Consider the following 57,671-nt stretch of genomic DNA (forward strand, 5'->3'; position numbering starts at 1 on the left):
GCTGTCCGCCGGGGTGGCGGCCTTCTTCCTGCTGGTGTGCGCGGCCACGGCCGCCCGCGCGCTCGGTGACGACGCCGCCGCCCTGGCGCTGGCGCTGGCGGCGGTCCCGTTCGTCGGTTTGGCCGGTTCGCTCATCCCGCACGGACCGGAAGGCCCGGTGCTGACCGGGGCCCGGCTGCTGGCCGCCTGTGTCGCGGGTGCGGGAGCCGCGGCGCTCGGGATGGCGGCGGTGGCGGGGTTCGCGCCGGTGTTCGTCTCCGTCGCGGTGTTCGGGCTGCTGTGCGCGACCGGTGGGCTGGTGCTCATGCTCGGCGCCGAATCCGCGTCCGCTTCGGCAACGATCATCGCGGTGATCGCCGTCCTGCTCGGCGCCTTCGTACCGAGGATCGCCTTCCGGCTGTCCGGGCTGCGGCTGCCCGGCCTGCCGACCACGGCACAGGAACTGCAGGAGGAACTCGATCCGCATCCCGGCGAAGAGGTCGTCGGCAAGGGACTGATCGCGGACGCCTTCGTGACCGCGCTGTTCGCCGCGATCGGCCTGTCCTGCCTGGTCACCCTCGAATTCGTGGTCCGCGACCGGTCGTGGCAGGCGGTCACGTTCGCCGCCGTGCTGAGCCTGTTGCTGCTGGTGCACGGCCGCGCGCTGGGCAGTGTGTGGCAGCGGCTCTCGGTGATCGTGCCGGGCGGGTACGGCCTGCTGCGCCTGCTGCTGGCCGCACAGCCTGCTTCGGACAGTCCGCTGCCGCTGGTGGCGGGCGTGTTCGCGCTGGCCGCCCTGGTGCTGGTGGCGCGCTGGACCCTGCCCGGACGCCGGATGCTGCCGCACTGGGGGAGGATCGCGGACCTCGTGGAGACCCTCGCCGCGATCTCGCTGCTGCCGCTCGCGTTGTGGCTGATCGGCGTGTTCGCCTTCGTGCGCGGTTTCGGGGGCTGAGCGGATGAACGCCAAAACCGATCAGGTCCAGGCACACCGGTTCATGCTGGGCCGGTTGACCTCGGCGCTGCTGCGGGTCGATCCCGACGCGCCGGAGAGCCCCTTGCACCGGACCTACCGCGGCAGTGTCATCGGCATGCTGGTCGCCGTCCTCGCCTGCCTCGGCCTGCTGGTGTTCGGGCTGGTCTCCCCGGGCGGGAACAAATCGTGGCGGGTGGAGGGCGCGCTGGTCGTGGCCGACTCGTCCGGGGCGCGGTTCCTCTACGCCGGCGGAAAACTGTTGCCGGTGCTGAACTTCGCGTCGGCCAAACTGGTCGCCGGGAACCAGCTCGTGGTCAAGCACGTCTCCGAGGCCTCACTCGAAGAGGCGCCGCGCGGCGAGCCGCTGGGGATCATCGGCGCGCCGGACTCGCTGCCCGTCCTCGCCGGCGATCCGTGGGAGGTGTGCACCTCCGTGGACCGCGATCAGGCCGGTCCGACGGCGCTGCGCGTCGGCGGGGTGACGGCGAACCCGCTCGGTGACGACGCCGCCGTCGTCGCGGTCACCCCGGACGGGGCGACCTTCCTGCTGTGGAAGGGAAAACGCCACCGGGTGGCGACCGATCGCGGCGCGCTCGACGCGATCGACGGGGTTCTCCAGCCCGCCAAGGTCCCGGCGGCGTTGCTGGACGCGCTGCCCGCGGGCCCGGATTTCGCGCCGCCCGCGATCGACGGGCTCGGCGAGGCGGGCCCCGCACTCGGGGGAACGGAATCGCGGATCGGCAGGCTCTACACCGTGTCCGGGGAACCCGCGCGGCGTTACGTGCTGACGAAGGCGGGGCTCACGCCGCTGTCCGAACTCGACACCCGGCTGCTGACCGCCGATCCGGAGATCCGCCGCGCCGCGTACGGCGGCGGGGACGTCGCGGTGGCCCCGCTGCCCGGGCGGGTGGTCAGCGAACGGCTGTCCTCGGCCGAGCAGCCACCGCCCGTGAACCCGCCGAAGGCCGCGACTCTCCACAGTGGACAGGGTCTGTGCGCGCTCGTCACCCCGGACGGCGACGCGCCACGCACCCAGGTGGCGGTGACGGACACGGTCACCCGGTCCGGACAGGCGCCGACGGCGGGGCCCGGCATCGCGGCACCCTGCTCCCGGATCGACCGGATCGCGGTGCGCCCCGGCTCGGGTGCCCTCGTCCGGGCCTCGGCCGCGTCGGGGCGGGCCGGTGACGCCCTCTTCCTGGTGACCGACACCGGCGTGAAGTACCCGGTTCCGGCTGAAGGCGCGAAGGCGCTCGGCTTCGAGCCCACGGCCTCGAACGGGCTGCCCATCACCCTGCTGAACCTGATGCCGACGGGGGTCCCGCTGGATCCGGCGATCCTGCGTGACGGCGGAACGGTCCTGCCGTCGGTCGCGGCCTGCGGTTCCTGACCGGAGGAATCCCCGGCGGCGACTTCTGCCGGTTGTTCCGCATGGTCTGCCGGTGCCGGACTTGGTGTCCTTGCTGTGGACCGGTGAAAGTCCGCGAGACCGCGAGGAAGGGACGAGCGAGAAGATGAACATGCAGTTCCAGAAGACCGACACGGGGATGAAGGGCGGTATCACCGCCATCGAGACGTGCGAATCCGCGTGCAAGAACATCCACTCGGGAGTGACCTCGGTCCGCAGCGACCTGCGGGCGGGCTGGCAGGGCGCGGCGTCCCAGACCTTCCTCAACCAGCTCGAACTGTGGGAGGCGGACTACCTCCAGGTGCTCAAGATGCTCACCGAGATCAAGGACATGGTCCGGGACAGCGACAACACCATGAACACCACCGAAGACGACATCAACTTGACCGCGGTGACGGCCTTCGGCGGCAACGAGGGCAACCGCATCTTCGACGCGCTGGCCTGACCACTCCATCCCTGATTTCGAGAGGAAACGATCATGAGCACCTCCTATGACGGTTTCGCGGTCAGCGGCAACGTCCCGCACCTCGCCGAGCGGATGGTCGCGCTGAGCAAGCAGATCGACTCCGCGCTGGTCGACCTGGAGCAGGCCATCAAGCCGATGACCAGCAGCTGGATCGGCCAGGGTGCCACGGCCTACGAGGACCTGCAGCGTCGCTGGCACGCCACGACCAAGGCCATGGAAGGCCGGTTCGCCAAGGGACACCAGACCTTGGCCCTGTCGTTCGAGAACTACCAGAACACCGACAAGAACATCGGGGCGAAGTTCCAGATCTGATTCCGAGCCGGTTCCGGGAAAGGGAGTAGGGACGTGGCGAACAAGCCGGACAGCGGCGACATCAAGATCACGGTGAGCTTTCTGCGGGATTTCCAGAGCAAGGTGCTGCAGAAGATGGTCGATGATCTGGAGACGAATCCGCACGTCGCGGAACTGGCTCTGACGGTGGGCAGCGCCAAGGGACAACGACGGCTGCTGGCCGGTTCCGAGTCGTGGGAGCCCGCCAAGCTGCTGATCGAGAAATACGAGGCACCCACCACGGGCACCGGTCCGTCGCTGTACACCCAGATCGACGCGATCAAGAACCAGCTCATCAAGCTGAACGACAACATCACCTACGTGGTGGGCCTCGCGATGAGCGGGGAAGACGAGAACATCAAACTGTCCACCGAACTGAACATGAGCCAGCTCGGGGAGATCCTCGCGACCGCCCCTGCCCCGCCCCCCGCCCCCGCCCCCGGCGGCGCGGGGACCTGATCCGCGATGACTTCCACAGAGCTCAAGGTGTCGAAGGAACCTTGGGAAGAGGCGCTCAAGATCTTCGCCGATCCCGACGCACCGGATACCCATGTACCGAGCCGCGAGACCATCACCGGGATCCAGTGGCTCAAATGGGACGTCTACGCCAAGAGCCGGGGGCTCCCCGACCCCAAGGGCTGGGATTTCTTCGCCTCCACCGAAACATGGTGGATGGAGTACTGGGCGGTGGGCAGCGCGAACTACGAGGCGTTCACGCCCGTGATGACCAAGTTCTACGGCAACATGGACGACATCATCGAGTCCATGCAGGGCTACTACAACACCAATCCGGTGGCGCAGCCTTGGACGTTCACGAGGGCGTTCGATTCGTTGAACGGCGCGAAGACCCTGCTCTCGGAACAAGCCGCGGGCCTGACCGTCTGGAAGGACAAGGTCGGGAAGAAGGGTGACGACTTCCAGGGCACCGGCGCCGGTGCGTTCCGGGACGTCCTGGACGGCCTGATCTTCAAGAGCAACGACCTGGTCAGGCAGCTGGGTGTCCGGCCGGACGCGCTCAAGAACGCGTTGGGGAACAAGGACGATCCCTCGACGAAGGACAAGGACGAGGGCAAGAGCGGACTCGAATGGGCCTTCGCGAAGCTTCAGGAAGCCCATACCCGGTGGAAGTCCTCCGAGGAGTTCACTCGCGACACCGGTCTGTTCGGAGCGCTGACGTTGCCGGGCAGTCAGCTGGCCTGGCCGGGAGGATGCCTGAGGGCGATCTGGAGCTCCACGAAGTTCACAGAAGACCTGAAGAAGGCCAGGGACGACGACTGGAGCGGGACCGGGGGCGAGCGTTACCCCAGGAGCACCATCCTCGGCGCGGATGCCAGGAACCCCGCCTTCTGGGACGGGATCGCCACCGCGGCTCAGAATCTGTGGGTCGATCACATCAAGAACGTCCTGGATCCTCCCGCCACCACGGTGCTGACGAGCCTCCCGACGAGCTACAACGCCGCGAAGCTGCTCTTGCCGCAGATCAGGGAACCGAGGCGGCTCAACCTCCACAAAGCACCGCCGAAGCCTCCGCCCGGATCGCAGGGCCCGCCCCCACCGCCTCCGCCGCCCGGGTCGGGCGGCCCCAAACCGCCACCCGGTTCGAAGGAGGGGCCGCCGAAGATCCCGGACCCCTCGAAGGACAACAAGGACACCAAGGGTTCCCAGGGCGACAAGGACAAGAAGGGACCCAATGGCGGGCCCCCGCCTCCGCCTCCGCCGCGTCCGTCGCCGGGCGGCCCCAAACCGCCACCGGCCCCGCCGAAACCCGACGAGCAGCTCAAGGTGCCGTCCGGTTCGTCCGTCGGACCCGACGGCGTCGTGCTCGGTCCGGACAAGAAGCCGCTGCTCGACCCGCTCGGGCGGCAGATCGTCGTACCACCCGGCTCCCGGGTCGGGCCCAACGGCGAGATCATCGGGCCGAAGGGCGAAAAGCTCGCCGAGAAGGACCGGCTGGCCCGGCCGGACCCGGTCAAGAAGGACGAGTCGCGGCAGTCGGAGCTGGACAGGTACCTGAAGTCGTTGCGCGGCGGCAATACGCCGTCGATGCCGACGTTGCTCGGAGCGCCTTCGCTGTCGACGTCCACCGGTGGTGCGCCGACTCTCCACAGTGGACCGTCGGTGCCGAGGACGACCGTGGGATCGGTCGGTGCGCCGGGCGGCCTCGGCGTGGCGAGCGGGTACGAGACGCCGAGGCCACCGGAGAAGCCGGTGACGACCGAGGGCGGCCCTTCGCTGATCAAGAACCAGCAGGGCAACGGGAATCAGCAGAACGGCATGGGCGGAGTCCCGTTCTATCCGCCGACCGCGGGTGGCGCCGGTGCCGGTGCGGGCGGCGACCAGAACAAGGGCGAACGCGACCGGACCACCTGGCTGACCGAGGACGAAGAGACCTGGGGCACCGATCCGAAGCTGCCGCCTTCGGTACTCGGCGGCCGCAGGCGGCGAGGCAGGACGGCGGGCCGGGGTGCCGGCGGCGCACGCGACTACGGACAGGGAGGAAACGATGGCCGACTGGCTGGAGGAACAACTTCACCAGACCATGGTCATGCTCAGGGATCAGCGTGACCGGATCGAGTCGGCGAAGGCCGATCTCGCGTCCCGGACCACCTCGGCGACCTCGCCGGACAGGATGGTCACGGTGACTATGGACGCGCAGAACTCCGTGGTGGGACTGAAGTTCAACACCACGAAGTACCGGTCCATGCCGCCGGAGCAACTGGCCAGGACCCTGCTCGACGTGCTGGAGCGCGCCCGCCGGGAGATGGCGGACACCGTCGTGGAGGTCTTCGGCCCGCTCATGGACCAGCGCGACGACCTCCGTGCCGCCATGACCGGCGGCACCGACGTCGACAAGGCGTTCTCGGCTCTGTGGAAAGAGGCGCCTTCCGACGTCTTCGGCAGGGGAAGGGACTGATCCTCCGTGGCGCTGGGCGGGCCGGAAACGACGAAATGGGTGTGGGAGGAAGCGCTCAACATCTTCACCCGCGATCCCGAGGTCCCCGTGGTGCCGTCGCGTTCGACCGTTCTCGGCGTGCCGTGGCTGACGTGGCGTGTCTACACCCATCTCCGCGGCCCCAGTAACAAGGTGCCGACGAATTTGATCCACGCGGAAGGCATGACGTTCTTCACCTCCTGGTACGCCGTCGCCGACCCGAGCAAGGAACTGGAGAGCGCGGCCGGGACCTACTTCACCACCGGGGACAAGGTCGTCGACTCCCTGCGGGACGAAGCGAACCCGGTCGGGAAGCACTCCACCTTCGAGCGGGCGTCGATCACCGTCGGTGGGGTGGCGAACTGGCTGACCGCACAGGTCGCCCCGCTGGAGACCTGGCGGGACAAGACCGGCCACCGCGGCGACGCCTTCCAGGGCACCGGCGCGGGCGCGTTCTGGACTGTGCTGGACGGGCTCGCCACCAAGTGCCAGGGGCTCGTCGCCCAGCTGACCAAGGACTTCACGACCTGGGAGATGCTCCACCTGGCGGGCGGCTTGCTGAAACGGGCGGGGGAAGTGCTCGACGAGGGACGCGCGCGGTGGCAGGGCGGCGAAAGCTTCACCTATGACACCGGCCTGGGGTTCGCGGTCACCGCGCCGGGATCGGCGCTGTTCACGCCGAGCGGCGTGGTGCGCGCGATCTGGCAGGCCCCCGAGCTGGCCGCGGATTTCGCCAGTCATCCTCCGCCCAAGTACACCAGGGAGAAGGACGGCTGGCCGAAGAGCACCTTTCTCGGCGGAGTCCTGGACGAAGGTAACACCGCCCCGCGCGAGAAGCTGGAGATCGCCGCGCAACGGGTCTGGCAGGAACACCTGAAGGTCGCGGACACCAACGCGGCGGCGGTGGCCTGGTTGCTCGACCTGACCTACCGCCAGTCGCTTCCGTATCTGCCGACGCTCCGGACCCCCGTCCAGCTGAACCTTTCGGGAGGTTCCGGCGGTACAGGGGACGGCGGCGCGGGGTCCGGGGGTGACGGTGCCGGACCCGGCGGAGGGGACGGGTCGACCGGGGACGGCGGCCCGGGGCCCACCTCGTCCTCGCCACCACCGCCACCACCGGTCACCCACGTCGGTGTCAACGGCCCCGGCGGGCGGTTCCCGCCACCGGTCACCCGGGTGGGCGGGCCGAACAACTTCCTGAAGGTGCCCACCGGTTCGTACGTCGGACGGGACGGGACCGTCATCGGACCCGACGGCAAACCGGTACTGGGGTCCGACGGCAGGCCGATCATCGTCCCGCCGGGCTCACGGGTGAACGGGAACGGCGAGATCATCGGACCGAGAGGCACCGGGAACCTGGAACAGAAGGACCGGTTGCGCAAGGCGTATCCGCCGCCGGGCACGACCCGTACCGGCGACAACGGCGAGTCGGCGATGGAGCGGTATCTCAAGTCGTTGCGGCGTACCCCGCCGTCGCTCCCGCCGTTCCGTGCTCCCGACACGTTGCCCATGACCATGTCGAAATTCGACCCCCAGTCGAATTTCCACAGTGGACCGGGCGCACTCGGTGGCGGCCGGATCGGGGTGTCGCCGGACTTGGCGTCGCCGTCGCCCGCCTCGTCGCAGGGAGGGAAGCCTGGCGGCCCGCAGACACTCGGCGGCCCGAAAGGTACGGCGGGGACCGGAAACGGGAGCGGGGTGCCGTTCTATCCGCCCTCGGCGGGCGGGGCCGGTGGTGCCGGGCAGGGCAAGTCCGAACGCGACCGGACGACCTGGATCGCCGAGGACGAGGAGACCTGGGGCACCGACCCGGCGGTCGCTCCGGGCGTACTCGGCGGGCGCCGGCGCCGGACCCGCGGTCACGGCAGCACTCGGCTGAGTGCGGACACCCAGCGCGACCACACTTTCGGATTCGGCGAAGGCACCGGTCAGAACACCGGCACCACCACGGGATGAGGGCGGGATCATGACGGATTTCAGGGCGGACCCCCGGGCCATGCAAGCCCTTGCCGAGGCGTACCGGGATATCGGCGCCAAGATGCGCAAGATCAGTGAACTCGGCGTCGATCGGCGGGATCTGGTCTTCGAGGCCGCCGGAGACGACGAGATGGGCGAGGAGATCAAAACCAACCTCGGCGACCCGGTCACGAAGATCGAAGGCGCCTTCGTCTCGATCGGCGAAGTCGTCGAGAACCAGACCAACGTGACCAAGGGGATGGCCGCGAAACTCGCCGTGACGGAGAGCCAGAACATCGAGAACGTCCACAGAGGACTCAAGCGTCAGTGATCTCCCGGCGGTCGTGTGGGAGCCGTCGGCCAACCTGAGCCAGTAAAGGAAGCGGGAACACCATGCCCTCGGACCCAGCAGAGTCCACCGGCGTCGCGGTCGCCACGGCGGAAACGGCGGCGCCCGCCGTCCCCGAAACCAAGGCGGACACCGAAACCACGCCGTCTTCGGAAGCCGAAACCGTCGCGGCCGGTGCCGTACCGCCGGTCGTGGACCCGGGCACCGACGTCGAATCGCCCTCGCCGGGCGGGATGTCGAAACCGGTGGTCGTGGCGGCGGCGATCGCCGGTGTCGTCCTGGTCGCCCTCCCGATGGCACTCAGCGGAGTGCTCGGCGACGCCTCGTCCGGCGAGGGGCCAGGGCCGGCGGGCTATGCGAAGGATCTCCCGCCGGACGGCGGATTCGTGCCGGGGCTCGCCGCGCCGCCCGCCGACAACGGCGGTGTGGCCGCAGGCCGGCCGGGCAACCAGCTGCCGGGGCAGGCCGCTGACGGGATACCGGCGGGCCGGCCGGGCGCGGCCGCCGATCCCGGAACCGCGGGTCTCCCCGGCGGCCAGGCTCCTGGCGCGGGCGGTGGACCGGCTCCGGGGCCCCAGCAGCAGCCGGCCCCGCCGCCGGCCCAGCAGCCTCAGGGACCGCCCGCTCCGGGTGTCAGCGCGGCGACGTACGAGGGCATGGCCGGACGCGGATGCGGCGGTGGCACCGGATTCACCGGCGTCGGCGCGTACAGCGACGGCAAGGCGGGCTGGGTGAACCACGGCAACGGCGGCTGCGGCACGTCCTTCGTCTCGATCCCCATGTCCGGCGACGCGAACAAGGACGACACGAGCGCGTATGGACTGTGGACGTTCAACACCGGCCCGGTGACCACCGGCTCGTGCGCGGTCTCGGTGTTCGTCCCCACCGGTGACGTGACCGTGGTGGGTGGCAGCCCGTCGGTCTACCGCGTGTACGACCGGTTCGCGGTCGACAAGGGAACCCCGGTCGGCACGTTCCAGATCGACCAGATCGGCAACCGCGGCCGATGGGTGAACGTCGGCACGTTCCGGATCAACGGCGCCAAACTGGCCGTCCAGTTGCTCACCCGGGGCCGTGACTGGTCGGGTTCCACCAAGACCTACGCGCACCACGCCGCGGCGATGGTGAAGGCCAAGTGCCAGGCGTGACGTCGGTCTCGTGAGTGAGGGCGGTCGGTACTCCCGATCGCCTACACCCGATGTGGCGGCTTCACGTGACTGGACGGACGACACGCGTGATCCGGCGGACGACACGCGTGTCGTCTCTTTCGTCACGCGTGTCGTCCGTCCAATCACGCGAAAGCGCCATCAGCGCACAGGCACTTCCCTCCAGGCACTCGCCGGGCGTGTGAACCGTTCGGCGCCCGGGCCGCGTTGTCTCCGGTGAACCCGTCAGGAGGTGATCCGTGCCCATCAAGGTCGATCGCGGCGATTTCGGCGACGTGCCGGAGTGGGCGCGGACACTTCTCGAAGTCCTCGGTGTCTCCTGGCCTGCCGCCAACCAGCACAAGTTCCGGCGGGCGGCGCAGGAATACGACACCGTCACGGAACTGCTGAACGAACTTCCGGACGACATCGCCAGGGTCAAGCGGGCGATCGACGAGAAGTTGTCGATGCCCGAGGCGGGCGAGGCGTTCGACAAGAGCATGAAGCCGCTCACCGGCGGGTCGCCGAACCTGCTGGGGGAGCTTGCCGAGGGCACGAAGGGGATCGCCGACGGCTGCCGCAAGATCGCACTGGACGTCGAGTACACGAAGTTCTCCGCGATCGGCCAGCTTTTCCTGCTGGCCTACGAGATCGCGATGGAGTACGCCCTCGCCGTCGTCACCGGGGGCGCGTCGCTCGCGAACCTCACCTGGCATTACGCCCTCACCCGCGGCTACCTGCTCGTGCTGTTCAAAATGCTCGTGCGGGCGATCGTGTTCGAGATGTTCATCGGCATCACCGGCGGGCTGATCATCGACGCCGCCGTGCAGCGCCTGCAACGGGAACGCACCGAATGGGACGACGAAACCACCAAGCAGACGGCGATCTCGGGGGCGATCGGCGGCCTGCTCGGCGGCGCCGTCGGCGAACTCGGGGAGAAACTGGGCCGCAAGATCGGCGGCCTGCTGGGCAAGGACTTCGGCAAGGTCGCCACCGACGATCTGCTGAAGCTGGTCAAGGATCTCAAACTGCCGGGCGGGGACGCGCTCGCCGACGACTGGGTACGCGACATCGGCCGGACGCTGACCGACCGGGCGGGCAAACAGTTCACCGATCCGGCGACCGCGTTCACGAAGCGGGCGATCGAGGGCTTCAGCGACGAGGTCGCCGACAGGTTCGTCACCGCGTTCGGCAAGACCCTCGGTGACGACGCCGCCCGGCAACTCGGCCGGGACTACGCGCGCGCCTTCGTGGACAACTGGACCAGGCACGGCCTGGACGGCAGCAAGGCCTTCAACGACAGCCTGGGCAAAGTACTCGCACCGTACGACGGCAAACTGGGCAAGGACGCCGTCGGCCTGCTCACCGACCACGTGCCGGACGTGTTGTCCCGCAACGCCACCGAACGGCTCGGCGGAAACCTCGCCGCCAGGGCCGTCGAGTTCAGCACGGTCTTCCTCTTCGAGGGTGTCTCCGGGGTGATGAGCCAGGCCGTGATGGCCGCGCTCAACGGCGAGTCCGTGTCCGCCGCGGAATACGGCATGGGTTTCGCCGGCGGTGTGGTCGGCGGCGCGGTCAGTCACAAACTCGAGGGGATCGGGGAACGCGCCCTCGACTCGGCGGTCACGTCGATGAAGGAGAAGTTCGGCGATGCCCCGGCGTCCCCGGTTCCGGTGCCTCCGCCGAGCGCCACGAACACACCGAGCACCACGAGCGCAGGGGCTTCGGCGCCCGCCGCTTCCACCTCGCCGAACCCGGCTTCCACCTCCGACGTAAAGTCCACTTCGGACACAAAGGCCGCCTCCGAAACCAAGACCCAGTCGACCACTAAGTCCACATCGGACACGAAGACCGTCTCGGACGGCAAACCCGTTTCCAAGTCCACTTCGGACAGCAAGCCGGCCGAAGTCAAGACCACTTCTTCCGGCAAGACCGAATCCGCGCCCGCCCCCGTGCGGACCTCGTCCGAGGCCGGGACGGTCGAGGAAGCGCCACCGGTGTCCGAGGAACGCCACGAGGACGAGGAACGACCGCACACCCGCCCCGCCCCGCTGCGTACCTCGTCGGAGGATCAGGATCTCGGCTCCGCTTCGGTGGCCGTGTCCGAGCAGGCCCCAACGATCGAACTGGATCTCGGCAAGCCGTTCGCCGAAGACCTGGGCGACCTCGCCGGGCACCATCAGGAGGACACCGAACCGCTGCCGGAAGATGTCCCGGCCACCACCGAAGCACCCGAAACCAAGAGCGACTCCGACACGGACGCGCAGGACCTGACGGTCGCGGACCTGCCGCCGTTCCTCGCCACCGGTCAGGCTCTCGGCTCGGCACCGGTACTCGCGGTCGAAGGGACCGCCGGGCTCCGCGACGAGCTCGCCCGATTGCTGCCAGGGATCGAGGCGGACGATCTTCGCGCGATCGAGAACGCCGTCCACGACGACTTCGAATCGGTGCTCAGCGGACTGCATTTCCCTCTCCGCACGGGGAAAGGCCGGCGCGAGGTCCGGATCCGCGCCACCGTCGGCGGCGAAGTGGTGAGTGAGCCGAAGGAGAAGACCAAGGCGGATCTCACCGTCCAGGGCGGTACTTCGAACTCGGAGAACCTGACGGTCTTCGACGCCGGAGATCTCGGGACGGCCGCGACCGTGCAGATGCCGATGGGTCCGTACCTCACGGTCGGCGGTAAGGTCGCGTTGGCGGCGCCCGGTGCGACCCAGGCCGTGACGGTGTCCACTTCGGACCAGCGGGCGATCCGGTCCGGTGAAGGTTCCCGCCGGGTGCGCCTGAACGTCGAATTCACCGTCAGCGTCCATGACGAGAGCGGCGCCGAAGTCGGTCAAGCGCGGGCGAGGCCGATTCCCGGGCACGTCACCGTGCGGCTTCCGGACGATCTGGTCGGGCTCACCCCGCAGACGGGGCTCGCCGCGAAGGATCTGGACGCCGACGTCGGGCGCAAGCTCCAGAACCCGGTGCCCGAGGCGGTCACCGACCTCGGCGACGTGTTCACCGGAACGGCGGGGCTGCTGCCCCGGTCGGTCACCGCTCTCGGCTCCCCCGGCCGGGACACGTTGCGGGCTTTCCTCGGCACCGCCGGTATCCGGGAGAACTTCGGCCCGATGCTGGCGGGCTGGGTCAGCTCGCCTGCCCTGCTCAGCGCGGACGGCGGCAAAGTGGCGGCGGTGCGGATGAAGGCCGTGCTCACCAAGGCCGAGTTCGTCGGCCCCACCTCCGGGACACAGCTTCGCCTGCACGATTCCACGACCACCGGCTCCACCACTTCCGCCTTCACGAAACGCGGTTTCGACGCGGCCGTCTCGTTCGGCGGCGGTGGTGGCGTCAACGCGGCGAAGATCGCCGCCGGTATCGGCGCCGGCTATTCCGCGCGCACGGTGGACACCGTCGTGTCCGGCCGGACCACGACCACGAAATCGGGTGTCCAGCTCAAGGGCGACGTCGGCCTGTACCGGTTCGAGACCACGATCGTGGTGCAGGCACTGGACGGCGGGGAGACCACCACCACGGCGACGGTCTACGCCAGGTTGGGGATGGCCGAGGCCGCGGCCCAACGTCTTCCGGTCCCGGAAGGCACCGGAGACGGGATCACGCCGCCGTCGACCGAGAAGTTCCCGCCCGCCCATCTGGCCGCGGGACTCGCGGCGGGCAACGTGCGCGTCGGCGAGTTCACCGGCGCCGAGGCCGTGCTGACGGAGATCCGGGACAAGCTCCGTGAGACGGGCCGGTACAAGGATCTTCTGCCGGGCTGGAACGACGAGCAGGAGAGCGCCGGGGCGTCGCGGACGCTGGAGATGCTGGCCAACGAGCGCCTTCTCGACACCGCGTTGTCCCCGTCGGCGCTGCGCGGCCGGATGGACGCGTTGCTGGGCGCCGGTGTGTCGGTCACGCTCAAACGCCGGGGGGTGCTCCGGCAGGACAACGTCACCATCACGGTGCGGCTGGAAACGACGCGCTCCGAGCACATCGGGAGCGCGACCGGACGGGTGACCCGCAACGCCACGACCACCGGACCCGCACTCGGCTCCTCCGCCACGACCAGCAAGGGATGGACGGCGGGGCCCGAGGGCAAGGTAGCGCTCGGGGTGACCGCGACGGCCGCGGTGAAATACGGCGTCAGCGGCGGCGTCCGGACCGGGGCGGGACCGGTCACCGACTCGACGGATCTCACCATCGGCGGTGCCGACTCGGAGGGTTTCCGGCACGAGGGCCGGTTCGTCGTCTCCATCACCGGCTTCTCCAGGGTGAACGCGACGGTCCGGCAGCTGCTGCCCGGCCTGCCGGGTATCCAGGTACCCGACGTCCGGCGGATCTGGACCACGCCGGAGGAACGGGAAGACGGATCGGTCCCGCTCCCGGCCGGGTTCACCGTGTGGATGTCGGACAGCCTGACCCTGCCGGCCGAAGCCGAGCAGGTCGCGCCCGGCGAGCCGAAGGTGAGCGACCTCGACCCGCCACGATCGATCACCGGCCATTTCGCGGAACTCGATCCGCCCGTCGTCGGGGACTGGATCGGCGTGGAGAGCATCGCCCACACCGGGCACGTCGGCACGGCGGCGTTGGAAGCCCTCGTGGAGGCGTCGGACGAAGACCGGGCACTGGCACTGCCCGGCAGCGACGCCTGGACCGTCGTCCAAACGATGCTGAGCACCGACAACCTCAAGGCGGCGCTGCGCTCGTTCACGCGCGGCGTCCTGAGCACCGACCTCGTCCACTCCCGGCGCCTGGCGGACCGGGTGGGCCGGATCGGCGTCCAGGCGAAGCTGAGTAAACCGACCCTGGTCCGGGTGGCCGACGACGTCGCCTCGGAACGGTCCGCCACGGGCGGGTTCCGGTTCGACGGCGGCACGAGCAAGAGCACGGGCCCGGTGATCACCGCGGGGCTGACGGGCACCGGTTCGGTGAACGACGATCCCACCGGATCCGCGACCGGCGGACTGTCCGGCAAACCGTGGGCGAAGACGACCACGACGGCCGACGGCCTCGACATCTCCGCGGTCGTGGACCGCAACGTCACCACGGCGGCCGGGACGCCCCGGGTCCTGGCGAGGTTCGACCTCGACTTCACCGTGCTCGCCGAGGCCCGGCAACAGACCGCGCTGATCCGCCCGGACGCCAGGGTCGCCGCCCGCTCCGTCCACCTGCCCGGCGCGGCACTGGTGTGGCTCACCGAAGACCAGGCACGGGAACACGGTCTCCTGCCGGCCAAGCCCGCCGGACCGCGGGAACGGATCGAGCGGCTCGCGGCTCCCTCGACACTGCCGGAGGGCAAGCCGGGCGCGCTGGGACTGGGCGCCGTCGAGCGGATGCCCGATCTGTCCGACCTGGTGCCGAAGCTGTCCGAGGAGCTGATCAAGGCCAAGATCCCGTTGCTGCCGGGCGTTTCCTTGAACGACGTGATGCATACCTGGGCGAGGCTGACCGACCTCGTCTCGCCGGACGGCGTCCGAGGACTGGTCGACAGCGCGCTGGACGGCGGGATCCCGCTGCACGCGCATCTGCCGAAACTGTTCACCGACAGCGGCTACCAGATCCTGCTGACCGCGAAAACGCTGAGGAACCCGGTTTTCCGCGAGGTGGTCAACGACGGCCGGACCGTCGAACACAGCACCGTCCGCGCGGTCCGGACCAGCCGCACCGGCGGCACGGCCGAAGCGTGGTCGGTCGCGGTGCGGGCAGGCGGACAGGAGAAGTTCCAGAACACCGACGGCGGCGCGACGACGTCGGCCGGCGGCGCGGTCACCAAGGGGATCGGCGTCACGAAGGCGGTCGGCGTCACGGAGGTCCGCACCGAACAGGAAACGCGGTTGCGGACCGGGACCGGACCGGCCGCGCTGTTCGACGTGCCGATCGAGTTCACCCTCGACGTGCGGCGGAACGGCGTATCCGTCGCGTCGGCCAACACGGGGGAGCGGCTGCTCGGCGTCCGGCTGCTGGCCGACAACCTGAGCATCGGCGGCGAGACGGATACCGGCGGAGACAGCGGGTCGAATCCGCTGTCCGCGGCGGACGCCACCCCCGCCGCGCTCGCCGAATGGCGGCAGGGCAGCGTCGCCGAGCTGCCGGAGATGGCGTCGGTGGAATCCGTGCGCGCGGCGGCGGAGCTGCGTGACGCCGTGCGGGACACCCTCACCAAGGCCGGGGCGGACAGCGGGATCACCGGTTACGGCACGGGGCCGGTCAACGCGCTTTGGTCGAGTCTGAGTCCTCAAGTGCTGCAGGCGTTCCTGCCCGGCATGACGACGAAGAGCCTGCCCATACCCGTCCTGCGCGACGGCGCCGTCCTGCGGGGCAAACGGGCCGACGTCGAGGTACACGCCAGGCTCGGCAAACCGCGCACGATCGCGCTCAGCGACGGCGTCAACCTGGAGAAGCCGAAGACCTCGGCGACGGCGGCCCGCTCGGCCGAACGGAAGGTCGCCGAGGCGACGGAGATGGGCGTCACCGGGCCGACCGTCACGCCGGTCGACGACAAGGGCGGCATCGGTGGCCTGCTCACCGGCGCCGACGCGCGATGGACCGGTGAGCCCACCGGCGCCACGGCCGACGGCACGACGGTTTCCGCGGTCGCGAACCTCAAACCGGCCGGGCGGACGGCGCTGGTGCGCTTCGACGTGGACTACCGGATCGTGGTCAAGGTCGGCGGCCGGACCGAGGTCGTGGACGTTTCGCTGCCCGCCTCGGCGGACGTCCGGATGCCGATCGAGGGCTTGCCGGACGTCACCGGGCAGAAGACGCCGCGCGTTCTCAAGGCACGGCAGGGAAGGGTCGCCAGGACCGCGAAGGCGTGGAGGGACGCCGAGGTCGGCGCGGAGGGCCAACGACGCCGGGCCGAGCAGCTGGTCGAGAAGCTCGGTGCCGACGTCGACTGGAACGCCACCGTCGACGCGGCCCGGGTCCGCCGTCCCGGCACCTTGGCGGAACGGCACCACGAATACGCCCGCGAGACCGAGAAAGCCCTGCGGGAAGCCGAAAACGTCGCCGAAGCCGCTCTGCTCCACCATGAGCGGGTGTCTGCGGAAGCCGACGCGGTGACGGCCGCGCTCAAGGCCAGGACCGTCGATCTCGACGACCTCACCCAGGGCACCGCCGACGCGGACCGTGCCTTCCGGGTGCTCTCTTCCGAACTGGCGGCGGCACGCGCGAAGGGGGACCTCGCCGAGGCGCTGGGCGACGTCCGGAGGCTGACCCGGGAACGGGCCGACGCGAAACAGCGGCGCGACCTCTTCCGCGAGGTTCTGGCCGAGCAGCGGGAAAGTCTGGCCCTCGCCGAAGCCGCGGCGGTGGAGACGCGGGAACAGCGGGTCGCCGCGGCGGAGCAGATGATCCGCACCCAGGCGGCCTTGCAGGCGGCGTGGCTCGATTTCGTGGACACCAAACAGGACGCGTGGTGGCTGGCGAAGGACGCGCTGGACGCCGAATTCGCGCGGCTCGCGGCACCGCCGGGTTCTCCCGAAGACGAGAAATGGCGGCACAGCAGGGCGACGGACGCGCCGTGGTTCTCGGTGGCGGAACCGCTCGACCCGGCCGACTGGGAGCCGCTGCGGGCGACGACGCCGCGGCGGTCGGTGGCGACCGAGACCGCCGACGTCCTCACCACGTTGCTGTCCGGCAAGGACAAACGGTACGACGGCGTGATCCGGTACGGCGTCAGCCGGTTCAAGGTCGGCGAGCGCTCGGTCACCGAGTTCACCGTGCCGATCAACCTGGTACCCGGTCGCGGAGTCACCGAGGAGCAGCTCGCGCGGCTGCGGGAACGTGCCACGGCCGGTGTCGAGAAGCTGATCAACAAACGCCACGGTCTCCCGAACGGTGACCAGTTGCACGTCCGGATCGAGTTCACCGGCGACCGTCTGACCGACCGGGACGGCAACCCCCGGTACCGCCCGTACGACGTCGTCGCCGGTGACGGCGAGCGCACGACCCAGACCAACTGGCGATCCGACGCCACGCCGGAGGAACTGGCCCACGAAGTGCTGCACTACCTCGGCGCGGCCGACGAGGAGCACGACAAGGCCAGGGTGTTCCTCAGCCGCGAGGACGACGGGACGACCGGTGTCGTCACCGGTGACGAGAGCATCATGGGCAAGGGCGTGGTCACACCCGGCGTGACACCGAAGCTGATGCCCCGCCACACCTGGATGATCCAGCACGTCCTGCACGCTCAGCTGGGACCCGGCCACCGTCTCACCGACCCCGGGCAGGACGCGCTGCCGGGAGTCCTGCCGTCGTCCACGGAGCCCGCCCCGGCACACTCCGGGCTCACCGCCACGCAGCGGGACACCCTCGACCGGCTCGGCAAGACGGCCGTGCCGGCCGGGGGAGAGCCGGTCACCGGGAACCTGATCGCCGCTATCGCCGCCTCCGTCGCGCCCGAATCGCCGGCCCGGCAGGCGGAACTGCGGAAACTGGGCGCGGGGCTGCGGAACACGACCGCGGCGAAGATCGCCGAAGCCTTCGGGGTCCGGTTACACGTCGTGACCGAGAACGGGGAAGACCTCGGGTACGGACCGGCCGGGCCCCCGCCCGTACGGATCGTGCGGACGGCGGACGGGGACTACCTGGCGACCCGTGACCTGGACACGAGGATCGCTTCGAGGCCCGTCCCGAACCGGCCCGAAACCGACGCGGAGTTGTTCGGGCGGCTGGGCGACAGCAGGTTCGACCCTGCGGAGCCCGGCGCGCTGACGCAACTGGCGATGGAGATCGGGGTGGAGCCCGACTTCGCGGTGATGGAGGACGACTTCGAGGGAGCGCTCGCGCGCGAGGTGCGGAACCTCGCGCGCCTGCTGGACGCGTCCGGTGGCGCGTTTTCGTTGCCACGGCTGAAGGCGATGCGCGTCGTGGCGCAGGCCGCGCGTACCGAACTGGGATTGGACGCGGGTGCCGAGGTCACGCTCGCACACCTCGATCTGGCCGCGGATCTGCTCGACTGGACGGGCGGCCACGCGGATCTGCTCGACCATGTCGTGGCCGGGAACCGGTCACCGGCCCGGGACGGGTTGCGGAACCCCGCGGCGAGTACGACGGTGGCCGCTCCCGGCGAACCTGTCACCACCGTGGCCGGGCGGCCGGACGCGTCCTACCCCGCCGCGTCGGATTTCGTGCGGTTCGCGGAGCGGTCGCACGAGCTCGACGAAGCAGGCCGCGAAACCGTCCGCGAGTTCACCCGGTGGGCATGGGAACAGGCCCGGCGGAGCCAGGCGGAAACCGGTGCCACGCCGCGGATCGAGATACGCGGCTTCGGCAACTCGGCGGTCACCGGACGAGCCGCGCAGCGCGCGCGGACCGTGGCAGGGGCGGTGCGCGATCAGCTTCGGAACCTTTCCGCCAAGACCGGCGACGGCGCGACACCGCGCGTCGTCATCGAAGCGGGCCTGCCCGACTTCGCCCCGATCGACGGTCCGGATCCCGCGAAATGGCTTCGTACCGCCACTCTTCGCCTGACCACCGGGGAGAACCTGGCCGGGCCATTGGGCTGTGTCCCGCTCCGGCCCGGCGAGTCGGTGACCGACTGGGTCGCCAGGACCGTCGCGGAACTGCCGTCCGCGCCCGCGCACCTCGCCACCGGCCCGCTGACCGGCTACCTCGACAAGGCGAGGGCCGCGGGGCGCGGGCAGAAGGCGGAGATCTCGATGCGGCTGAACGTCGCGCGCGATCGACGGCCCGGGACCTGGACGGATTTCACCCTGCCCGACGGCACCACGGTCTCCCTCACCTACGACCCCGCGTCCGGCGAGGCGCGATTCGGGACCGGGTCCTCGCGACCGGACGCGACCTACGAAGTCAAGATCTCGCCCGACCAGGCCATCGGCGTGCTCGACTTCGCGATGCGCTCGGCCGTCACCCGTCCCGGTGGCATCAAGAACACCGAGGCCCGTTTCAACCGGGGTTTGTTCCACCGCACGCTGGGAACTTCGTTACCCGGCAAGGAAGCGCTGTTCGACGACCTGGGCGGCATGCACCGGGGCATGCTGCGCCGTCCCGGCGGCGTGCTCACCGCCGACGGCCGGACCGCCCCGGTGATCACCGAGTCCACCCCGCTCCCCGCGCGCCCGCTTCGCTACGCCGGAGCCGACCCCGTCAAATCCGTGGCGGTGGCGGAATTCCACTCCCGGGAGGAACGGGACGGCCGGCTGCGCGAGTTCGCCGAGAAGGTCTTCGCCGAAACGGCGGACCATCTGCTGGCGGGGCACGGTCTTCCCGTCATCCGGGTCGAGGCGGGGAAATCGACGGCCTTCACCGGCGAGGTCGTCGGCGAACTGTCGCGTCAGCTCGGCGAGGCGGCGCGACGCGCGGAAAAGACCGGGGACTTCCCCGGAGTGGCGATCGACTTCGACAAGGTCACGAAGGACATCGTCGGCTCCGACGGCATCGGCGATGCCGTGACGTTCCGGGTGGTCCGGCCCCGGCCGCCCGCGGCACTGGAGACCGAACCGTCGGGCGGCACCTCGATCCGGCCGGGCGAGCCGGTCAAGGCCTGGGTCGAGCGCCGGGCGGCGGACCGTGGCCTCGACCCGGCGGTGGTGTCCGGTTTCGTCGGTGAGCTGATCGACCGTGTCCAGTACCTCCGCGATCACGCGCGGGACGGGCTTCCGTCGCTTCGGTTCCGGCTCCACGTGAACGTCGGGAGCGACAAGGCCGGGCTGGCCGTCGACGGGCTCCGCGGCCGCGAGCGCCGGACGGGGCACGCCTATGTGAGCTTCTCGGACAAGTCGGGGTTCTTCGCCGGCCTCGGTTTCGGCCCCGTCCAGCCCGGTATGCGGGAACAAGGGGAAGTCTGGCGGGAGGACGATTCGTCCACCTTCGCCGTCGAGTACCAGGTCAGCGCGAACGACGTGCTGCGCGGGATCGACCACATGATCGACAGCTGGGACCACGACTACGAACTGCTCGGGCACAACTGCGTGACTTTCGCCAGGGACATGCACACCAAGGTCACCGGGCTTCCCGCGCCCAGCGGCGGGCTGCTGTTCCAGAACCCCTACGACATGGCGGAAAACCTCCGTAAGACGCCGGGCAGGTTCGCCGTCACCGCCGCCGCGTCGGCGGATCGCGAACAGGTCGAAGAACGGGTGAAGACCTACTCCGAGGCCATGGCGACCAGCCCGTTGGCCGACCCGGCGGACACCCACGTCCGGACGGTCATCCGCGAGCTGGTGACCTTGCCCGGGGTGAAACGGGTGGAGGACTTCAGCGGCGCGAGCGTGCATTCGATGGCGATCCGGGATCGGCTCGAAGCCATTCGAACCGGTCTCGCGAACCTCGGCGACGACGCGACCCGCGCCAAGGTCCGCCGGGCGGTCACCGACGCGCTGATCGCGACCGGTTTCGTCCCGGTACGGGAAGGCACGGCGGGCCGGTCCCGCGAACGCCAGGTCCTGCGGCCGATCTCACCCGGCCTGCTGGGCGAGGTGCTCGACGGCGTCGCGGCCACCCTCGCGGCGGGGAAGGACCCGTTCACCGAGCCGGGGTCGCCGTTGCGCGGCTACCGGGCGGACGTCGGCCTACCTGCGCGGTGGGCGACGCTGGCGACGCTCAACCTGACCGAGTCCGCCCGTACCGGGCTCCGGAACGATCCGCTGTTCCAAGCGTTGCAGGGCAACCCGGACGCGTTGATCGAGGCGCTGTTCGCGGGCACCGGCCACGAGAGGCTCGCGTTCGCCGGCCGAGGGGCCGAAGCGATCGTGAACGCCGGGTTGCGCCGGACGGTGCCCACGATCGCGGGGCTGCTCCATGTGGGTCGTGCCGCGACCGCCCACGCGGAGCGGATAGCCCCGGAGCGTCGGCAGCGGATCGCCGTCATCGACCGGGAATTCGACGCGATCCGGGACCGCGCGTTCACGCTGGCGGCCGAGGTCCCGACGGCCGCGACGCGCCGGGAGTGGGCCGCGCTCACGACGCGGTGGAGCCGGGCCATGCAGAAACTCGGTGCCGTCCTCCGGCCCGGTGGCCCGCATACCGCGCTGCCGGTGTTCGCCGGCCGGATGCTGCCCGGCGCGTGGTCTCCGGTGAGTTCGGCGAGTATCGCGCCGGTGGCCGCCGCCACGGACGATTGCCTTGTCTCCCCGAGTATCCCCGGGCAGGGGACCACACCCGTTCCGGACGGCGACCTCGCGCAATTCCGCCGCGACGTGGTGCGCCGCGGCGGGATACTCATGACCTCGTCCACGGGCCCGCTGCGCCTCGACGTGACGACGCTCGACGACGAGCCGGTCTACCTCCTGGACGACCCGCTCCGGCCCGGTGTCGAGTACCTGTCCGAATCGAGCTTCCTCGACGCGGTGCGGGATCGACGGCTGGAAGAGGCCGAACTCCTGCCGAAACGCGCGCCGGTGACCGAAAGCCCCGTCGTCGTCGCGAACGACGTCGAGACGATCCCACTCGGAGGGAACAGCGGGATCAGGTTGACCGACGCCCGGCTGGACGGACTGGCCGACAGGCTCCCCGCGGACGACCGGTTCTTCACCTTCCTCGCCCATGGCGGGCCGAACGGTGCGCCGGTGCGTATTGCTTCAGGGGCCGGGAGTACGCCACTGACTCCGTTCGAGGTGGCCACGATGCTGGTACATGCCAGGGACGAGGGCTGGTGGGACGGCGTGAAGCCGTTGATGTTCGCCTCGTGCGGTGCCGGTGTGGGCGGCCGCGAATCGTTCGCCGCCCAGGTGCTGTCGGAGTTGCGCGAGCGGGGCATCGACGTGGAGGCCGTCGCGCCCGACGGACCGGTGTACCTCGTCCCCGGCGAGGAGGGCCGCACCGGCCACCTCGTGGTGACCGGAAAGGTCGGGTTCGACGTCTTCGGCCGTCCGGTCGTCGAGCCGAACGGGAACTGGGTGCGGCTCGGCGGATCCACGGCCGAGGCGGAGCCGATCGGTGCGCATATCGTGGTGGAGGAGAACGAAAACCCGCGTACGGGCCCCGTTCCCGGTTACGGGACCGGGAAACCGGTGATCGAGTCGAAGGACGCGGTGCGGCTCGCCGACGAGGACGAAGCGGACAGTCCGCCGCCGAGGCCGTCGCCACCCTCGCGGACACCGTCCGAGTCGTCGCAGTCCTCGATCGAGGTCAACACGATCGAGATCAGCTTTCCTTATCCCGGCAGGATCCTCGGCCGCGACGTGCTGTACTCCGGCCAGCGTGAAGTACTGGCCGTCCACGGCATGGAACCGGTACTGGTCGAAGGGGACACGCGGCACGATTCGTTCCGCGAGGCCCTCGTGGCGAGCCTTCCGGACGACATACCGCGTGAGCGTGCCCGGATCATGGCGGGACTCGACGAGTTCACCGCGGCGCATCCGGACAACACCGATCTCGGTGCGATCGCGGAGGCGGCGGGGGTCCGGGTCCACGTGCTCGAACGCGACGGAACGTGGACCAGCCACGGACATCCGACGGCCAGGCCGGTACACATCCTGCGGGCGGACGTCGACGGCGAGGAGCGTTACCTCGGCACCACGGAGAACGTCCACATCGGACGGCCGAACGTGCGCTACCCGGGTTCGACCGTGCTGCTGACCGGCCACGGCCGCAAGGTACTGCATCGCGGCGAGTTCGAGATCGAGACGATCAAGGGAAAGCATTACGTCCGGCTCTACACCGCGATCCTCACTCCCGCCGCGCGGGAATCCGCGTTCAAGGACGTGCACCAGGACGAGGACGGCAAGGTCGATCCCTTCAGCGGGGAGGGCAGCACCGGGGCGAAGATCTTCTGGGTCGGTGGCGGACGGCCGCTCCGGGCGGTGCAGTGGACCGCGAAGTACGAGAACGACCCGGAGCGCAAGGACTTCATGCAGCCGATGCTGCGCTCGTTCCTGGTACCGCTGGACGTGTTCCTGGACGTCACGGAGCAGTCGGTGGTCGAGGCTGTGTCGTCGGACAGCGAACTGTCGATGAACGTCGACCAGAACGGTGACACGAACCAGTTCGGACTGCGCGGGCAACAGTACGAACAGTTGCGGAAGAAGGTGCTCCCCGGTTCGCTCGTCACGTACACCGTCGGCGGGCGGGTGACCGTCATGCCGGAGTTCGCCGGCCGGCAAGAGGACCTCGCCGACCTCTACGTCCGGCTCGGCCTGCGACCGGACTTCGAGTCGGACGCACTGGGCAAGGAGCACGACCCCTGGTTCACCTGGAACACCAAAGGGCAGACGTACTTCCGCAATGACCCGAAGGCCTTGCGAAGCCTGGCACGGACACTGAGCGACCACTATCACACCTGGCACAAATCACCGGAAGCGTTCTTCAGCCCTCCTGCCGATGTGATTCCGGAGTTCCCCAGACCGGCCACCAGGGTCGTGCTGGACGACAAGACCCGGCGGGAAGGGGAGATGAACGCCTTCCTCAACACGCACGGTCCCGGAAAGGAGCTCGTCGAAAAGTTCACCGATCGGCTCTGGGCGGCGATGGAGGAAAAAGTCCGCAAACACGCCGGAAAGGGCGTCGAGGTGACCGAAGGCGATCTCCGTGCCACCGTGTCGGGCCAGCTCAACAAGTCCTTGAACAACCCGCATTTGGTGCTCGTCGAGGCCACGAAGATGCTGATCGGTCAGCGGGAGGGTCTGCCGAAGGTCAGCACTCTCAAGGAGATCGAAGAGGCCATGCAAGCGGATCGCCTGATCTCGATCAGGGCGGGGATCGCCGTGGCCGACGCCGTACTGGATTCACTGAGGGCCGGATTCGGGAAGGAAGTCGAGGACGGCAAATTCGGGCAGGGACTCGGGGATCTGGTCCTGGAGATCGTGCAAAACCGGTTCGAGGCCCTGGAGACGCGCTGGGTCGAGGAGCTGGAAGAGAAGACGGCGGTGAAGGAAGAGGAAAAGAAGGCGAAAGAGGAGGAAAGGCGGAAGAAGGCGGAAGAGAAGGGCGGCGCCAAGAAGGAACCGCGGAAGGCCGAGGATCAAGGAGAGCCCAAGAAGAAGCGCGAAAAGCCCTTCCTCGGCGGAACGAGGGGCGAGGTCTTCACTCAGACGATCACCGACGAGTTGCTCAAGGGAGAGAAGTTCAAGAAGCTCTTGAGCACAAAGGTGAAGATCGGCCCGGACTCCTTCGCGGCGCAGTTCAAGAGCCGAATCCTCGCCAAGGCGCTGGATTCCATCACGAGGAGCGAGCTGGTCGGTGTCGGCGAGACGGAGGTCCGCGAGCGATTCCGTGACTGGGTGAAGAATTCGGCCGGCGCGCTGTCCACGGAGTTGACGCACAAGAACGCGGCCAGGTTCGGAGCCTTGGCGGACCGCAAGAAACTGGCGGAGCTGGCCTCGGCGGCGGTACAGGACCCCGTTCTGGTGAACGACATGCCGATCGCCCCGGTGCCCCGCGCCGCCGGGGACGAGTTCATGGACCTGGTGCCGCAATTCGCCACGCAGGCGGAGATCGGCTCCGTCATCGCCACCGACGAACGGCGGATCAAGAACGACTTCGACACCAGGGCGGGCGAGCTGGAGCAAGGCATGGTCCCGTTTTCCCCGTATGCGAACGAGTACGCGAGCTGGCGCGACAAGTACGTTCTCGGCTACACGCAGAAGCAGGATCCGTCCGTTTTCCGCAGGCATCGGCGGATCGGTGAGGAGCTGGCGAGGACGATCCAGGGACAGCTCGACCAGCCGGACGTGCGTTCCGGCAGGGTGATCCTCGACCAGCTGCTCTCGGAACTGGACGAGGGCCTCACCGACGACTTCGACAAGCTGAAGCGGAAATTCGACGAGACGGTCAAGATCCAGCCGGTCCGGCCCGACAAGAACGAGCAGGTCGGGCCACCGGACCGCGCCGAGGGCCAAGTCGCGCCGAACACTTTCGGTGAGCACGCTCAGATGGTGCTCAACCGGTACCTGGCGCTCACCAGCCGTCAGGGGGACGCCGGGCGGTTCGTCCGCCGGGAGGCGGTCGTCAAGGCGATCCTGTTCCACGACATGGACAAGGTGAATTCCAAGCACCAGTACGGCGACGCTCAGGTCAGCCATGATCTGGAGCCCGAACACCGCGGCGCGGTCCAGTACATGAACCGGCACGAGGGGTTGTGGGCGAGCAGGCGTGACTTCGAGCTGGTGCGGGCGTTCGTCGACTCGGACCCGTTCGGCTACTACTTCCGTGGGATGGGCGGGATGACGGCGGAGGACGTGTACAACTTCGTGCGAAGCCTCGCCGTGCGGGTCGGGCGGCCGGGCGGCGGGACCCCGACCGCCGCCGACGTGCGGAACCTGTTCCGTGAATTCCACCAGTACTACCAAGCGGATTTCTCGTCCTACAGCGAGCAGGCGAAGTTCGTCAACGACACCACTCACAAGGTCCAGGCCGGCTACGACAAGCTGACCGGCGTGCTCGTCGTGAACGGTGAGCACGTGCCGGTGGACGGCGAACACCGCTTCGCCTACACCAGCGCGTACGAGAAGAAGTTCGAGGAACTCGCCGCCGTCTTCGACCGGGCGGTCGCCCTCGAACCGCACCGGGCCGCCAAAGCGCCGGTCCGGTCCACCCCGGTCGTCGAGGACGTGGCGAGCGACATCTTCGCCGCCTTGGTGCCCGAGACCAGCCGTGCCGACCGGCTTGAGGAGTTCCTGGACCGGCTCGTCGATCCGGGTGTCGTCGGTCTCGACGAGGTCGCCGAATTGCTGGGGATGCTCGATGCCGAAGCAGCCGTGATCCCCGGCGCGAGCAGACCGGTCGCCCAGACGAGGCGAGAGGCGGTGGCGAACCTGCTTTGGGCGCGCGATGCCGCGAACCGGGCATCCGCCGAGCGGCGGCGGTTGGCCCCGCGTGTCGCCGGTGGGGCCGGCACCTCACGGGACGGAGGGGACCTCGGGGCGGCGGAGGCGGCCGTTGACGCGGCGTTGATCGCGGAGAGCCAGGCCGAGGCCGATCTCCTGGCGTGGGGTCTTGAACCGGGACAGCTGGAGGAAACAATCACCCGCTGGCTGTCCGGAAGATAGGAACCGCCGGACGGTTCTGCCACCTCTCCTGCCTGGTGCCCGGCCCTCCGGTGCGGTGTGCTGAGGCGAACCCGAGCTCGTCGGCAGGAGGTACCCGGTGACCGCAGTGGAAGAGTTCACCCTCGCCAGGGTGTTCGACGTCGTCCACCCCGAAACGGGCCCGGGATTCGAGCCCGGCCATCCGCGGATCGAGGACCCGGCGGAACTGCGGGCGCTCGTCGCGTACCTGGCCAGTGGCACACCGGTCCTGAGCACGCCGTCCTTGCTGGACGACGTCGTCGACCGGGACCGGACCGCGGCCGTGCCGTCGAATTTCCTCACCGACGGGACGTGGATCTGGACCGACGCCGTCACCTACTACCTGGAGCACCACGGGCTGGCGCCGGAGCCGGGTCTGCTCGGCCACCTCAGGGCGCAGGGGCCGTCGGCGGGGCCGGTGCCTTCCGACGTCGTCCGGCGCGCCGCCGGTTTCGTGCTCGAACCACCGGCCACCGAGGACTTTCCTTCCGGTCGTTCTGCTGGTGGTTGTTCATGGTGAGCGGGACACGAGTGCCGTTTACTGATTCCAGAATCGCAGAAACCGCTCAACACCAAGGAGTTGACGTGTCGCTACGAATCCAGGGTTTCCACGGTCGCCCCGCCCGGTCCGAAGAGGACATGGTGGCCGTCTACGTCTCCCGCGACGACATCCGTGACCTGGACGCGGGTGAACTCGGCGGCCGGATCGCCGCGGCGGCCGGGCTGCCCAGGGCACGCGGATCGGAAGTCATCGCCGAATTCGAACCCGCGCCCCGCTACACCATCCAGGACGTCCTGCTCGGGCACATCACCTGGGAGGAACTCACCCGCACCTCGGCCTGACCGGCGGGCTAGGAGGCGTTGAGATGTTCGGCCAGCATTTCCCGGAGCTTGCTGCCTTCGGACCGGCCGAGCCGATCGCAGAGACCCATCGCGCGTTCCCGGTCGGCACGGGCCGAGGCCGGATCGCCCATCTCCTCCGACAGCGCCGCCCTGTCGCAGAGCGTGTCGATCTGAGCCTGTGTCAGCCCGATGCGCTCGTAGAGTCCCTCGGCCTCGGACAGGCGGCGGCGCGCGTTCGCGTGGTCGCCCCGGCGGCGCAGGAACCGTCCGGTCTGCTGGAGCGCGCGAGCCTGGCCCATGGCCGCGCCGTGCAGGCGGAACAGGCCGAGTGCCGTCTCGCACTGGGCGAGTGCCCGATCGAACGAGTCGAGCGCGGCCAGGTTCTGGGCCGAACGCAGCAGCATGTACGCGTAGTTGGTGTCGTCCACGGGAGTGCGCGAGCCGCCGTGTTCCTGCGAGAAGTAGCGGACACAGACGTCGAACTCTTCGGCGGCGTCGTCGAACCGGCCGTTCCGGTGCCAGTACGAAGCCCGCATCGTCCTGGCCACGTGGACTCCGAGCGGATAGCCCGCCTCTTCGAACAGGCGCGTCGCTTCGTCGAACAGCTCGGGCGGCGTGGTGCGGGCGTCGTCGCGGGCTTGGGCGTTGGTCAGGTACACCCGGGCCCAGCCCTGTTCGCGACGGTCGCCCGCCTCCACCGCGGCGTCCCAAGCCTGCTCGGTCATCTTGGCGGACTCTTCCGCCTGATCGCACAGCGTCGCCAGCACCCAGGACAGATAGTTCCGGTGGACCGCCTCGTCCCGCCGGCTGCCGATCGCGATGGCCGAATTCACGGCGAGTTCGAACACGTCGTACCAGGTACTCGCGTTCCCGCCGATCTCCGAGTACCAGTGCATGGCTTCGGCCAGATCGAGGACCTGGCGGTGGTCACCGCGAGCAGCGAGGCTTTTGACCGCGGCGAGCCAGTTCTCCAGTTCGATCTCCAGCCATCTGCCCGCTCCGGGGGGATCGCCGAACGACGGCGTCGCGACCGGGAGCGGGCTGATCCCGTCGGTCGGATGGAAGTAGCGACCCGCCGCCGTCGCGGTGCGCACCAGCCAATCGGCCAGCCGGTTCTCCGCCGCCTCGACGACGCCGGGGGTTTCCTCCCTGGCCAGCCGTTCGGTCGCGAACACCCGCAGGAGGTCGTGGAACTGGTACCGGCCGTTCTCCTGTGACGTCTGCAGCAGGCTCGCGTCGGCCAGTTCCTCCAGGTAGACGGCGGCGTCGTCCTCGTCGGAGGCTTCGACGAGCGTCATCGCGGCCCCCACCGAGAAGTCCGCCGACGGGACGAGCGACAGCCGCCGGAACACCGCGGCGGCGTTCGGGCTGAGCTGGCGGTACGACAGTTCGAACACGCTGCGCACGTCGAGGTCTCCGGCGGTCAGCGTGGTCAGCCGTCTGCTGCGGTCCCGGAGCTGATCCACCAGGCGCGACAGCGGCCACGTCGGACGGCTCGCCAGCCGGTTGCCCGCGATACGCAGCGCCAGCGGCAGCCGTCCGCACAAGGCGACCAGTTCGAGCGCCGCCTGCCGCTCCCGCGCGATCCGGCCCGCCCCGATGATGGTCGACAGCAAGGCGACGGCGTCGTCCTCGCCGAACACGTCGAGGGGGAGCCTGCTCGCGCCTTCCAGCCCGACCAGCATCTGGCGGCCGGTGATCAGGGTGAGACACCGCGGCCCGCCGACCAGCAGCGGCCGCACCTGGGCTTCGTCGGCCGCGTCGTCCAGGACGATCAAGGTGGCCCGGTCCAGCAGGAGGGAGCGGCACAGGCTCGCCCGGTCGTCGGGGTCGGCCGGGATGCGGACGGCGTCGACGCCCAGCGAGCGCAGGATCAGATGCAGCACGTCCGCCGGGTTCGCCGGCTCGGCGGACATGCCGCGCAGCTTCAGGAAGAGCCTGCCGTCGGGGAACTCGTCGGCGAGGTTGTGCGCCACGCGGACCGCGAGGGTGGTCTTGCCGGTTCCGGGAGGCCCGCTCAGGATGGCGACCCGCCCCGAACGGCGGCGGCCGTCGCCCAGATCGGCGGAAAGCGCGCGCAACGCGTCGAGATCACGTTCACGCCCGGTGAGGTCGTCGACGTCCGTCGGCAGCAGACCGATCAACGGTGCTCCGTAGATCCCGGCCGGCGCGGGAGCGGGGGCCGGCTGAGCGCGGCCGAGCCTCGCGGCCTTCTGCAGGCCGGTCAGCTCCTCGTCGGTCAGGGACAGCGGCGCGGCGAGTGCTTCGATCGTCCGGCGTTGCGGGCTCTTGGCGATCCCGCGCTCCATGTCGCTGATGGCCCGGACACTCACCCCGGACCCCTCGGCGAGCTCCTCCTGCGTGAGCTCGGCGCGAACGCGGTAGCCCTTCAGCAGCGACTTGAAAGTCGTGGCTGCCCTTCCCAAGGCGGCGTTCGTCATGGGCCGAATTATCCATGCCCACCCAGCGGGATCAACTCGACCTTGCCGCTGTCAGGACGGCGTCCCGTACCGGGTGGCGATCGCCTCGGCCCGGTCACGAAGGGAAACGCGTATCCAAGGCGGGGCAAGGGCTTCCGCGTCCGCGGCGAGCTGCCACAACGCCCATTCGGCGTGCCGCGCGTCCTGGAAGGTCACCTCCAGCCGCAGTCTGCCGTCCTCGTCGGTTTCCTCCGTGAGGACGGCCAGCGCGGTGTCCACCAGCTGGTCTCGCCGTGCCGGATCCACCCGCACCTCGACCGCGACCTGGTCCCCGCCGGTCCGGAACCGCGTGCCGCGTTCCTGCCAGGTCCGGTCCAGATCGACCCGCTCCGCTCGTTCCGCGGGTTCGGGGAGTTCCTCGGCGGCCCGCAGCCGGGACAGCCGGTAAGTGCGGTCCTCGCCGGACCTCGTGGCCAGCAGGTAACCCTGATCCCGGACGGTGACCAGGCCGATCGGGTCCACCGTGCGCCACCGCGGTGCCTGCCCCGAGGCCGCGTAGTGAATGCGCAGCTTGTGCCCGGCGAACACCGCGCGCCGGACCTCGGCGACGATGGCGTCGGGTACCTCCTCGGCGACCACCCGGCGCGAGAGGAGATCGGTCTCCGGATCGATGAGCAGCCGCCGGGCGGCACCCGCCGCGGTGTCCCGCTGCCCCTCCGGCAGCGCGTCGATCACCTTGAGCATGGCCGAGGCGAGCGCGGAACCGAGGCCGAACGCCTGCGCGCCACGCCGGGATCCCGCGATCAGCAGCGCGAGCGCCTCGTCGTGGTTCAGCCCGGTGAGTTCCGTCTGGAAGCCGGGCAGCAACGCGAAACCGCCGTGCCTGCCGCGTTCGGCGTACACCGGGACACCCGCCGCCGACAACGCTTCGATGTCGCGCAGCACGGTGCGGGTGGAGACCTCCAGCTCGCGGGCGAGCGTGGTCGCGGACAGCCTGCCCCGGTGCCGCAACAGCAACACCAAGGAGACCAGCCGGTCGGCGCGCACGCGAAAACTCTAGCGGAATACACGACACAGGATGTCGTGTATTCGCTGCGAGGCTGATCTCCATGACAAGCAGGACTGTGGCCACTGAGCCGAACGATCTGGGCAGGTTCTTCATCGAACGAGGCAACGCGGGCGATGTCGACGGGCTGGTGGCGTTGTACGAACCGGACGCGGTACTGGCGTTCCCGCCGGGCAACATCGCGAAGGGGCACGCGGAGATCCGCAAGGTGTACGAGGAGTTCGTCGCGGCCGCGCCGGAACTCCTGCCGGGCAGGCAGCACCCGGCGCTGGCGGGCGGGGACCTCGCGCTCACGGCGTCCACGCTGACCACCGGTGAGACGACCGTCGAGGTCGCCCGCCGTCAGCCGGACGGATCCTGGCTCTGGGCGCTGGACCAGCCGGTGTTCGTGCCGTAGGGGAAGACGGGGGTGTCGCGAAAGCCACTTTCGGGACATTGAAGGTCTCGAAAGTGGCTTTCGCGACCCGCCCAGATCGGACCGGCGGGCCGTGGACCGGTCAGGCCGTGCAGTTCCTGGCCGTGCCCGTGTTCACCTTGGCACCGGTGAACTCCTCGATGATCGCGATGTTCTCCGGGGCGTAGTTCTTGGCGACGATCTTGGCCACGTTCGCACTGCCGAGTTTGGCGGCGTGGGGCGCGGATTGATCCAGCCAGTAGGCCGTCCGAAGGAACTCGATGAGCACGAATTCGCGTAATTCGGGCTGGGCCTTGATCTTGGCCCAGTAATCGGGATGCTTCGTCTTGGCGACGCGCAGGTACAGCTGGAGGTAGCGCAGGTTCGTGGCCGCGATGTCGCGGGAATTGCTCGCACCCACTCCTTGGATGTACTCGGCGACGACGGTCGCCGCGGGCAATCCCATGAGCCCGGCGTTGAGTTCCGCGATGACGCCTTGGATCCGGTACGACCCCTGCTGCTGGTCGCGCAGGTAGATGTCGTCCATCGAACGCGTGAGATCGTCCGTGATCAGCGGCAGTATTTCGCGGCGGGGGAATCCGCCGTGGATCGGGACCTTCATCGCCTTGCGGGAAGCGTCGATCCAGGCGGAGACGTACACGTCCCACGAGGTTCTCGACGGATCCAGATCCCACATGTGGGTCTCTTCGTGGATCGCCACCATCAGGGACTCGGCGAGCGCGTTGAAGCTGGTCTTGTTCACGAACTGGCTGAAGTACTTGTCCTTGGCCTGGGCGATCGCGAGGGCTTCGCCGCTGGGCCAGCGCCGCTTGTACACGGCCTGGATCGTCTGCAACCACTTCGTGGACTGGAAACCGGCCTTTATGTCACTTACATCGGCTTTCGGTTGTACGGGTTCTTCGTAACAGAAGGGAGCCGCCGTCTCTTGAGCGGCGGCGGAGACGGGGAATGGGGAGAGGGACAGGACGAGGCACGCGGTCAGCACGGTAATGCGATTTCGGCGCATGAATTCCTCGGTTCACGGTAGGGTTTTCCGTGGTCGGACGGAAGTGTCCCCTATCGATCACCGTCACTTCAATGATCCGGCCGGTACTGCGGCTGGACAGGCTAGGAATTATGGCGGCGAACGGGCTATACCGCGGCCAGCCTTGATCGGCGCATGCTGTAACCAAAGTAGATGAGAAGGCCGAGCGCCATCCAGCCGGCGAAGACGATCCAGGTGGCGCCGTCGAGGCTGAGCATCATGTAGCCGCAGCACAGCACCCCGAGGATCGGCGTGACGGGGGAGAACGGCACCCGGAACGAGCGCGGCGCATCCGGCTGACGGCGCCGCAGCAGCAGCACGGCGACGTTCACCAGCCCGAAGGCGAAGAGCGTGCCGATGCTGGTGGCGTCGGCCAGCTTCCCGAGCGGGATGAACGCGGCCAGTGCCGCGACGAAACCGGACACCACCAGTGTGTTGATCCGGGGCGTGCCGCTTTGGGGATCCACTTTGGACAGCGAGGCGGGCACCAGGCCGTCGCGGGACATCGCGAACAGGATGCGCGTCTGTCCGTAGAGGACGGTCAGCACGACGCTGGAGATCGCGACGATCGCGCCGACGGCGAGCAGCCCGGCCCACAACGGGTTGCCCGCCACGACGCCGAGCACATGCGAGAGCGCGGCTTCCTGGCCGTCGAACTCCTGCCACGGCAGCGCGCCGACCGCGGCCACGGCGACCAGGCAGTACAGCACGGTGACGATGGCGAGCGAGAGCAGGATCGCCCGCGGCAGGTCACGCTGCGGGTTCTTCGCCTCCTCGCCCGCCGTGGACGCCGCGTCGAAACCGATGTAGGAGAAGAACAGTTTCGCGGCGCCGGCGCTCAGCCCGGCCAGTCCGAGCGGCAGGAACGGGGTGAAATTCGCCGCCCGCACCGCCGAGAACGCGATCGCGCAGAACAGCACCAGCGTGCCGACCTTGATCACGACCATGATCGCGTTGGCCCGCGCGCTCTCCTTCGCGCCGGACAGCAACAGGAACATGGCGAGCAGCACGACGACGATGGCCGGGACGTTGACGATCCCGCCCGACCCCGGCGGCTGGCTCAGCGCGTCGGGGATGGCGAAACCGAACGTCAGCCGCAGCAGTTCGTTGAGGTACTGCCCCCAGCCGACGGCGACCGACGCCACCGAGACGCCGTACTCCAGCACCAGGCACCAGCCGCAGACCCAGGCGACCAGCTCGCCGAGTGTGGCGTACGCGTAGGAGTAGGACGAACCGGACACCGGGATCATTCCGGCGAGTTCGGCGTAGGAGAGCGCCGAGAACAGCGCGGTGACACCGGCGAGCACGAACGACAGCACGACCGCGGGACCGGCCACGGGCACCGCTTCGCCGAGTACGACGAAGATCCCGCTGCCCAGTGTGGCGCCGATGCTGAGCATGGTCAGCTGCCCGAGGCCGAGGGAGCGCTTCAGCGTGCCGTGATCACTTTCGGTGACCAGGTCGGCGACCGGTTTACGCCGCACCGCCGCGGCTCGCAAATTCATGACGACGACCGTATCTGCCGCCTCGGAGGCCCTCGGGCCCGGCTATCGCCCGGTGAGTTGCCGGTCATGCGTCCTGCGCCAGACCAGCAAAGAGAGCACCGCGCCGCACAGGCAGAGGAACATGTCCCATTGGGTGTCCCAGACATCCCCTTGGGTGCCCAGGAAGTCGTCCGCGCCGGAACCGGCGAGGAGTGCGCTGGACCACTCCACGAATTCGAAGCCGGCGGCGATCGACAGGCAGACACAGACGGTCAGGAACGCGACCCAGCCGCCGGGACGCAGCGGTGTCCGCCGCAGCAGCACCTCGCGGACGGCGATCGCGGGGACGAAACCCTGGACGAAGTGGGCGAACCGGTCGTAGTTGTTCCGCTGGGTGCCCAGCCAGTCCTGCACCCACTCGCCGGCCGGGGTCTCGGCGTAGGTGTACTGCCCGCCGTAACACAGCACGAACGCGTGCAGCACCAGCAGCCAGCAGAGCAAGCGGGTCAAGGGAAAGCGTTTGCGCAGCGCCATCACCAGCGGCAGCCCGATCAGCACCCAGACGACTTCCAGCAGCCAGGTGCCGGGGGATTTCGCCTGGACGCCGGTCGCCACGAGTACCGCGAGTACCGCGCCGGCCAGCAGGGTCCCTTCCGTCCGGCCGACACCGCGCACCATGGGAGGGACCCTACGTCGACAGGTTCCGGCTCGCTCAGTTCAGCTTGCGCATGTCGGCGGGCAGGCCGCCGCCGGCGTAGACGTCCTCGGCGAGCTTCGCCAGCGCGGTGAGCGCGACGTTCTGGCTGAACGGCCCGTAGGACACCCGGGAGACGCCGAGCTTCTGCGCGGTGGCCAGCGAGATCGAGCCCGGGACGCCGATCAGGTTCACCTTGCGCTCGCCCAGCGCCTCGACCAGCCTGCCGACCTGGGTCTCGTCGAGTTTGCCGGGCACGAAGACGTTCGACGCGCCCGCGTCCAGGTACGCGCGGCCCCGGGTGATCGCGTCGGCCAGCACCTCCTCGGGGTCACGGTCGCCCGCCCGGAGGAAGGCGTCGGTGCGCGCGTTGAGCACGAAGTCGATACCGGCGGACTGGGCGGCGGCGACCGCGGCCTCGACGGCCTTGACCGACTCGGCCAGCGGTTTCATCTGGTCTTCGAGGTTGCAGCCGACCGCGCCGGCCTCGATCGCGCGGGCGACCGTGCCGCCCGGGTCGCCGTAGCCGGCTTCCAGGTCGGCGGTGACGGGCAGGTCACCCGCGGTCCGGACGATGAGGGCGACCTCGGCGATCATCTCGTCGCGGGGGATCACCTCGCCGTCGGGGTAGCCGCGGGCGGCGGCGATGCCGTGACTCGGAGTGGCGAGCGCTTGTGTGCCAGGGGTTTCGGCGACGACCTTCGCGGTGATCGCGTCCCAGACGTTGACGACGAGCAGCAGTTCGGGGGCGGCGTGCAACTCCTGCAGCCGCGTGGCCTTCTCGGCGTTGGAAACCATGTCTTCAATCTAGTGCCCGAGTCGTCGGTTCGTGTCTCACGCGCCGCTTCCCAGCCACCGCAGCGTTTCCAGCGCCACAGCCACGTCCACCGCGTTCTCCGCCAACGGCCGGGGGAGCAGTTCGTCGGCCCGCGCCAGCCGCCGGACGACGGTGTTGCGGTGGGTGTAGAGCCGTTCCGCGGTCCGCGTCGTGTTGCCCAGTTCGTGCACGTAGGTCCGGACGGTCTCCCGGGTTTCGGCGTCGGCGTGCCGGAGTTCGCCGAGGGTGTCCGCGATGAACTCGCCCGCCTGCGCCGGATCGCCGGTGAGCAGCGCGAGCAGCTGGATATCCTGGTAGCGCGCGATCTGCTGCGGCGAGGTGAGCCGGGCGAGCATCCGCTGGGTGGCGGCGGCGTCCAGGTGGCTGCGGCGGAAGCCGTCGATCCCGCTGCCGGGCCGGCCCAGCGCGATCCGGACGTCCGCGTGCGGCGCGAGGTCTTCGGCGAGCAGGTCCGTGCGCGGCGGCGTCCGGCCGGGCAGCCAGACCCACAACGCGGCGGCGCTGGCGACGACGGTCAGCCGGTGTGAAGCGCCGCTGGCCCGCATGAGCGTTTCCGCGGCGGTTTCGAGCTGCTGGGACGACGGGGTGGCCGAGCCGCTCCAGACGATCGCGGCCGTATGCGGGCCGGCGAGCGGGTAGCCGAGCTGGGCTTCGGCACGCGACCGGCTGATGGGCGCGCCTTCCAGCAGCAGCGTGACCGTCGCCCGCCGTTCGGCGTGGGCGCCGCGGGTCAGCTCCGTGCGTTCGGCGGCCATGCGTTGCGACACGGCGGCGACGGTGTCCTCGATGAACGTGGTGATGGACAGCGACGAGACGTCGAGCAGTTCGCGGAGCAGGACCGGATCCGACGTGAGGTCGAAACAGATCTCGATCCACCGGCGCCAGGCCACGCCCTGCGCCCGCCGGTAGGCGTCGAGGCCGCCGGAGTCGAAGCCGCGGCGCACCATGTCGCGGGCGCCGTCGAGCACCTCCTGGTTCAGGTTGGCGGAGACGCGTTCGCCGGGACGCTGCACGTTGGCGGCCGCCCAGTGCAGCAGATTCGCCAGATTCGCGCGTTTGGTCCCCTCGGTGAGCACGGGGTCCTCGGCGACCGCGCGCATGCTGTCCCCGCCGAGGGAGGCCTCGTGCAGCTCCTCGATCCATTCGGCGCGAGGATGCAGCACGATCTCCGCGCCCTGCCGGAAGAGGTCACGTGCCTCGGGGGACAGGGTCGGCCACGGCGATGCGGCACTTTGCACCATCCGGCCATCATGATGGTGCAGATAGTGCTAGCGCAAATCCCCGCCCGCCCCGCATCGTGGAGAGAACCGAGACGAGGCTGGAGTACCGCATGACGACGAGCACACCCGTCGAGCACCTCGACGTGGTCATCATCGGTGCCGGGATTTCCGGGATCGGGGCCGCGCGCTACCTGAAGACCGAGAACCCGGGCAAGACGTTCGCCATCCTGGAGGCCCGCGGCACGTCCGGCGGCACCTGGGACCTGTTCCGCTACCCGGGCATCCGCTCCGACTCCGACCTCCACACCTTCGGCTACGAGTTCAAGCCTTGGCGGGACAAGCAGTCCATCGCCGACGCACCCCGGATCCTGTCGTACCTGCGCGAGACGATCACCGAGAACGGGATCGAGCCCAGCATCCGCTACCACCACAAGCTGCTCTCGGCCGCCTGGTCGAGTGACGAGGCGCGCTGGCTGCTGGAGATCGAGCGGACCGACACCGGCGAGCGCACCCGCCTCAGCGCGGGCTGGCTGTTCAACGCGGGCGGCTACTACCGCTACGACGAGGGCTTCACCCCGCACTTCGAGGGCCGTGACCGCTTCGCCGGCGAGATCGTGCATCCGCAGCACTGGCCGGAGGACCTCGACTACGCGGGCAAACGTGTCGTCGTGATCGGCAGCGGCGCCACCGCGGTCACCCTGATCCCGGCGATGGCGGGCACCGCGGCGCACGTGACGATGCTGCAGCGCACCCCGACCTACGTCATGCCGGTGCCGCGCGAGGACAAGATCGCGAACGGGCTGCGCAAGATCCTCGGCGACGAGCGGGCGTACGCGCTCACCCGCCGCAAGAACATCCGCAAGGGGCTCGCGGTCTGGCAGTTCTGCCAGAAGTTCCCGAAGACCGCCCGCGGGCTCATCCGGTATGTCAACAAGAAGCAGCTTCCCAAGGGCTATCCGGTCGACGAGCATTTCAACCCGCCGTACGACCCGTGGGACCAGCGGCTGTGCGCCGTGCCCGGCGGCGACCTGTTCGCCGCGATCCGCAAGGGGCAGGCGGACGTCGTCACCGACAAGATCGCGACCTTCACCGAGAAGGGTGTCCTGCTCGAATCCGGGCGCGAGCTGGAGGCGGACATCATCGTCACCGCCACCGGCCTGAACCTCCAGGTGTTCGGCGGGGCGGCGCTGAGTGTCGACGGGAAACCGGTGATCCTGCCGGAAACCGTCGCGTACAAGGGAATGATGCTCTCCGGCGTGCCCAACGCCGCGTTCGCGATCGGCTACACGAACTCGTCGTGGACGCTCAAGATCGGCCTGCTGTGCGAGCACTTCTGCCGTCTGCTGACCCATATGGACACCCACGGCTACGACGTCTGCCGTCCCGTCCTCGCCGATCCGGACATGCCGACGAAGCCGTTCCTGGACTTCGCCGCCGGATACGTCCAGCGCGCGCTCGACCAGCTCCCGCGTCAGGGCGACCGCATGCCGTGGCTGACGTCGATGAGCTACCACTCGGACATCAAACTGCTGCGCGCCGAGGACATCACCGATCCCGAGCTGCACTTCTCCCGCGCCAAGGTCCGTGAGGCGGTGGGCTCGTGACCGACAGCTTCGCCGACCTGCCCGGCGGCCCGCGGCTCTGCTATCGCGAGGACGGCCCCGCCGACGGTGTGCCGCTGGTGCTGATCGCCGGCCTCGGCCTGGACCTCACGTCGTGGCCGCGGCCGATGATCGAGGGGTTCACCGGCCGCGGCTTCCGTGTCATCCGGTTCGACAACCGGGACGCGGGCTGCTCGGATCGCATCAAGGCGCCGAACCCCGGCAAGCTCCGGCAGCTGCTGGCCAAGCCGCTGCCCGGCGCGTACGACCTGGGCGACATGGCGGCGGACACCGTCGGCCTGCTGGACCACCTGGGCATCGGGAAGACACATCTGGCCGGTATGTCGATGGGCGGCATGATCGCCCAGACCGTCGCCGCCCGGAACCCCGGCCGGGTCCTGTCGCTGACGTCGATCTTCTCCACCACCGGCCATCGCCGGGTCGGGCAGCCGGCGAAGTCGACGTTGGTGCGCATGGCGCGGCGGCCCGCCCAGACGGTCGAGGAATCCGTGACCGGGCACCTGTCGCTGATGGGGCATCTCGGTTCGGCCACGTTCCCGCTGGACAAGGACGTCGAAACGGCCTGGGCCGAGGGACTGTGGGAACGAGCCGGGGGACGGCGCGCCCGCAGCGGTATCGCCCGCCAGATCGGCGCGATCCAGGCCAGCGGCGACCGCACCGCCGAACTCGCCCGCATCACCTGCCCGACGGTCGTGGTCCACGGCGACATCGACCGCATGGTCCACCACAGCGGCGGGCGCGCGACGGCGAAGGCCATCAGCGGTGCCCGTTACGTCGAAGTCCCCGGCATGGGGCATCACATCGCCCCGGATCTCGTCGACCGGCTCGTCGAGCTCACCGCCGAAGTGGCCCTCGACCCGGCAGGAGAAACCCGATGAGCGGCGTTCGTGGCAAGGTCGCCGTCGTCACCGGCGCCGGTTCCGGCATCGGCCGTCAGCTGGCCCTCGAACTCGCGCGGCGCGGCGCACGGCTCGCCGTGTCCGATGTGGACGAAAGCGGGCTGGCCGAGACCGTCGCCGAGGTCAAGGCCTTGGGCGCGGAAGTGCAGGGCGCCACGCTGGACGTCAGCGACCGGGTGGCCGTGCGGGAGTACGCGGCCACCGTCGCCGGGCAGTTCGGTGTGGTGCACCAGATCTACAACAACGCGGGGATCGCGGGCGGCGGGCAGACCGTGCTCGACGCCGAATGGGAACTGTACGACCGCACCCTCGCGGTCAACCTCTTCGGCGTCATCAACGGCACCAAGGCCTTCTTGCCGCATTTGATCGACTCCGGCGACGGCCAGGTCGTGAACATCTCCAGCCTCAACGGTTTCATGGCCCAGCCGAAGCTCAGCGCCTACTGTGCCAGCAAGTTCGGCGTCCGCGGGTTCACCGAGGCGCTGCGCACCGAGATGATCGCGGGCAGGCATCCGGTGCGGGTCACGATCGTCCACCCGGGCGGCGTCAAGACCGGCATCGCCTCGGCGGCGTTGAAGGAAGCCGAGGCCCGCGGCATCGAGCCCACCGCCGAACAGCGGGAACGCGTCCGGGTGTACAACGAAAAGCTGCTGAAGATGCCGGCGGATCAGGCCGCCCGCATCATCGTCGACGGGGTCGAGGCGGGGAAACCGCGTGTGCTCGTCGGAAACGACGCGAAACTGGTCGACCGGCTCGTCCGGTTGCTCCCGCGGCGGTATCCGAAACTGATCGTCGACTTCGAACGGCGGCGCCTCGCCCGCTAGCCCTCGACGCTCCGGTGCCCGAACAGGCCGAGCAGCCAGGTGTAGCGGACGGCTTCGCGCGCCTGTTCGTAAGCGTCTTCGGTGCCTATCCAGATGGCCTGTGTGATCAGCTCGATGGTGGCGGCGACGACCGTCCGCGCGGTGAACGGCGGCGGTGACGGCAGCGCGGGGTCGGTGGCGCGCAGCCATTCCGCCGTCCGGTCGAAGACGGCCTCCCCGGCGCGCAAGGTCTTCTCCCGCGCTTCGAGCCCCGCGTCGCCGAGCGCGTAGATCTCCAGCAGTGCGGCGCGGACGGCGGTCGGCCGTCGATGCACGTAGTCGACGAGGAAATCGCAGCAGACGGCGACGGCGTCCAGCGGGGTCGCGGCCTCGGCGCCCGCGGCGACGCCCTGCGTGATGAACTCGGTGGTGATCTCGCGGTAGGCGGCGAGGAACGCGTCCTGTTTGCCGGTGAACTGCTCGTAGAACGAGGTCCGTGACACGCCCGCCGTGGCGGTGATGTGGCCGACGGTGGTGGCGACGTAGCCGTGTGCGCCGGTGTTCTCCAGTACCGCGTCGATCAGCCGGGCCCGCTGGGTTCCGGCGACCTCGTCGCGGCTGAGGTTGTGCGGCCCCTTCGGCAGCTTGCGGTGCTCGGTCACGTGCGGCACCGTACCGGTCGCGGAAATCCGTGAAGGCCTCCTTCCCTACTCTCAGAGTTGGGAAGGAGGCCTTCACGGACCGGGCGGTCAGCTGACCGGCACCTCCGGGGCAAGGGAGTTGCCGGGCGCGATCTTCCCGCAGCTGGACGGCGCGGTCTTGCCCGCGAACCGGTCGTTGAGCCAGCCGATGGCCTGCGGCGCCCAGGCGACGGCCGCCCCGACGTGGCTCAGCAGGTTGTACTGGTCGTACTTGATCGACTTGTTGCCGGTGTCGCAGTACTGCCGGGCGAGCGAGCGCACGTCGCCGGCGACCATCACGCCGTCACCGGTGCCGATCCCCGGTGGGTTGCCGAAAGTGCCTTCTACGGCACCGTTGTTGCCCTGCGCGATGTAGCCGGGCACGGTGGGCGTCGGCGCGGAGCCGAGGTTGATCTTGTTCACGGCCTCGACGTACGGCAGCACCTTGTTCGGGTTCGTGTACTCGGGCTTGACGAATTTCTCCCACGTCAGCCCGGGATAACGGCCGAGCGCGTCGACGATCGACGCCTTCTCCATGTCCTTGAGCACCTGGAGCCCGTACGAATTCGCGTACGGCTTGAGATCGATGTCGAAGGACCGCGAGACCCCGATGAGCGCCATCGGGATGACTCCGGTCCACGCGACGCTGCCGTTGACGTATTTGAGATTGTGCGACGGCTTGACGAGCACTCCGCCTTCGGTGAACCCGACGAGGTTCTTGTTGACCTCGGGCGCGTAATCCGGCGCGAGCGCGGCCGCCCAGCCGGTCGCGATGGCACCGCCCGAATAGCCGATGAGCCCGAACCGGGTCTTGTCGTTCATTCCCGTCCCCGGCGACCTGGTCGCGGCGCGGATGGAATCGAGGGTGTTCGTCCCGTATTCCGGCCCGGCGGCGAAATTCGCCTTCTGGCCTTCGGTGTCGGGGATGACGACGTTGTAGCCCAGCAACAGCGCGGGCGCGATGAACAGCGACTCGGCGTTGGCGATGAGGCCGCCGAGCGAAACGTCACCGGCGATCGCCCTCGACGGGCCGTGCTCGGGATTGAGCGAATCGTAGAACGATTGATACGAAACGGCTTTGGTGCTGTCGCCGGTGAGGCTGCGCAGCACCGAGGTGACGTTGGCGGACGGCTTCCCCTGCGCGTCGGTGGACCGGTAGAGCAACTGGGTCACCTTGAGCGGCGTGGAAATGCCGAGGACGTGGTAATTGAGCGTCCGGGTCTTCAGCACGGTCCCGGGGCTGTACGACGACAACGGTTCGCCGCCGTCGTAGCTGTAGAACGGATCGGTGGCGGGGGCGGCGGAAGCGGCTGGCGCGGCGGCGAAACCGACGATGATGGCGATCGCGACGGCCAGCAGGCGAGCGGGCTTTCGGGTCATGACTCCCCTTTGAATCATGAAGTGGATCACGTTTGGATTCCTGGAACCTACCAGCCGGTAACCTGTGATGTACAGAGACGTACATGATTTTTTGTCACGCTCTTGATCTCGCCGCGGAGAGGGGACGTGAGCAAGAGAACACCGGTTGGGGGCTGGATTTGACGGCGCGCACGTACGACTGTGGGAAGACGCGGTCGTGCCAAGAGTGGGGTGGTGGCCTTGCCATGACGGACCCGGGCGATTCCGACACCCGCGGAGGGGATCGCGAACTCGAGGGTGACGCCGATCTTGTTCGAGCATATGAAGACGGCGCCACGATCACGCAACTGGCTGCGCGTTTTGGAATGACCTACTACAAGGCGCGGGCCGCACTCATGGCGGCGGGTGTGACGCTGAGACAGGTGGGGCCGACGACTCCGTCGGCCCCACCTGGTCTGGTTCAGGCTTATCTCGATGGGGCGAACATTCACGATGTGGCGAAGAGATTCGGGCTGAGTTTCGGGGTCGCCCGAAGGATGCTGCTGCAGAACGGAGTTCAGCTGAGACCCAAGGGTGGCGGGGCCCAGGGGGTCGAACGTGGTGGGCCCGCCTAGTTCTCCGCCTGGCTACATCGGATCAGTACGTCCGCCACCAGTCGAGGTTCGTCAGCGCGACCGTGGTGACGAACAGCAGGGTCAGTGCGGGCGCGGACGCCAGGTACTTCTTCAAGGTGCTCCTTGGGGATTCGGGAGATGCGTATCCGAGCTCCAGTGGTTCAATCATCTCGGATATGTCAAACCTAGAGCGGTGCGGGGAGCGCGTCAACGACCCGAGGCGCTGGCTTGCCCACTTTGCCGACACGCTCTACTGTCCGTGGGGCCGGGCACCGCGCGCTCAGCTGCGGTTTCAGCCGGAAGGCGGACGCTCGCTGCCCTTCTGCGACCCCGCAAGGATCACCGCTTTGAGTGATTTTCATCGAGCTGCCGGGACGGCGGCAGCATAGCGACCGTGTCCTCGTCGCCTCTTCGTCTGGCGGCTGGGATGGTAAGCGGTTCCTTGCCGAGTTCGGCGATCCTCGGCTCGATTTCGGCCGCCTTGAAGTGGCGCCCCCGGTCACGGTAGAGCCCTGCAGCGCGCTCCAGGACTTCACGGGCGTCAGGGGTGTTTCCCCGGTCCGCGAGAATATTGCCCAGCGTCGCGAGGGCCCGGGCTTGTCCGGTGGCATTGTTGGTGCGCAGAGCGAGGTCGACGGCGTGGTCGGCGTATTGAAGGGCCTCGCGGTCTTTGAGTTGTGCATGTGCGAGGCGCGCGAGAACGGTATACAGCTTCATGGTCGCCGGCAGATGGTGGATTTCGTCGGCCATTAGCAGGGCCTTATTGCCGTGAAGAGCGGCTTCGTCGTATCGACCCAACTGGGTCAAGACACTCGCCAAAGCCGTGTGGACGACCATCTGCCCGGAGGTGTCGCCCGTTTCCCTGCGAAGACCCAGCGCGCGCCGGTAGTGTTCGACGGCGGTTTCGTGCTCGCCCACCTCCTGGAAAGCGTCGCCCAACCTGTGCTCCGCGGTGCCGAGATGGCCGGGGTCGCGTACGACGTGCGCCAACGCGAGGCACTCGCGATACCGTGTGAGTGCCTCTTCCGCGCGGCCCGCGTGGTGGTGGCGCCGGGCCATGTTCAGGAGAACGGCGAGCCTGCCGAAATCATCCCCTTGACGGCGGACGAGGTCGTACGCGGTTTTGAGGAAGCGATCCGCCGTCTCGTCGTTCCCGAGGAGCATGTGGACCTGGCCGAGGTCGTTGAGAGTGCTCGCCTCGGCCTCCGGCTCTCCGGCGGCGGCGGCCGACCGGGCGGCGATCGTCAACCCGTTCACGATGTCGTCGTAGAAGCCGTACCGGTCGTAGATATCGCTGGTGACATGGGGGATTCGCCAGGCGTACTCGTGGAGGCCGTGGTGATGGGCGTGCTCGACCAGTGCGTTGAGGTTGCTCCGCTCGTTCAAACACCATTGCCGAGCGGCGGAAGGGGAATCGAAGTCCAACGGCGCGGTGCCGGGTTCGGGCGGGATCATCGGTGGCCGCGGTTTGTGTGGGTGCACCGTCGCGTGCGCGTTGAAGGCCGTGTGCAAGTAGAAAGACAGTAGTCGCTTTCGGGGCTCGTCTCCGTCGTTTTCACGGTCCGCGAGAGTCGCCGCGTAGCGGTGCAGGATGTCGTGCATGCGATATCGATCCAGATCGCCGGGGTGCTGGATCAGGTGCGCGGCGAACAGCGCGTCGAGCGACCTTCGTGCGGATGGAACGCTGATCGCGCCTGCCGAGGCGAGAGCCGCCGGGCTCATCTCCGTGCCAGGGTGCAGACCGAGCAGGCGGAACATGCGCCGCTCGGTCTCTTCGAGTAGGTTGTAGGACCACGAATAGGCGGCCTGTAGATGGATTCCGTCGCCGTCGTCGCCGATCGTCAGAAGGGTTTCCGCGTCCTTGAGCTGGTCGGCCAGGGTGCGCAGGCGTAGTCCGCCTCGAGTGGCCGCGCGATCGGCCACGATGCTCAAGGCGAGTGGAATGCGGTCACACGACCGGGCGAGCGCCTCGAGGACTTCGGGTTCGTGCTGTCCGCGGTTACGCATGCGGTGCGCCAGCAGCTCGCACGACTCGGCGGGAGACAACGGCTCGAGCGCGACCGAGGGGACGTTGTGCAGAGCTGTCAGCGGGGTCATGCGACGCCGGGACGTGAGAATCACCGTGCACGGGGCCAGCATGTCCAGCAGGGGCTGGACATGGGCGAAGTTCTCCACGTTGTCCAGCACGACGAGCGAGGGTCTCCGGGAGAGGATCGTGGCCAGTTTCGCCATCCGCCCGGCAGGGCTGACGATCCGGTCGACGGGGAAGTCGAACGCCGAAAGCAGGGCATCGACGACATCGGTGGCTTCCAGACGCGGAGTCCGGCTGAATCCGTGTAGATCGAGCATGATCACGCCGTTGGCGAACCGCTCCGCGGCGCGGTGGGCCCAATGTCCGATGGTCGTCGTCTTGCCGACGCCGGGCGGCCCGGTCACGCAGACGATCGTCGCCAGTGGAGCCCCGGTGGTGTCGATGGTCAAGGAGTCGAGCTTCGTCAGGACTTCCTCGCGGCCCACGAAACGATCGATGTCGCGCGGCAACCGTCGCGGCCGTACGACGCTTTCCTTGACTTTCTCTGGTTTTCTGTCTGTTGTTCCGGTTGTGATCCGGAGAGCTGCCGGAATCGAATCCGTGAGTTCGCTATGGAACTTTCGGAGCTCGTCGGCGGCCTGCTCGTCGCCGTCGTCGCGGAACGCTCGATACCTTCTCAGGTAGATTGCGTTGATTTCCCCGTGGCGTCCTGCGGATTTCAACGCCTGTAGGCGGAGTTTGGCGAAGCTCAGTTCGTCGGGATGGTCGCGATCGAGTTCGTCCAGCCGTTGAAGGGCGGCGACCGATTGTCCGGTAACGATCAGTTCGTTGAGCAGGAAAGTGTTCGCGGGTATCCAATCCGAGTTGACGAACGACGTGCGCCAGTCTTCCGCGGGTCTGGTCGTGAGATCGGCCAGCGGATGTTCCCGCCACAGTCCCACAGCCTCCGCCGCGGCCTCGCATGCGCGCCGGTGCTCGGCGCTGTCGCCGAACGACCTGGCGTCCTTCATCGTCTTGCGGAAGGCGACGTAGTCGATCAACGACGGGTCGACATCGAGGGTGTAGCGGCCGTTCGCGGTGACCAGTGTCGCGGGTGCGCGCGTCTCCCGGAAAAGCTGGCGAAGACGGGTGACATATTGGTACATCGTAGCCCGTGGGTCGCGTGGACGTTGTTCTCGCTCGTCCCAAACCCATTCGACTACGTTTTCGATGGAAAGGCGTCTTCCGGGACGCGTCAACAAGGCGGCGAGGATGCCCTGTTCACGTGGCCGCCCCCAATTCACGGCCAAATTCCCGTGCATTCGCACTGTAGTCTGCCCGAGAACTCCGAAGGCAACTTCCATGACAGCCCCTTCCCTTCGGCAGTGTCGCTGCCGCCCCTCGCCTCACTTACCAGTTTCACATTCTTTTTGGTTTCGAACCAGCGTGACCAGTGTGGATCGCCCGAGGAGTGATCCATTGTCAGGTTCGTCAACCGCGGTACGAAAGGTTGATGTCAGGTGGACCGGTCACTCTCGCTCTCACATTCGACGGCCGAGAGGGGTTGCTCGTGAGCAGGGAGATGTGGATCCGGGGTCCGGTCGGGACGGGCGCGGAGGCGCGGGTGACGCTGGCGGGATGCCGGACGGCACTCGTGACCGTCCCGACGGTGACCGCGGGCACGCGGTTGCTGGACATCGTTCCGTTGCTTGAATCGGACCACCGGGTCCAGGTGGTGTTCACCGTTCCGCACACCACGGACCAGTGGCTGGGGGTGGAGGAATTCGTCCGCGCACAGCACGGGTTGCTCATGCCGTGGGGGCAGGCTGTCCACCACACGTTCGACCTCGTCCTGGCGGCCAGCCATCGCCATCTCGAACAGATCCGGGGACCGATCCTGCTGGTCGGGCACGGAGCCGGGACGATGAAGTCGTACTTGTACAGCCGTAAGGCGGAGACACCGGTGCTGCCCGCCACGGGCCTCGATCGTGAACTCCTGACCTATCGCGGCCGGATCCTTCCCTCGGTCCTCGTACTGGGCACCGAGGAGGAGCGGGCGGCGCTCGGGTCGCTGTGTCCGGAAGCGCTGCCCGTCGCCGTGGTGGCAGGCGACATCTGCCTGGACCGGATGACCGACGGCAGCCGGTTCCGCGAACACTACCGGCGGGCGCTCGGGGTGAAGCCGCGCCAGCGATTGGTGACGATCAGCTCGACGTGGTCGACCGACTCGATCTTCGGCCGGTTCCCGAACCTCTGCAAGGCGGTTCTCGACGCTTTGCCCGCGTCACGATATTCGGTCGCGGCGGTGCTGCACCCCAACGTATGGACCGTCCACGGACGCAGGCAGGTGACGGCCTGGCTCTCCGACTGCGTCGAGGCCGGGCTGCGACTGATCCCGCCGGATCACGGCTGGCAGGCGACCATGATCGCCTCGGACTGGGTGATCGGTGACCACGGTTCGACCACCGCGTACGCCGCCGCCATCGGGCGCCCGGTCACCATGGCCGCCGAGCCAGGCGACCGGCTGCGCCCCGGAAGCATCGCCGATCTCGTCAGGGAGAACGCTCCGGCCCTGAAGACGGGGCCGCTACCCGCTCAGGAGGACGAGGCGATGCGGCGTCGGGAGCGCCTTTCCTCGATCGTCGGGGCGGCGATCAGCTCCAGGCCGGGCCAAGCGGCCAGCATCCTGCGGTCGGCCATGTATCGACTACTGGGCCTGCCGGAGCCGGAGTGCCCGCCGGAAGTCTCGATGCTGCCCGTTCCCCTGCCGATAGAGGAGTGAGCCATGGGCATCGTGTACGCCGTCCACAGCCTCGCGCTGGGGGTGGCCCGCCTTCGCCTGCGGATCAACGGTCGTGACGGCGATGTCCTCGCCGTCGCGGTCGATTGTGTGCCGAACGCCTGGGCGACGGCAGGGGACATGTTGCTCCTGCGGGACGGGCAGACGGCCGATCAGGCTCAGGCGACCGCCGAGGCGGCGTTGGGTGGGTACCCCGGTGCGACCGCCGTGATCGTGGTCCACCCGCACGGCTGCGTCATCGCCGGCCGGACGAGGACGGCGGTGATGGCGGCGAAACCACGCCGACGCGACCAAGGGGATTGGAGCTCACGACTGAGTTCCGTCGCCGAGCGTGTGGGTATGGCCCAGCTCGCGGTAGAGAGCCCGAGCTTCGGCGAGGTGGCCGGTGGCTTCCTGCTCTCGGCCGCACTGGAACTCGACACGACCGAGAGCGGTCAGGATTTCGGCGGTGTAGTAAGGGGAATCAAGTGTTCGGACTGTCCGCAGTGACTCGGTCAACCTGACGATCGCGTCTTCGGTGCGACCTTCGTCGGCTTGGATGGCGGCGAGCGCCATGACGGATCGAGCGTGCTGGGCGGCATCGCCGAGCTCGGCCATCACGGTCGCCGCAGCGGTCAGCTCGATCATGGCTTCGCTGTACCGGCCGAGTTTGGCGAGCACTTCACCCTGCCGGCGGCGGCACAACGCGACCCCGCGGGGAATGCCCAGTCGCTCCTGGAGATCGGCCGCCTGACGGTAGAAGTCAAGGGCGCCTTCGAGATCTCCTCGTCCTCGTGCGGATCTGCCCAGCTGGGAGAGCGCGGTCGCCTGAGTGGAGCCGTGATTCTCTTGCTGTCCTAGGCGAAGCGCGACCAGGTTCTCTTCGGCGGCCTTGTCGTACCAGCCGAGCTTGGCATAGGCGTAGCCGAGTTGGGATCTGAGCCGCGCCTGCACCAAGGGCAGGTCGGCCCGCGTCGCGGCCAGTACGCCCCGCTCGTTCATCGCGATCCACGGCTGATAGTCCCGGTGGTGCAGGAAGAAACCCCACGATCCCTCGCAGAACTGCCACACGATGTCGTCCCAGTCGTGCTCCGCCGCCTCGCTGAACACGGCGCGGATCACGGACTGGTGTTCGCGCCACCAGGCGAGCCCGTCGGCGCGCTCGACGAAATCTTTCGACCGCCGTGCGCGAGTGGCGTACCGGGTCCGATGCGGATGGATCGCCTCGTCGGCGGCCAGCACCCGGTCGAGGTACCAGCCGGCGAACGACCGGCCGAGCCGTTCCCGCTCGTCGATCGGCAAGGCCGTGGAGGCGCGGGCACGCGCATCACTGTGCAACACCATGTGCTGGACGAAGCGGTCTTCACCGGCTTCGGTCAAAAGGTTCGCTTCGATCAATTCGTCGACATCGTCCTCGACTGAACCGACCGGACGCTCCAGCGCGGCGGCCAAGGGCTCGGTGGACACGAAAGGCCCGGGGTGCACTCCGCACGCCAGGTAGACGCGGGCCGCGCTCTGCGGTAGCCCTTCGTAGACGACTTCGAAGATCGCGTTCAAGGAAAGCGCCTTGTCCGCGGATCTGCCGCCCGTCGACGTCCACCGCGAGTAGGCGGCGGCCTCACGGGCAAGTGTTCGCCGCGGTCGGGTTCTGAGACGGGCCGCCGCCACCGAGAGGGCGAGCGGGAGCCCGCCGCACGACGACACGATTTCCGTGGCGGCGGGGGGATCGGCCTGGAGGCGTTCGGTTCCGGTATACCGCTCGAACAGCGTCCGTGCCTGAGCATCGGTGAGGGGCGGGAGATCGACGAACTGTGCCCCGTCGATACCCAGATCGGTCAGCCGCCACCGGCTGGTGACGAGGACGACCGTCGCCTGGCCCGCGGGCAGAAGCGGGCGGACCTGGGCGACGGACGCGGCGTCGTCGAGTAGCATCGCCATCCGTCGCGCGGCGGTGACCGTGCGGAACGTCGCCGCGCGCTGGTCGAGGCTCGTCGGGATCTCCGCCGGAGAGGTTCCGAGTGCCGTGAGGAATCCGTGCAGGACTTCGCCGGGATCTTCCGGTGGTTGCTCGCGGGCTCCACCGAGGTCGCTGTAGAGGATGCCGTGGGGAAACTCGTCCGCCTTGCGCTCGAGCCAATCCAGGGCCAGCGAGGATTTGCCGACTCCGCCCACCCCGCTCACGACCACCAGCCGACGTCCGGTGCCTTCGCGCCAGATCAGGTCGAGCTCGGCGGTGAACCGCTCCCGTGCTTCGAACACAGCCGGTGCGGCGGGGATCTGCCAAGGCCGATCCGCGGGAACTCCGAGGTCGGCCGGGGCGGTCATCGTCCGACCCCACCGCTATTCCAGACTGCTTCCGGCTGTTGCGAACGCCGTCCCACGTAGTCCATGCGGTGTCCCCCCGTTTGGTCTCCGACTATCCAGTGTCTCCAATAATGCGGTTGCGCGGGATGAATTGTGGGTCAATTAATACACGAACAGACGAATGGGTGCACGTGCGTCCGCACGGGCGTTTCGATGCTCGTAGCCCGGAAAGTTCAGGAAGTCCACAATAGACAGATAATTTCCACGGCATGGAATCAGAGGCTGTTCTCCGTGAGGTTCATGCCATCGGGCGCATCCTGCTCTTGCGCGTCCTTCGGCGCGCCCGGCTCCGGCAAGGAGCGGGTCGCGAACCAGCATAAGGCGGGAAGCGCGATCAGCGGGATCAAGGCCGTCTGCAGAGACGTGTGGTCGGCGACGGTTCCGATGACGGGACTCGCGAGGCCCCCGATGCTGACCGTCAGGCCGAGAGTGACGCCACTGGCGGTGCCGACCCGTGTGGGGAGATAGTCCTGGGAGAGGGTGATCTGCAGTGAGAACGGGATGTACAGGCTCACCGCGGCCAGCAGGACGGACGGGAAGAAGGCCGGGCCCGGTATGAACACGACTCCCGCGACCGCGCCGACGGTGGCCAGGTACGACCAGCGGATCACGGTGACCCGGCCCCGGCGTCCGGCCAGCCTGCTGCCCAGCACAGTGCCCACGGCGCCGCCGAGGTAGAGCAGGAACAGCGCGGCGCTGCCCGTCGTCGTGCCGCCTCCGGTCCGCTGCTGGGCGTAGAGGGAGACGAACGTGCTCAGCCCGATGAACACGATCGAGCGGAAGACGACCGCCGCCGACAGTTTCGCGAACGACCTCCAGTCGTCGACGCCGTCGACGTCCGACCGCGAGCCGCCGGTGCGGGCTTTCCGTGTGAGGGCGCGTAGCACGGGAAGGCAGAGCACGGATCCGGCCAGCGCGGGAACGACGAGCAGCGGTGACATCCGGAGCCCGCCCAGTGCCATGACCGCGGCGACGAGGACGGGCGCGGCGGCGAACCCGATGTTCCCGCCGAGGGAGAACCAGCCCATGGCGGTATGCCCGCCGCCGCTCACGATCCTCGCGACCCGCGCGGCTTCGGGGTGATAGGCCGCCACGCCGATTCCCGACACGGCGATGAAGGCGAGCGTCAGCGGGTAGGAGCCGACCAGTCCGCCGAGGCCGATCCCGAGGCCGCCGAGGAGCGTGGCCGACGGCAGCAGCCACGGCATCGCCCAGCGGTCGGTCAGCGCGCCGAACAACGGCTGTGCCACCGACGAAAGCAGCGAGGCGGCGAGCACGATTCCCGACATCGCCGCGTATCCGTAGGCGCGTTCGGCCGCGAAGAACGGCACGAGCGCGGCCACCGAACCCTGATACACATCCACACACGCGTGCCCGGCCGAGAGCAGGGTGATTGCTTTGGTTTTCGACATCCCGCCAGGTTCGTCGCGGGCGACGGTGTCGCGCTTCCGATAAAATGACAAATGATGACGGAAATCCGCCACCTGCCCGCGGCGCCGACCCAGGTCCGGTCCCTGGCCTCCGGCACGATCGTCGACGCGCACCGCCACGACGAGCACCAAGTCGTCTACGCCGCCCGTGGCGTACTGGCCATCACGACCGACAAGGGTTCCTGGGTCGCGCCGGCCACCAGGGCGATCTGGGTGCCCGCCGGGACCGTGCACGCCCATCAGGCGCACGGTGACCTCGAACTCCGCCTCGTCGGCCTGCCCGCGACCGTGAACCCGTTGCGGCTGAACGAACCGAGCGTGCTGGCCGTCGGCCCGCTCCTGCGTGAACTCATCCGCGCGTACACCGATCCGCCGCGCGACGACACCCCGGAACGCCGTCGGCTGCGCGCGGTCCTGCTCGATCAGCTGCGCGCCTCGCCGCAGCAACCCCTGCACCTGCCGACGCCGGCCGACCCGCGGCTGCGCGCACTGTGCGAGATCCTCAGCGCCGATCCGGCCGACAACCGGACACTGGCCGCCCTCGGCGCCCGGGTCGGGGCCAGCGATCGCACCCTGGCCCGGCTCTTCAAAGCCGATCTCGGCATGACGTTCCCGCAGTGGCGCACGCAGTTGCGGCTCTACCGCGCTTTGGTCCTCCTGGCCGAGGACACTCCGGTGACCGCGGTGGCGCATGCCTGCGGCTGGTCGTCCACCAGCGCGTTCATCGACGTCTTCCGCCGCGCCTTCGGACATACGCCGGGCACGCATTACGACCGGTGAAGAGTCGCCTGGTCCGGTCGTGAGATGGACATCAATCGGATATTCAGTCGCCGAAGAGGGTCCCTTGCGGACATTCGTGGCAAGTCTTCTTCATCTCACGCGGTGAAGGGCGCTGTACTCGCGTCACATGCGGTGAAAGTCCCCTTCGGTCACCCCGAGACCAGAAGAAATACGACACGAACTGCTGACGCAGGACGCAATGAAGGGGGCCTTCAGGTACTTGGCAGGGTGCGAAGGTCGAGTTTCCTCGGCTGAGTCGAGGGAAGGGGGCCTTCACGCGCCGTTGTCGTGGCCGGTGGGGTTGCTTCACGGACCGGCGGCACCGCGCAACGAAAGCGGGGCCGGTCCACAATGGACCGGCCCCGCCTCTGCTTCGTTCGCTGCTTACGCCTCGCTACGGCGACGACGCACCAGCAGCACCATCAGCACACCCGCGCCGAGCAGCGCGCCGCCGATCACCAGCGGCATGGTCGCGGAGGCACCGGTGTTGGCCAGCTCGTCGCCGCCACCCGACTCGGCGCCACCGGGGGTGGTGGGCGCCGGGGTGTCGGTGGCGGGCGCGCCACCCTGCTTCCAGCTCGCGGTCGCGTTCGCGACGACCGAGGTCTTCTCGGACTCCGCCACGATCAGGGACTGCGCGGGCACCTTCGCGTAGTTCTCGCCCACGAACAGGCGACCGGTGTCGAGGTGGCCGCTCACCTTCAGCGAGAACGAGCCGTCGCCGTCCTTGGCGTCCTTGGGAACGTCGACGTAGACCTTGGTGCCGTCCTTGATGGCGGCGGCCTTGATCTCCTTGCCGTCGGCGTCGGTGACCTTGACGCCCTCGGGCAGCTTGCTCGTCAGCTCGGTGATGTCACCGTTGGTGGCGATGCTGAACGGACCGATCTTGGAGCCGGTCGCGCCCGAGGCCTTGGCCGGGCCGATGTCGAGGGTCGGCTTCGGCTGCTGCCCGATGCCGACGTTCTGCTTGCCGGTGAGGTAGTCGTAGACGGCCAGCACGTCGGCCGACTCTTCGGCGCTCTCGTAGGGCAGTGGCTTCTTGCGGTCGAGGTTCTTGCCGTCACTGAAGTGCCAGACGGCGGCCTGCGTCGCGGTCACGGCCTCCTCGACGGACAGGCCGTCGGTCAGCTTGACGTCCTTGCCAAGCGCGCTCTCGAGCGCCTTCACGGCGACGACCGGGTAGCCGTGGTGCAGGACCCAGTTGATCTTCGAGTTGTTCTTGTTGAACGGCGAAGCGGCGTCCGGGTACTTGTTCCACGGACGTTCGATCATGTCCTGATCGGTGCGCATGCCGACCTCGACCTGAACGCAGTACATCTTGAGCTTGCTGCCGTCGGAGAGCTTCAGGCCGAACAGCTTCGTGACGTAGTGCTGCCCGCCCTCGAAGTTGACGCTGAAACCATCGGTGCCGGAACCTTCGACGACCCGGCCCCGCGCCGCGCCGTCGTCGGCGAGGGCGGCCGGAGCGGCCATCGTCATCGCGATGGCCGCGGTGGCGACCGCGATCCCGCCGCGAACCAGAACTGACCTGCCGTGCATGTGTCTCCCATCCGAATACGGACCACGAATGCCAGTGCCGAATGCGACCACAGGCCCCGACCGCAACGGCTCGCCCGGATGGGGGATGACTAATCCCATCGAGCGAGAGCGGAGCATACAGAAGTCACACAAGTGGCTACTCGGGGGTATGGGTCATGTCCGAATTGCCCTGAAAGAAGAGTGAACGGCGGGAAAACGATCTTGGGCGAGTAGATGACCGTGCTCCGGGGGAAAGAAACCAACGAGAACCTCGCGTATGGAGGTACCGCCGCTCCGCCGACCGCTGTTGAATTGGACCAGACCATTCACTGGCGATTGGAGTCCCTCATGACGCGACGGCACCTCCGCCGGGGGTTGTCCCTGGTGGCCGGGCTCGCCTTGGCCGGGGCGCTGCTCCCGGCCGCGAGCAGCGCGGAAACCGAGGAAGCGCGGGGTGTTCCGCTCGGTGAGCTGACCGCCACGGCGACCAAGGTCGCGTCCGGGCTGGTGAACCCGACCGCGATCACCGCGCTCGACGACGGGAGCGGCCGGATCCTCATCGTGGAGAAACGCGGGGTCGTCCGGGCCTATCACCCCAGGACCGGGCTCGCCGCCAAACCGGTTCTGGACATCAGCGACAAGGTGAACGGCGCGGACGTCGAACGCGGCCTGCTCGGGCTCGCGATCGCCAAGGACAGGCGGGCTTACGTCGCGTACACCCGCAAGTCCGACAGCGCGGTGACGTTGTCCCGGGTCCGGTTCGACACCGGTGAGCTCACCGAGCTGATCACCCAGCCGCACGCCGAGTTCCCCAACCACAATGGCGGCCAGCTGGCGTTCGGGCCGGACGGATATCTGTACTGGGGGATCGGCGACGGCGGCGGGGGCGGCGATCCGCTGGCCAGCGGGCAGCGGCTGGACACGCTGCTGGGCAAGATCCTGCGCGTCGACGTCAGCCGCGCGTGCCGTCCGCTGCGGTACTGCGTGCCACCGGGCAACCCGTTCGCCGGCGTCGCGGGCGCGCGGCCGGAGATCTGGTCGTACGGGCTTCGCAATCCCTGGCGGTTCTCCTTCGACCCGGCCGACGGTTCGCTGTGGATCGGCGACGTCGGTCAGGGCCGCTTCGAGGAGGTCGATCATCTCGCCAAGGGCAAGGGCGGCGCGAACTTCGGCTGGTCCTGCAAGGAGGGGCCGGTCGTGTTCGACGAGACGCGGTGCAAGGACGGCGTGACCTACACCGAACCGGTCTTCCACTACATCTCCGGCGCGGAGGGCTGCGCGGTGATCGGCGGGCACGTCTACCGCGGCAGGAAGTACGCCTCCCTGGCCGGCGGGACCTATCTCGCCACCGACTTCTGCCAGGGAACGGCCTGGGCCGTCCGCAAGAAGACCGACGGCACCTACGAAAGCGCCCGGATCGGCCAGTTCCCGCTCGACGCCACCACGTTCGGCACCGATCAGAACGGCGAGCTGTACCTGGCCGACGAGCAGCCCGGCGGACTGCACCGGATCTCGTTCGCGCGCAAGGGCTGAACCGGCTTCCCCTGCCGCGTCCGCCCGGCGCGGCAGGGGGCCTCCCGGCGCACCGGATCGCGTTTCATCAAGTTTTCATCCTCCCTCCATAGCGTGGGTTTCGTTCGGTGAATTCAGTGATGGAGGGCGACGTGGAGCAATCATTCCCACCCGGAGGCGCGCAGTGGCCGCCGCCGCAGGGCTGGGTCCCGCAACCGGTACCGGTGCCGCCCGCGCGGAAACCCCGGTGGCCGCTGTTCGCCGGGATCGCCGGGCTGGTGCTGGTGCTCCTCGCGGGTCTGACGACCTGGTTGCTGTGGCCCTCGAAAGCCGGCCGTGAACCGTTCGAGCAGGCCCTTGCCGGGCTTTCCTCGGCGCCCGCCGTCCGGAACAGCACCTCCGCGGTCGGCGGGATGATCGAGACGGACGTCAAGACCACGGCGTACGGCGAGACGTCCGGCACGATGTCCTTCCAGGGCAAGAAGATCGAGATCCTGGTCGTCGGCGGCAAGGTCTACTTCAAGGCGCCGGACGGCCTGCTGCCCGGGGCGCGGGCGGACTCGTCCGAGGCCGAGGATCTCAAGGATCGGTGGATCACCGGCGAGGACGCGCTGTTCGGCCCGGTCCTGCAGCAGTTCGAGTCCCCGGAGAAGCTCGCCGCCCGGCTGCGCGAGGCGCTGGAGCGCGTGGACGAGATCCCCGGGGACCAGAACGAGACCGTCCGTGACGTCCCGGCGCTCAAGGCGAGCACGCCCGCCGGTGACCTGTACGTCTCGAAGGAGGCGCCGCACCGGCTTCTCCGCTACTCCGTGAAGATGCCCGGCGTCCCGACGATGCCCGGTGCGGAATCACTGCCGCAGATGCCCGCCGGCGCCGGTCTCGGAGAGTCCGATGTGGACGCTTTGTCGCCGGAAGAGACCGTGGCCGTCTACGAAAACCTGATGGAGAACACGCAGAAGCTTTCCGGCGCGGTCGACACCGGCGTGCGGTTCGACATGGACGGCGCGGCCACGGTCGCGTGCGGTGCCTCGGGCTGCACGGTCACCGCGAACGTGTCCAGCTCCGCGTCGGCGAACAGCGGCGGGAAGGTCACCGGCCAGGTCAACGCCACGATGACCGCGAACGTCACCATCGGCGGCCGGTCCGCGGGCAGTTGCCGGAACACGGCGACCCTGCCGCTGAACGGTTCGGGGTCGATCAGCTGCGTCAACGGCGGGGCAGGCAGTGTCTTCTCGGCCGTCGAGGCGGAGAAGAAGGCGGACGCGGAAGCTCGATCGCGTGCGTCGGGCGGGGTGCCGGTGCAGTACCAGATCGAGAGCATCGCCTCGGTTTCCGTGCTGGCCGAAGCGATCGGGCAGGTCGAGATCACCCGGCTGATGGACGAACTGGGGCAACGGCGGTCCAAGCTCGGCGGCAAGTGACGCCTGGTCACCAGGGGAGCGGCCCCGAGACGTCGAAGTAGCCGCCGGTCGGGCCGTCCGGGCCGATCGAGGCCATCCGGACGATGATCTCGGCGCCCTCTTCGACGGTCTGGTGCCCTGTCCGTCCATTGAGGTCGGTCGCGGTGTAGCCCGGCTCGACGGCGTTGACCCGGATCCCGGGGAAGGCCTTGGCGTACTGGACGGTGAGCACGTTGACCGCGGCCTTCGACGCCGGATACGCCACGCCGGGATAGGCGTACGCCGGCGAGCCGGGCATGGTCAGCCCGGTGAGTGACGCCAGGCCGCTGCTGACGTTCACCACCACGGGCGCGGGCGAGCGCCGCAGCAGCGGCAGGAAGGCGTGCGTCACCCGCGCGGTGCCGAAGACGTTGGTCTCGAAGGTCGTGCGGAGGTCGTCCGCGGTCATGTCGGCGGCGCCGATCACGCCGCCGTCCGCCGTCCGGCCTTCGACACCGGCGTTGTTGATCAGCACATCCAACCCGCCTTCGGCTTCGATGGTCTTCACGGCGGCTTCCACGGACGCGTCGTCGGTGACGTCGAGCAGGATCAGGCGTGCGCCGAGTTCTTCGGCGGCGCGACGGCCGCGTCCGGCGTCCCGGCTGCTGAGGTGGACGGTGTGGCCGTCGGCGATGAGACGGCGGGCGGTCTCGCGGCCGAGGCCCTTGTTGGCCCCGGTGATCAGTGTGGTGGTCATGGGGCCAGCGTCGCCCCGGCGAACCGGGGCAGCCAGTCGCCTGAGCTTCCTGGGACTCCGGGTACCAGGCAGGTCACGGGATACCGGGGCAGACTGGACGCCATGGCGGCGACGGAGTTCGCGAGCGGTACGACGCTGGCGCGACCGCGTCGCCCCGTCGGACGTCGGCCTGCCCGAGGGCGGACAGCGGCGCGCGGCCGGGCTGCGCCGGGAGGAACTGGCGCTGCTGGCGGGGATCTCCGTCGACTACGTGACCCGGCTGGAGCAAGGCCGCGCCGCACATCCGTCCGATCAAGTGGTCGAGGCGCTGGCGAGGGCCCTTCGGCTCTCCAGGCCCGAACGAGCCCACCTGTTCGGTCTCGCCGGGCTGGCGGCGCCGGGCCCCGATGTCGTCTCCGCGTACGTCACGCCCGGTGTCCAGCGCCTGATCGACCGGATGTCGGGGATACCCGTCGCGGTGTTCGACGCCACCTGGACGTTGCTGTCGGCGAACCCGCCCTACGCCGCGCTGATGGGTGATCCGTCCCAGGCGCGTGGCTACGAACGCAACGCCGTCTGGCGGCATTTCCTCGGCGAGGGCACCCGTGCCCGGCACACGCCGGAATCGTTGCGCGCCTTCGAATCGGTGCTCGTCGCGGACCTGCGTTCGGCGGCCGCCCGCTATCCGGCC

The 57,671-nt window shown here is 68.8% G+C and carries 37 protein-coding genes (2 of these 37 only partly in view); 23 read left to right on the forward strand and 14 right to left on the reverse strand.

All coding sequences use genetic code 11. From position 1 onward, the window contains the following. The 13 genes from eccD to ACIBTM_RS36720 form a co-directional block, all read left to right on the forward strand. A protein-coding gene (gene eccD, locus ACIBTM_RS36660; protein WP_395881754.1) for a type VII secretion integral membrane protein EccD crosses the window boundary here: on the forward strand, window positions 1–934 show its 3' portion. It extends 440 nt beyond the left edge of the window; the window shows 934 of its 1,374 coding nt (coding positions 441–1,374); its start codon lies off the left edge, out of view; its stop codon occupies window positions 932–934. 4 nt (window positions 935–938) lie between these two features. Then, window positions 939–2,345 carry a type VII secretion protein EccB gene (gene eccB / locus ACIBTM_RS36665; protein WP_395881755.1) on the forward strand — a complete coding sequence of 469 codons (1,407 nt, stop codon included), beginning with the start codon at window positions 939–941 and terminating at the stop codon, window positions 2,343–2,345. A 52-nt stretch (window positions 2,346–2,397) separates the two neighbouring features. After that, window positions 2,398–2,808 carry a WXG100 family type VII secretion target gene (locus ACIBTM_RS36670; RefSeq protein ID WP_395881756.1) on the forward strand — a complete coding sequence of 137 codons (411 nt, stop codon included), beginning with the start codon at window positions 2,398–2,400 and terminating at the stop codon, window positions 2,806–2,808. Between the two features lie 33 nt (window positions 2,809–2,841). Beyond that, the gene (locus ACIBTM_RS36675) at window positions 2,842–3,141 is read left to right on the forward strand and encodes a WXG100 family type VII secretion target (RefSeq protein WP_395881757.1); all 300 of its coding nucleotides are present in this window, start codon (window positions 2,842–2,844) and stop codon (window positions 3,139–3,141) included. A gap of 33 nt (window positions 3,142–3,174) precedes the next feature. Next, window positions 3,175–3,618: a hypothetical protein gene (locus tag ACIBTM_RS36680; RefSeq protein WP_395881758.1), complete on the forward strand. Its 444-nt coding sequence runs from the start codon at window positions 3,175–3,177 to the stop codon at window positions 3,616–3,618. Window positions 3,619–3,624: 6 nt separating this feature from the next. Continuing rightward, entirely contained in the window at window positions 3,625–5,724 is a 2,100-nt protein-coding gene (locus tag ACIBTM_RS36685) for a hypothetical protein (protein ID WP_395881759.1), read from the forward strand. Beyond that, on the forward strand, window positions 5,663–6,073 hold the full coding sequence (locus tag ACIBTM_RS36690; RefSeq protein ID WP_395881760.1) for a YbaB/EbfC family nucleoid-associated protein: 411 nt from the start codon (window positions 5,663–5,665) through the stop codon (window positions 6,071–6,073). Before ACIBTM_RS36685 ends, ACIBTM_RS36690 begins: the two co-directional genes overlap by 62 nt. 6 nt (window positions 6,074–6,079) lie before the next feature. After that, window positions 6,080–8,047, forward strand: a complete 1,968-nt coding sequence (locus ACIBTM_RS36695) for a hypothetical protein (protein ID WP_395881761.1) — start codon at window positions 6,080–6,082, stop codon at window positions 8,045–8,047. A gap of 10 nt (window positions 8,048–8,057) precedes the next feature. Next, the gene (locus tag ACIBTM_RS36700; RefSeq protein WP_395881762.1) at window positions 8,058–8,378 is read left to right on the forward strand and encodes a hypothetical protein; all 321 of its coding nucleotides are present in this window, start codon (window positions 8,058–8,060) and stop codon (window positions 8,376–8,378) included. A gap of 62 nt (window positions 8,379–8,440) precedes the next feature. Beyond that, window positions 8,441–9,544, forward strand: a complete 1,104-nt coding sequence (locus ACIBTM_RS36705; RefSeq protein WP_395881763.1) for a hypothetical protein — start codon at window positions 8,441–8,443, stop codon at window positions 9,542–9,544. Between the two features lie 257 nt (window positions 9,545–9,801). Then, entirely contained in the window at window positions 9,802–26,472 is a 16,671-nt protein-coding gene (locus ACIBTM_RS36710) for a hypothetical protein (protein ID WP_395881764.1), read from the forward strand. A 97-nt stretch (window positions 26,473–26,569) separates the two neighbouring features. Next, entirely contained in the window at window positions 26,570–27,010 is a 441-nt protein-coding gene (locus ACIBTM_RS36715) for a hypothetical protein (RefSeq protein ID WP_395881765.1), read from the forward strand. 65 nt (window positions 27,011–27,075) lie between these two features. Continuing rightward, window positions 27,076–27,333 carry a hypothetical protein gene (locus ACIBTM_RS36720; protein ID WP_395881766.1) on the forward strand — a complete coding sequence of 86 codons (258 nt, stop codon included), beginning with the start codon at window positions 27,076–27,078 and terminating at the stop codon, window positions 27,331–27,333. 8 nt (window positions 27,334–27,341) lie between these two features. On the opposite strand, the gene ACIBTM_RS36725 is transcribed toward ACIBTM_RS36720, so the two are convergent. Further along, complete coding sequence (locus ACIBTM_RS36725; protein ID WP_395881767.1) at window positions 27,342–29,774, reverse strand: ATP-binding protein; 2,433 nt, start codon at window positions 29,772–29,774, stop codon at window positions 27,342–27,344. Between the two features lie 51 nt (window positions 29,775–29,825). Beyond that, window positions 29,826–30,800 (reverse strand): helix-turn-helix transcriptional regulator, encoded by a 975-nt coding sequence (locus ACIBTM_RS36730; RefSeq protein WP_395881768.1) that lies wholly within the window; start codon window positions 30,798–30,800, stop codon window positions 29,826–29,828. 77 nt (window positions 30,801–30,877) lie between these two features. On the opposite strand from ACIBTM_RS36730, the gene ACIBTM_RS36735 reads away from it, so the two are divergent. Continuing rightward, window positions 30,878–31,216: a YybH family protein gene (locus tag ACIBTM_RS36735; RefSeq protein WP_395881819.1), complete on the forward strand. Its 339-nt coding sequence runs from the start codon at window positions 30,878–30,880 to the stop codon at window positions 31,214–31,216. 100 nt (window positions 31,217–31,316) lie between these two features. Here ACIBTM_RS36735 and ACIBTM_RS36740 read toward each other — a convergent pair whose 3' ends face one another. From ACIBTM_RS36740 to ACIBTM_RS36760, 5 genes are all read right to left on the reverse strand, one after another. After that, window positions 31,317–32,051 carry a hypothetical protein gene (locus tag ACIBTM_RS36740; RefSeq protein WP_395881769.1) on the reverse strand — a complete coding sequence of 245 codons (735 nt, stop codon included), beginning with the start codon at window positions 32,049–32,051 and terminating at the stop codon, window positions 31,317–31,319. A gap of 314 nt (window positions 32,052–32,365) precedes the next feature. Next, window positions 32,366–33,763 carry an amino acid permease gene (locus ACIBTM_RS36745; protein ID WP_395881770.1) on the reverse strand — a complete coding sequence of 466 codons (1,398 nt, stop codon included), beginning with the start codon at window positions 33,761–33,763 and terminating at the stop codon, window positions 32,366–32,368. Between the two features lie 42 nt (window positions 33,764–33,805). Beyond that, a complete protein-coding gene (locus tag ACIBTM_RS36750) occupies window positions 33,806–34,420 on the reverse strand; it encodes a DUF2238 domain-containing protein (RefSeq protein WP_395881771.1) in 615 nt (204 codons plus the stop codon). A 34-nt stretch (window positions 34,421–34,454) separates the two neighbouring features. Further along, window positions 34,455–35,234, reverse strand: coding sequence for an isocitrate lyase/phosphoenolpyruvate mutase family protein (locus tag ACIBTM_RS36755; protein ID WP_395881772.1), 780 nt, complete (start codon window positions 35,232–35,234; stop codon window positions 34,455–34,457). A gap of 36 nt (window positions 35,235–35,270) precedes the next feature. Beyond that, the gene (locus ACIBTM_RS36760) at window positions 35,271–36,515 is read right to left on the reverse strand and encodes a PucR family transcriptional regulator (RefSeq protein ID WP_395881773.1); all 1,245 of its coding nucleotides are present in this window, start codon (window positions 36,513–36,515) and stop codon (window positions 35,271–35,273) included. 89 nt (window positions 36,516–36,604) lie between these two features. Between ACIBTM_RS36760 and ACIBTM_RS36765 the strand changes: the two genes are divergently transcribed. From ACIBTM_RS36765 to ACIBTM_RS36775, 3 genes are read left to right on the forward strand one after another with little or no spacing between them, the layout of a single operon-like run. Further along, window positions 36,605–38,098 carry a flavin-containing monooxygenase gene (locus tag ACIBTM_RS36765; protein WP_395881774.1) on the forward strand — a complete coding sequence of 498 codons (1,494 nt, stop codon included), beginning with the start codon at window positions 36,605–36,607 and terminating at the stop codon, window positions 38,096–38,098. After that, window positions 38,095–38,994, forward strand: a complete 900-nt coding sequence (locus tag ACIBTM_RS36770; protein WP_395881775.1) for an alpha/beta fold hydrolase — start codon at window positions 38,095–38,097, stop codon at window positions 38,992–38,994. Before ACIBTM_RS36765 ends, ACIBTM_RS36770 begins: the two co-directional genes overlap by 4 nt. Beyond that, entirely contained in the window at window positions 38,991–39,839 is an 849-nt protein-coding gene (locus tag ACIBTM_RS36775) for an SDR family NAD(P)-dependent oxidoreductase (protein ID WP_395881776.1), read from the forward strand. Before ACIBTM_RS36770 ends, ACIBTM_RS36775 begins: the two co-directional genes overlap by 4 nt. Here ACIBTM_RS36775 and ACIBTM_RS36780 read toward each other — a convergent pair. Both ACIBTM_RS36780 and ACIBTM_RS36785 read right to left on the reverse strand, forming a co-directional pair. Then, window positions 39,836–40,480 (reverse strand): TetR/AcrR family transcriptional regulator, encoded by a 645-nt coding sequence (locus ACIBTM_RS36780; protein ID WP_395881777.1) that lies wholly within the window; start codon window positions 40,478–40,480, stop codon window positions 39,836–39,838. The two genes, ACIBTM_RS36775 and ACIBTM_RS36780, sit on opposite strands and share 4 nt — an antisense overlap. Before the next feature lie 87 nt (window positions 40,481–40,567). After that, on the reverse strand, window positions 40,568–41,878 hold the full coding sequence (locus tag ACIBTM_RS36785) for a lipase family protein (protein ID WP_395881778.1): 1,311 nt from the start codon (window positions 41,876–41,878) through the stop codon (window positions 40,568–40,570). 374 nt (window positions 41,879–42,252) lie between these two features. Between ACIBTM_RS36785 and ACIBTM_RS36790 the strand changes: the two genes are divergently transcribed. After that, a complete protein-coding gene (locus ACIBTM_RS36790; protein WP_395881820.1) occupies window positions 42,253–42,471 on the forward strand; it encodes a helix-turn-helix domain-containing protein in 219 nt (72 codons plus the stop codon). Window positions 42,472–42,810: 339 nt separating this feature from the next. Here the strand turns inward: ACIBTM_RS36790 and ACIBTM_RS36795 are convergent, their stop codons facing one another. Next, entirely contained in the window at window positions 42,811–45,648 is a 2,838-nt protein-coding gene (locus ACIBTM_RS36795) for an ATP-binding protein (RefSeq protein WP_395881779.1), read from the reverse strand. A 398-nt stretch (window positions 45,649–46,046) separates the two neighbouring features. On the opposite strand from ACIBTM_RS36795, the gene ACIBTM_RS36800 reads away from it, so the two are divergent. After that, a complete protein-coding gene (locus tag ACIBTM_RS36800) occupies window positions 46,047–47,264 on the forward strand; it encodes a hypothetical protein (RefSeq protein WP_395881821.1) in 1,218 nt (405 codons plus the stop codon). A 324-nt stretch (window positions 47,265–47,588) separates the two neighbouring features. On the opposite strand, the gene ACIBTM_RS36805 is transcribed toward ACIBTM_RS36800, so the two are convergent. Continuing rightward, window positions 47,589–49,586 carry an NB-ARC domain-containing protein gene (locus ACIBTM_RS36805; RefSeq protein WP_395881780.1) on the reverse strand — a complete coding sequence of 666 codons (1,998 nt, stop codon included), beginning with the start codon at window positions 49,584–49,586 and terminating at the stop codon, window positions 47,589–47,591. A gap of 254 nt (window positions 49,587–49,840) precedes the next feature. Then, window positions 49,841–51,037 (reverse strand): MFS transporter, encoded by a 1,197-nt coding sequence (locus ACIBTM_RS36810; protein WP_395881781.1) that lies wholly within the window; start codon window positions 51,035–51,037, stop codon window positions 49,841–49,843. A gap of 54 nt (window positions 51,038–51,091) precedes the next feature. Between ACIBTM_RS36810 and ACIBTM_RS36815 the strand changes: the two genes are divergently transcribed. Continuing rightward, window positions 51,092–51,835 (forward strand): helix-turn-helix domain-containing protein, encoded by a 744-nt coding sequence (locus ACIBTM_RS36815; protein ID WP_395881782.1) that lies wholly within the window; start codon window positions 51,092–51,094, stop codon window positions 51,833–51,835. Window positions 51,836–52,219: 384 nt separating this feature from the next. Here the strand turns inward: ACIBTM_RS36815 and ACIBTM_RS36820 are convergent, their stop codons facing one another. Then, a complete protein-coding gene (locus ACIBTM_RS36820; protein ID WP_395881783.1) occupies window positions 52,220–53,374 on the reverse strand; it encodes a Cys-Gln thioester bond-forming surface protein in 1,155 nt (384 codons plus the stop codon). A gap of 327 nt (window positions 53,375–53,701) precedes the next feature. On the opposite strand from ACIBTM_RS36820, the gene ACIBTM_RS36825 reads away from it, so the two are divergent. Together ACIBTM_RS36825 and ACIBTM_RS36830 are read left to right on the forward strand one after the other, a co-directional pair. Continuing rightward, window positions 53,702–54,886 (forward strand): PQQ-dependent sugar dehydrogenase, encoded by a 1,185-nt coding sequence (locus ACIBTM_RS36825; protein WP_395881784.1) that lies wholly within the window; start codon window positions 53,702–53,704, stop codon window positions 54,884–54,886. A 131-nt stretch (window positions 54,887–55,017) separates the two neighbouring features. Continuing rightward, window positions 55,018–56,286, forward strand: a complete 1,269-nt coding sequence (locus ACIBTM_RS36830) for an SON protein (protein WP_395881785.1) — start codon at window positions 55,018–55,020, stop codon at window positions 56,284–56,286. A 7-nt stretch (window positions 56,287–56,293) separates the two neighbouring features. On the opposite strand, the gene ACIBTM_RS36835 is transcribed toward ACIBTM_RS36830, so the two are convergent. Next, the gene (locus ACIBTM_RS36835) at window positions 56,294–57,001 is read right to left on the reverse strand and encodes an SDR family oxidoreductase (protein ID WP_395881786.1); all 708 of its coding nucleotides are present in this window, start codon (window positions 56,999–57,001) and stop codon (window positions 56,294–56,296) included. Between ACIBTM_RS36835 and ACIBTM_RS36840 the strand changes: the two genes are divergently transcribed. Next, window positions 57,000–57,671, forward strand: the 5' portion of a protein-coding gene (locus ACIBTM_RS36840) for a helix-turn-helix transcriptional regulator (protein WP_395881787.1). The gene runs 270 nt beyond the window's last position; only the first 672 of its 942 coding nucleotides appear in the window; its start codon is at window positions 57,000–57,002; its stop codon lies off the right edge, out of view. The two genes, ACIBTM_RS36835 and ACIBTM_RS36840, sit on opposite strands and share 2 nt — an antisense overlap.

The organism is Amycolatopsis sp. NPDC049868 (assembly GCF_044461365.1).
GTDB lineage: Bacteria > Actinomycetota > Actinomycetes > Mycobacteriales > Pseudonocardiaceae > Amycolatopsis.

What these genes read in the sequence shown, in the direction of transcription:
- ACIBTM_RS36760 (WP_395881773.1), bottom strand. Translation starts at nt 36,515, where the DNA reads ATGGTGCAAAGTGCCGCATCGCCGTGGCCGACCCTGTCCCCCGAGGCA.
- ACIBTM_RS36755 (WP_395881772.1), bottom strand. Translation starts at nt 35,234, where the DNA reads ATGGTTTCCAACGCCGAGAAGGCCACGCGGCTGCAGGAGTTGCACGCC.
- ACIBTM_RS36690 (WP_395881760.1), top strand. Translation starts at nt 5,663, where the DNA reads ATGGCCGACTGGCTGGAGGAACAACTTCACCAGACCATGGTCATGCTC.
- ACIBTM_RS36745 (WP_395881770.1), bottom strand. Translation starts at nt 33,763, where the DNA reads ATGAATTTGCGAGCCGCGGCGGTGCGGCGTAAACCGGTCGCCGACCTG.
- ACIBTM_RS36815 (WP_395881782.1), top strand. Translation starts at nt 51,092, where the DNA reads ATGACGGAAATCCGCCACCTGCCCGCGGCGCCGACCCAGGTCCGGTCC.
- ACIBTM_RS36805 (WP_395881780.1), bottom strand. Translation starts at nt 49,586, where the DNA reads ATGACCGCCCCGGCCGACCTCGGAGTTCCCGCGGATCGGCCTTGGCAG.
- ACIBTM_RS36785 (WP_395881778.1), bottom strand. Translation starts at nt 41,878, where the DNA reads ATGACCCGAAAGCCCGCTCGCCTGCTGGCCGTCGCGATCGCCATCATC.
- ACIBTM_RS36685 (WP_395881759.1), top strand. Translation starts at nt 3,625, where the DNA reads ATGACTTCCACAGAGCTCAAGGTGTCGAAGGAACCTTGGGAAGAGGCG.
- ACIBTM_RS36725 (WP_395881767.1), bottom strand. Translation starts at nt 29,774, where the DNA reads ATGACGAACGCCGCCTTGGGAAGGGCAGCCACGACTTTCAAGTCGCTG.
- ACIBTM_RS36765 (WP_395881774.1), top strand. Translation starts at nt 36,605, where the DNA reads ATGACGACGAGCACACCCGTCGAGCACCTCGACGTGGTCATCATCGGT.
- ACIBTM_RS36810 (WP_395881781.1), bottom strand. Translation starts at nt 51,037, where the DNA reads ATGTCGAAAACCAAAGCAATCACCCTGCTCTCGGCCGGGCACGCGTGT.
- ACIBTM_RS36825 (WP_395881784.1), top strand. Translation starts at nt 53,702, where the DNA reads ATGACGCGACGGCACCTCCGCCGGGGGTTGTCCCTGGTGGCCGGGCTC.
- ACIBTM_RS36775 (WP_395881776.1), top strand. Translation starts at nt 38,991, where the DNA reads ATGAGCGGCGTTCGTGGCAAGGTCGCCGTCGTCACCGGCGCCGGTTCC.
- ACIBTM_RS36750 (WP_395881771.1), bottom strand. Translation starts at nt 34,420, where the DNA reads ATGGTGCGCGGTGTCGGCCGGACGGAAGGGACCCTGCTGGCCGGCGCG.
- ACIBTM_RS36820 (WP_395881783.1), bottom strand. Translation starts at nt 53,374, where the DNA reads ATGCACGGCAGGTCAGTTCTGGTTCGCGGCGGGATCGCGGTCGCCACC.
- ACIBTM_RS36705 (WP_395881763.1), top strand. Translation starts at nt 8,441, where the DNA reads ATGCCCTCGGACCCAGCAGAGTCCACCGGCGTCGCGGTCGCCACGGCG.
- eccB (WP_395881755.1), top strand. Translation starts at nt 939, where the DNA reads ATGAACGCCAAAACCGATCAGGTCCAGGCACACCGGTTCATGCTGGGC.
- ACIBTM_RS36675 (WP_395881757.1), top strand. Translation starts at nt 2,842, where the DNA reads ATGAGCACCTCCTATGACGGTTTCGCGGTCAGCGGCAACGTCCCGCAC.
- ACIBTM_RS36790 (WP_395881820.1), top strand. Translation starts at nt 42,253, where the DNA reads ATGGCGGCGGGTGTGACGCTGAGACAGGTGGGGCCGACGACTCCGTCG.
- ACIBTM_RS36835 (WP_395881786.1), bottom strand. Translation starts at nt 57,001, where the DNA reads ATGACCACCACACTGATCACCGGGGCCAACAAGGGCCTCGGCCGCGAG.
- ACIBTM_RS36795 (WP_395881779.1), bottom strand. Translation starts at nt 45,648, where the DNA reads ATGTACCAATATGTCACCCGTCTTCGCCAGCTTTTCCGGGAGACGCGC.
- ACIBTM_RS36700 (WP_395881762.1), top strand. Translation starts at nt 8,058, where the DNA reads ATGACGGATTTCAGGGCGGACCCCCGGGCCATGCAAGCCCTTGCCGAG.